Raw genomic sequence first — 57,671 nt, forward strand, 5'->3', positions numbered from 1 at the left:
TAATAAACCACTTCCGTTCCGGCAATGAGATCATGAATCGATCTTTTATCTTCTCTGAGCCCAACCATTAGCGCGCTGATAATGATGCCGATCCCAAAGGTCAAGCCATAAATTATACCTGCAACTACGTTACGTAATAACATTGTTCCAAACCCGGGGGAAGAATGATCCTTCACTTTTCTAATTTTGATCCCGCACATACGCTTTCCAATGGTATATCCACTCCAAACAACAGGCAGCAATAAGTTATACAAAAAGGATAGAAGTTCCGTTACATGTTCCCCATCGGTTTCACCAGTAATGATATAAAAGATTATTGCTAAGGGTATGCCGACAATGATTGCATCTAATAGCGTCGCCGCCGGGTTTTCTTGAATAAACGATTTATGGGCTGCTCACTTGGCTTCCGGTGCTCATGGCTGACCTTGTTTGGGTATAGACCGCAGGATCACTCCCGCTATACGTTTTTAATTCTTCTCCAAATTAAATTAATTATAAAATAAGATAAACCATCTTCATTTACACTCATACCGTCTATGAATTCGTAGAATCCTCTCAATTCTTCATCTATTTCATCATAATTAATTATAGCGATATTATTTAGTTGCCTGTACTCTTTAATTAAATTTGGCACTTTGTTTACATCGGAGAGTTCATAATTATTTCGTATATGCATACCTAATGAAAAGTGTAAACCAATAGTATTCTCCAAGTTAATCATTTCTTTTTTTGCGGTTTCTGATAAATCATAGTTTATGATGTAATCAACTATTTCGTTTATTGAATCAATAACCATCTTTTCTCGCATTCTTTTCTTCACTCTATTCGTTTATTTGTTTTCGCGAAAATATAACTTATCTAATCCTTTATTATATAATTCTGGTTGTATGGCTGGGTAAGTCAATTCGCTTGGTAACCCTTGCATGATTCTTATTTCCCCTATCTCACTCACAGAAGGCAATGGACCAAGCTCTAAAACTTCCGAATAATATAAAGCACCATAAGATTCATCGTCAATACCGCGCTTTACAGAATAAACACACAATGGGGATAAATTATAGGTCAACGCACCCGTTTCTTCATACAGTTCTCTCCTTGCCGTGTTTTCAATAGATTCGTTCGGTTCTCTCCTTCCACCGGGAATCTCCCAAGTTTGTCTCTCCTTATGTTTTACATATATCCACTGATCATTGTATTGGGTTAAAATAACTGCAAAGTTCAGCTTCTCATCATCTATGACGTCAAATTCATAAAAAATCACTTGCATAAATATCGCATCTCCTCAATTATTGGACAAAGTTAATACTCCAGTTTATAAACGACCTCCCCATCAATCACCCGGCCATCTGCTACAAAGCCTAATTTTTCATATAGTTGCTTTGCCCAAACATTTTCCGGTTCAAAGCTTATGTATATATTCCGATGTTTTACATCTTCTTTAATCCGTTCAATGAGACTCTCCATTGCAGCTTTTCCATAGCCTTTTGACTGATGCTTAGCATCTATCATTAAACGATAAATCCAATATTCGTGATCCTCTTCATCGATACAATACATCGTAAATCCCACTAGAACACCATCGTGATAAACAGCTAAGCAAACGCATTCCGGAAATGCCTTAGCCTGTGCAAGCGAAAACAAATTTGAAGCTACAAAATCCCTTTGTTCATCAGCCACACTCAACTTAATGACATCAAAAAAATTGTTTCGATCTATTTCCTTCAATGTAATCATACATGCTCTCCTTTTCTCATTATGTCGATCGTTATTTTTTAATATCGAATAACCCTCTGCCAATCAAGTTTGCAGTAACCGGCTTCTTTCCGATTTCTCGTGACCATATAGACAAATGACCGATATGGTGGATCTCGTGGGCAATAAGATGCCGCATTACTTCGCCGTAATTATGGGCTTCTCGTTCCCCTTCATCCGTAATATCAATCATAATGCAATCTTCCAGACTTTCATTCCAATTATAGACAAATGGAGCCAGTTCCACATGGCAACGGGCAGAAAAATCTTTTATTTGCTGCACACTGGCCACTTCCTCGAACGGAGGGATTTCAATCGTTTTTTCTTGTATTCCGCCGCATATCCAGCCATACTCGACTGCCACAATGTGATATAACGTAGGAAGGATATATCCTATGCCGCCGGTGCGTCTTTTTAACAACTCTTCATCGCTCACCGTATCGCACCAGTCAAACCAATCTTTGCGAACTTGCCAGTTATACTCGAATAGTTTCAGCATATTACAGTCCCCCTAAGTTATAAACTTTGAATCTGGTGTTATACGATGTGTACCTAACTTTACTTCACTTTCTTCGTTTCTTAACAATTGAGACTAAAATATAAATAGCAAATATTAACATAGCAAGTATAATTAATTGAAGAATTACATTCTCCCAAATAATACTCATAACTCTTCCTCCGATCCTTTCTGGTATATCGAATGATTTTACTATATTCAGAAACGACCCAGCCTAGATAGCTCTTATCTTAGGCTGGGTCGTTTGTTGTCTGTTATATCTTCCTAGATTATACATCTGACAACCGAAGGATGTAAGCCCTGATGCGTAAATCCAATAAATCTCTGTTTCTTTGATTCAGCTTCATTAATATATTTTTATATCCCAAATAGATATAGGCTAAAGGTACAACGCCAGTCCCCCTCAGAATCGTAAAAATGAACCTTCTCATTAGTCCGAACAGATCATTCGGCAGGCTCCATAGTTATGATAATCTAGTTTTTGATAGATTAATTCGGGTAATAGGCAATTTGCTTAGGTGGACGAAACTTAAATGAATGGAGTAGAGAACCGAGTGAAAACCATGGCAAGTATATTAGTTTTAGCGGTTTGTTTGTCGTTAATGAACGTAGTCCCTTCCCCGGTTCATGCGGATAACGGCCATACAAAAGCATTATGGGTTTGGGATTTTTATGAAGCGGCTTCCGATTCCAACGAGATTACACAGTTATTACAGTTTTTGAATGAACATGATATTAACTTATTGTTCATCGGGACAAGAAAGACATTGCCGGATCAACCCGCAACTTACGAGGAACTGATCACAAGAGCGCATGAAAACGGAATCCGCGTGTTTGCTCTTGTCGGAAGAGCCAACTGGGCACTGGAAGGCCATCATCGCGAAGCGCTGCAGGAACTTCGCCAAGTGCTTTCCTTTAATATGTCCCACCCGTCCAGCAAATTTGACGGAATCCAATATGACATTGAACCGCATACCTTGCTTGAATTTAAAACGAAAAGAGGCTCCGTTAGCTACCAATATTTACAGATTCTGAAGAGAATAGCGAATGAAATTGCTGCAAGTGATGATCATTTGGAGTTTAATGCAGCGATCCCGTTCTGGTATGCATCAGGTGAGAACCCGGTCATTGTAGAAACCGGCGGGGAGAGAAAACCGCTAAGTTATTTTGTACTGGATATTGTAGATACCGTAACCATTATGGCCTATCGTGACACGGCCGAGAGACAAATCGCTTCATCCATGGCGGAGATCGATTATGCGGCGAGTATAGGAAAGAAAGTTTACATTGGCGCGGAGACCAGTCCTCCCAACGGCTACACCATCCCGAATGAAATTACGTACTATCACAAAGGCTTTGATTATATGAATCAGCAATTAAATACGGTCATTAATTTTTTGGCGAACCATACCGGGTTTAGCGGCATCGCCATCCACAACTACCCTACGCTAAAAGAAATGATGCAAAATAATTAAGCAAACGGCCCGTCTACTATCCTTGCGGAGAGAAGGCGGGCGCCATCATGACTCCTCTGTTTGCAGACATACTTATTTTTCTACATATAGCGGCCATTCTATAACATGAATTACTCAACTGTTTCTATTGACTCCACAATATTCATCTTAGCAAGCCTTTTTAACGGAATGTAAGTTGCTATTAAGCAAGCGACAATTGAAAGGATAGCCGCTTCCACAATGGAAATAATAGGCATGGATACAAGCTGTATTATGTCTGTGCTGGCAGAATTAACAAAAATCGTGCAAATATATCCTAGAATACCTCCGATTATCGAAGCTATGATGCCGTAATAGACACCCTCCCAGAGAAAGGTTTTATATAGACTTCCTGCGCTCATACCAATAGCCCGTTGAACACCGATTTCTATCACTCTTGTATGAATATTAGTGTATACCGTGTTAATGATATTTAGAATACCAATAAAACCAACAAACAAGATCAACCCCCATGCAAGCAACCTGATTTGTTCGTAACTTTCCTTAAGCTGCTGGTCTGTATTGGCATAAGAAAGCCATGTCCCGCCGTTTCGACTGCAGAGCTCTTGTATCGCCTGCTCTATGGAAGGACGATCTGCATCCTCTGTAAGCGTCGGGTAAAGCTCTGTATATTGGCTTTTTCCCGTAAGTTGGTCATATACGGAATCAAATACTACAACCTGAACTCCGTTGATAAATCCCTCATTTTCAAGTGTTATAGGAGAATCCAGCAGAGCGATAACTTTCAGAGAAGTTCCGTTTATAGAAAGATTATCACCTACCGATAGGGCGGTGTTTTTCATTTCTGTACCCTCAAAGAAAATAGGGATTGGATTTTGAACCAAACATGCCGTACCGTTCTTTAACGCTTGCAAATCTGATTCGGGAAGCGTAGAAACCAAATCTGTCAATCGCACTTCGTCAATGCCGACAATTTGGAAACTTTCGCCCGGTTGTGGAATAAAAGACGTTTGTATGTCTTTCAGTTCTCCATTTTCATCCTGCTGATACATGCTATATTTCAAGGTGGATATTGACTGAATGCCTGGATTGTTTTTCAATGCAACCACATCCTTCACGGAGAATCCAACGGTCTGGCTGTTCATGGAATAATCCCCAAGGTGCATCCTCTGAATATCTTCAGAGGCATCCAAAAGCCCGGAAAAGCTTTGCAATGCCACAAATACCGTGATACTCATAACAAGAGAGAGGATAGTAATTGCTGTTCTGCCCCGATTTCGCTTCATGTTCATACGCGCATAAAAAGCTTCAAAATTGCGGATGCGTTTGACTTTCCTGTTTCGCCGTTTGATGCTGGCCGTTTGCCCCAACAGGGCAATCGTAGGGGATACTTTAGCAGCGTAGCGGGCAGCAGGTATAGCGGAGATAAAGGCAAACAACAGCGTAATGCCTACGCTTATCAGCAGTGGAATTGCTTTGCTTCCCGCATTTTCAGCGATCATTGCCGCAACCTCTGTTTCAGAGCTTGCTAGAAATAAGTCGGGGTTGAAAAAGCTACTCGCCGCTATTGTAATTCCTTTGGTTGATAATATCCCAAGCAAAATACCGATGGGAATGCCCATCCCGCATAAAATAGTAAGCTGTGAGGAAACAAGAAGATAAAGCTTGCTTTTTTCTGCACCGATAGCCCTTAAAATGCCATATTCTTTTACTCGCTTTGTTACGGCAATTCTCAAAATATTGTAAACCACCAGCCCGGAAGCAAGCAGAACAAGCAGACCAATTAAAATGCCAGCCAAGGTCATATAAGAAAAGCCCGAATCGGTTTCAACTGTTGATTCTGTCCGATACTGAATTCCTGCCGTGGAAAGCATCGTATCGTTATATTGGATGCAGTATTGCGGTATGGCATATTGTGCAGCTAAATCATCTACTACACTTTGAAATGACTTTTTGTCAGTGGTACGAATGTCAACAGAGTACAGCATATACTTATCGGGAAGTACCTTTTCAGCTGTGCCCGTACCGACAATACCGAGAACGGTGCCGCTTACATAACCAATATAATTCGACTTAAGAATGCCTGTCAGAATAAAGTTGTTCGCATATTCATAGCCGGCCTCGGTATCCCGCAAGAGGGAAATATGAAGGTCAAGGGAAAGGGGATCGCCAAGTTCGCCTTGAAATCCGAGCATATCCAAAACATCCTGTGGTAAAGCGATTTCTCCCGCCTTTTCGGGGAGCCGGCCGTTTTCAAGCTTGGCGTCCGATGGATAGGCAGAAAGAGCATTTCCCGAATATTCCCGCAGTAAAATAGATATTTTACCGTTTGCTATATCCGCAGTTCCAATCGAAAGGGTTCTTTCTGCGTAAGAAAGCCGGGAATCCGCCGATAATTTATTTGCCTGTTCTTCGGTCATTTGATGAAATGTTGCATATCGGTTTCCATTAAGGTTAATTGCCTGACTTTGCTGCATGGCATTTAAAATCCCAATGGATTGGCCGATTACGGTTGTCATCATGGTAGATAGAATAACTGCAATTAAAATCAAAACAGAGGTGACTTTTTGCGCCCATAACTCTTTCAATGCAAGGGAACGGTATGATTTCATCTTGCCGCCACCTCCGAAAGAACACCATCCACAATGACAAACTGTCTATCCGCCATCGTGGCAATACGATTATCATGGGTGATAATAACAAGGGTTTTTCCCATTTTGCGCTGTATGTTTTTCAGCATTTCCATTACTTCGCCGCCGCTTTTACTGTCAAGGTTTCCGGTTGGTTCATCAGCAAAGATAATGTCCGGCTGGGCAATCAGGGCACGAGCAATGGCAACACGCTGCTGCTGACCACCCGACAACTCATGAGGTAAGTGGGTCAATCTGTTACTGATGCCAAGCCAATCAGAAAGCTGTTTTAGATATTTTTCATCAGGCTGTTTCTTATCAAGCAACAATGGCATGATGATATTTTCTTTTGCCGTCAGAACAGGGAGCAGATTAAATTGCTGAAAGACAAAGCCAATGCTTTGTCTGCGAAAAGCCGAAAGCTCTTTGTCGCTAAAGCTATAAATTTCTTTCCCGTCATAGGTAAGGCTGCCGGATGTGGGTTTATCAAGTCCCGAGAGCAGATGCAGTAATGTGCTTTTTCCGCTGCCGGAAGGCCCCATAATGGATATAAAATCACTTGCCGCAATTACTAAGTCAACCTCATTCAAGGCAACAACCTTATTTTCACCACTGCCATAAATCTTTGAGAGCTCTTTGGCTTCAATGATCATAAAAAAACACTCCCCTTATTTTTGATTTAGGGAGAGTGTAAAATATAAATCTCAAGTATCTCTCAAGATTTCAAAACAAGAAAACAAGCCGTCACTTTCGCTCCGAGTTCGGTGTTTTCTATTTTAAGATTTCCCCCATGCTTTTTGCAAAGCAGAGAGCATACATAAAGTCCCATGCCAAAATGCTCTTGTTCGTCCCGGTTATCATCCCTTAAAAATGGACTGATTCCTTTTTGAAGAATAACAGGCGGAAAGCCGTTTCCATCATCAGACACACCTACTGCTATTTTTTCATTATCGTAAGACAGTTTTATATAAACTGCGGTTTTGGCATATCGCAGCGCATTGTTGACGAGGTTCTCTGAAACATTTTGAATCATTGCTTGGTCAACAAATATTTCTTCATTTGCTCCACAGCAGGAAAACTTAATTTCTTTTTCTGCCTTACCGTTTAAAAATAATAAGCTCTGTTCCAGTTCTTTTGAAAGCACCGACCAACTGGTGGCTTGCGGAGCATACGTCCAGTCCTCTAGCTTTTGTGCGGTGGACATAGCTTCTACATAGTTCTCTATCCGGGCGGTGTACTGTGTAATCAAAGAGAGCGATTCTTTTACACTGGAACAATCAAGCTTTTCTTCGGTTAAATTCTTTTGCAATAATTTAGCGCATCCTTTTAGAACAGTTACGGGATTTCTTAAATCATGGGAAAACGCAGCGTTTAACCGTTTTCGTTCTTCCATTTGCCTCCAAAGTTCTTTGTTATTATGCTTAAGTTCCAAGCGCATTGTTTCAAAAGCGGAGCAAAGCGCCCCGAGTTCATCACCCGAATATTTTTCAACGGTAAAATCCAAGTCTTGCTGCTGAATCCGTTCTGCGCTGTTTTGTAAAATGGCAAGAGGCTTTTTCAGCTTGATGCGATAAAACGTAATGTCAGCCAATATCAAGGATAAGACAACAAAGAAAATGGGTAGTGCAAATTGCAGTATATTTACCAAGAGATATTTTGCGTTATGATGGTCTCCTACAGTGCCATTATGATAGGAAGAAATAAGCTCGTCATTTTCGTCTATCGACATTTCATATTGGGGATATACTTCAACCTTGCTTCGGAGTTCAACACATACCATAAAAGAAACAGCAGATAACAACAGACCAACACATAGAAAGAGTGCGCTAATCACAAAGAAAGACTGCCTTAAGCTTCGATTCTTTAACCATTCCATTTATAGCCCACCCCCCAAACGGTTTCTATATAACTGTGCAGTGAGAGTGCAGCAAATTTCGCTCTTATTTTTCGAATATGTTCCATAATCGTATCGCTGTTTCCATCGCCCTCAAGCCCCCATACGAAACTGTATATCCGTTCCCGGTCAAACACCTGTCCTGCATTGGTGGATAGAAGTTCTACGATGTCAAATTCTTTTTTTGAAAGTTCGGCAACAGAATCCTTTAATGTGATCTGCCGCTTTGAGTAGTCTATCACCATATCCCCGAAGAAACGCACAATTGAATGCTCTTGCCTGCGATTCTCACGTCTTAAATGGGCTGCTACCCTTGCACCTAATTCATCAAGGTCAAAAGGTTTTACAATATAGTCGTCTGCGCCTGCACGAAATCCATTGATCTTGTCACTTGTTTCAATACGAGCAGTCAAGAATAAAATCGGGCATGAGATGTGTTCTCTAATACGCTGGCAAACAGTAAGGCCATCTATATCAGGCATATTGATATCCAGCAAAATAATATCCGGGTTGTGCGCAGCTTTTTGTAACGCTTCATTTCCGTTGAAAGCAGTGTAAACCAAGTAACCTGACATTTCAAAATAGTGCTTCATCAGGGTGACAATACCTTTTTCATCGTCTACCAGTAAAATTTTTTTATTCATATCAACGTCCCCCCCTTCCACAGAGTAGTTTTTATTATCTCAATTAAATCTCAAGATTTTCTCAATTCTGTTTTCCTCATAGAGCTTATGTATCCTACGTCTGGAAATTCCCCATTTATCAGAAGCCTGCTGTACGGATTCGCCATAGACAGCGGAAACTTGATTTATTTACCAGGCATTATTGTGGAAGATTTTGCTCATGTGACTTACTACGCTCCAGTGGATGTGTCCGTGAATAACGTGGTTGTCGCCCTTTTTCCAATTTCCATATTCCACTGAAAATCCATGCATAGTAGAACTTCCTGCTGAAGGATCGGCGACATGTATCCTAGTACTCGTAAAAATCAAACTATTACCATGCTCTAATGGTCTACACCATTCTTAAAAACTGCAATACACTATATCAACCTTAAAAAAGGAGTGATATAGTTGGCAAACAGTGATGTACGTCTTGCACTTTGGTCAGGTACTAATTTTTCTGGTCGTCGGATCCTCTTCAGACGCGGAGGGGTTGCAGTTCGAGATCTTGGAGCGTTTCGGTTTAACAACGCACTTTCAAGCTTCCGACTCAGAAATGTTGTGCAAAGCTCTCAAGTAACGCTGGTGCTGTTTTCGGGAATTAACTTTCAGGGGTCTTTCCGTGTATTCCGAGGCAGTCAAAATGTGTCTAACTTGGGCAATTTCAACTTCAACAACGTCACATCTTCGTTCATTTTGGTTGGCCGCAATCTTACGAACTCGGAAATATCTCAAATTCAAAACACTGGAAGACCACCTAGCGACATTCTTAATATAAGACAATAAATTAAAATCGAGTGTCATCACTTCTCTGAAAATCAACCCGACTAGCTAGGAACCCGAATAATAGCCCCAGCTTAGATAGTTTATATCTTAGGCTGGGGCTTTTTACCGTCTTATCCTCTTCCCTGATTATACTTCTGACAACCATTACAGTCACTCACGTCTCCACCAGCACGCTCCCCAAGGAGATCGCTTCTTCCATCAACGGGCTCGGCGTTCCAATGCTATACACCTGCAAATGGTGCATGGCCCGGGTGCAAGCGGTGTAAAACAATCTCCGCAAGCTTTCGTCTCCATAAACGCGTATGGATGCATCATATACGAGGACTGCGTCAAACTCGATGCCTTTAGCCAGATATGCCGGGATAACCACCACGCCCTGCTTATATTCGATCGAGTCGCGCGTCACAAGCTTAAGTTCTTCGATCTCGCCCAATGCCTCATATGCGACCGCGCTCTCCGCCGCGGATTTGCAAACGATCGCGATCGTGGTATAACCCTGGGCCTTTAATTCGGCAACTTGGTTCGTTATCCGGTGGCGTAATGTCCCGAGATCTGCCAATACCGTCAGCACCGGCTTATTTCCGCTCCGTTCGAACGGCTCGATCTGGTCGCCCCCGGAAATAAGGCTTCGCGTAAATTCCACGATGGGTTTGGTCGACCGATAGCTTCGTTTTAAGATGATTGCCTCCGTTTGGTCTACCCCGTAAAGGCCGGTTAGCACGTTAAAGTCAACCGCTTCGGCGGCATGGGCAAACACTGCTTGATGAAAATCGCCGAGTACCGTTATTTTTGCTACTGGAAACAGTCTTTTGATGAACTCGAACTGGAGCGGCGAATAATCCTGCGCTTCATCGATGAGGACGTGCCGGATCGAAACATTACTCTGAAATCCGTGAATGAGCTCCGTCAACAACAAAAACGGGGTCGCATCCTCATATAACAGCTTGTCTTTGTCCAGATTTTTCACCGTCAGCCGGCAAATGTCCGCCCATGCTTCCGGAACTTCCCCTTCCAGCCATGATCCTGCATGCTGCGGTTCTTCGAATAACCGTTTATAAACCTCTGCCAGATCGACGAACTGAAGTGAAGATATCTCTTCGCGCAGCGGCTTTAATTTCTTACGCACGATCATCCGTTCAAGTTCCGCAATTAGGCGCTCCCCTTCGATATCTTCCTCCGAATCTTCACTCAAGCCTAGCTTTTTCCGAATCCGGGCATAGGCCTGTTCATATTGCTCATTGCTGAGGAGCTCAATTGCATCCTGTACCCACGGCTTGTGCCGCTCCAGCTTCTCGACTTCTTTGACCCGCTCGTTCAGCCACGCCGTCAGCCGCTCAATCCTCCTGGAAAAACGAACCGAAGCGTCGCCACCGTAGAATTTTTCCGCCATTTCCTCAGCAGAAATCAGCGTTTCCCCTCGGAACTGCAAACTTTTGAACCGCATGCCGCCTTGTTCCAGTGAAGATCGGTATGCCTGGATCAATTCGAAAAATGACACCGACGCCTTAATCCGGATCGCAGCCAACCGGGTCCGGTACTCAGGGTCTTCTGCGGCCGTGAGCACATACTCCAGCTGTCCGTAAGGATCTTCGACCTCATACGTGTCGCTTAACCTGTGATCCAAATACTCCTGGAAGGTCACTTGTTGCATGTTCTCCTCCCCAAGCTCGGGCAGCACGTTGGAGACGTAGGATTTAAACATCGCATTCGGTGAAAATAGAATGATCTGATCTGCCGTAAGACGATCCCGGTACTTATACAGCAAATAGGCGATGCGTTGCATAGCCGCGGAGGTTTTGCCGCTGCCGGCGGCACCTTGGACGATGAGCAGGCGACCGCTGTCCTGCCGGATAATCCGGTTTTGCTCCTGCTGGATCGTCGCAACGATACTGCGCATGTGTTTGTCTGCGGATTGGCCAAGCACCTGCTGCAATACCTCGTCCCCGATCGTCAAGGAGGTATCGAACATCGATTCGATCTCTCCCCGGCGAATGAGATACTGCCATTTCTGCTTCAGTTTCCCGGTGATCTTGCCGCCGGGCGTCACATATTCGGCCGGGCCGGGAGTATAATCATAATACATGCTGGATACCGGCGCCCGCCAATCATAAATTAAAAAGTCGTCCCCGCCGGGGTCCATTAAAGAAGAGACGCCAATATAAATCCGTTCGACTCCCGGGCCTCCATCTTCAGTAAAATCAATCCGTCCGAAGTAAGGATTCTCCTGCATACGGCGCAGCGATGTCAAGCGTTTGGAAGATTGGCGGTGGCTGCTTTGACTCAGCGACAGGACCTCAGCCTGTTGTCGCAAGCTGATAATCGTTTCAAGCAAATCGTCGAAATTGTCCTGATTGACCGTAACGTCCTCCCAAAAATACTTGCGGATATCGACGACCTCTTTCCGTTGCCGCGCGGCATCTTCCTCCACCTTGCCGATTTGCTCGGCGAGGATCTCCATGACATGATTCAAACGCTCCTGCTCCTGACGAAGTTCCTTGGCCATCGTAAGCACTCCTTTTTTCAAAAAAATAGGGGTTGACTGAAGCTGGTTTTTTTTGTACAATAAAATTAGGAAAGTTATAACCAATTTCTAATTATTTGTACGCATGCTATTTCACTATAGCACGCTTTTTTTCGTTTATCAATACCCCTAGACATACACAAACCCCGTCTCCGCTGCGATCCAGGGCGATTGACGGGGCTTATTATTACGGAACGTATCTCTCAACTATTGCCGATAATTTGCTATTGATGATCTCAACATAGAACGGTTTTGATGAGAACTCCGTAAAGTTTGTACTGAAAAACTCATAGTCTACATTCTTATATTTCGTTGTAAACTCATCAAATTCTATTAAGTATATTTCCAGTTCATTTGATAAATCATATTCAACAAAATCTTGATCGATATATTCTTTTACTTGTATGATTGCTTTGTCGTCATATTCAAAAACAACTTCTTGAAAAGACACTTTATCTTGGTCAATTTGTAAATATCCTGACTTTAAATTCTCGAACTTAGTTTCAATGTCTTCAAAGGGGATTAAGGTGTCTTCATTGTTGTCCGCCCTTGTCTCCTCACTTCTGCCACAACCACTAACCGTCGATAATACGAGTGCTATGCTACAAATCAGTACCAACATTTTTCTCATAGAACATCTCGCTTTCATATACGGGTTCTCCGTAATTGAATTGAACCTCCTCGTTATTTATAATCTTCTATTTCTCTTTTCATCTATATATAGATAGAGCTTCTATTCCACGAATTAGTAACTTAATTAATACATATAAAGCGTAAAGACCAAGTAAGATAAATAATCCATAAATAATAAACAATCTAGTTTTTCTTATATTTCTTCAACTATAGATTTCCCCTTCGACCGATCTTTGCAAGTCCATTCCCATTCTTCATGCATCCTTATTTTCCCGTCCTCCAAGATCTCCGGCTTCGACTTGCACACACCGGTCATGATTTCATTCTTATCATTGATATGATGATATCTCATATCCAGACAGCCATTAGTATCAACTAGCGCGATTAGATGTCCGGATATTATTCCGCCTCCCGAATAATCAGCCCAAACCGTATTATCGTTCTGAAAATACTTAAAAATAGTCTCCCGGTTCACTTCTCCGTTGTCCGTATTATTGACGGTTCTGAAAATCCTGCCGTTGTAATTTATAGAATTTATAATCATTCAACTCCTTTAAGGGTAAGCCTACTTGGTAGTTCTTTGTCATTTATCCAAGCATCAACCATCTTGTTAAAAAACTCAGGTTCGGCAAGGGAAACCCCGTGCCCCATCTTCGGTATGAAAACAGCTTTACCATTTGAGGTTTTTCCTAATATGTCTAGCGCAGATTTCTTCATTATTTTTTTCTCTTTATCACCAACGGTTATTAGAATTTTAGATTTAGACATCCTGAATTCTGCCGGTATACTAAAAGACATGTTTTCTTCAAGAATCTTAATGAGGGTGTTAAAATCCATATTACAAGTTTCCTTATAGTACGTCTCAAAGTATGGTGCTCCAATATATAACTGCTTTGCTTGAAGCTTCGAAAAAGTTCGATTTTTTGTCAGCCTGTAAGTTAACCGGACCATAGGTTTAATAATTTTATTGGCCCATGGAATAGGTCTGACAAGTGCACTATTTATTATTGAATAATCCGCTATCTCCGGCTTCATGCTTAGTAATTTAATGGCTACTTGTGCACCCAAAGAAAATCCGATTAGAATAACTTTTTTACCTTGCGCCTTAGTTTGAATCAGACCGAATATATCTTCGGCACTATCCTTGATAGTGAAGTCCGGGCTGGGACTCAAGCCATGGCCAGGCAGGTCAGGAACTAAACAGTGGTAATCATGAAAGTACTCGACTTGTTTCTCCCACATCCAACCGCTTACCCCGCCCCCATGGAGGAAAACAATAAGAGAAGCTTCCGGATTTCCCGACTCTTTATAAGATAACTTCACTAAAATCCCCCCTTTAAACACCATACTAGCGCAAAGTAAAATCAATAGATTTTACCAGTTCAGGTCCGATCTTAAAATATAGAGTCTGGTTGTTTTCTCCAATCCCATTTTGTTGCACACATACAAAGCCATTGCTTCAACAACATTTTCCTCAATAAACCCTTCCACCGTTTGATATCCGGAACTTGGATCTTGGTTCAAAAAGCTTGCATGATTAAGATATCATTGCTGATTCTGCTTATTTCATCTTGTAACTCATCCGTGTTGTATGGAGGATGAAACATTTCATGAATCGCAATATTTAAAGTGGTTTCTTTAGTGAAGGCGATATCAGAAATGTACCGGAGACCACATAACTTAATACCATGTGGTGAAACAAAAGAACCTAGGGTATAAAGTTATTTCCTGGAGATTATGGGTTGATCCTAGCATTCTTGATATTTCAGAATTAAGATCAAATCTTGAAGTGAATTGTTTTATTTCATCTATCCTTTCATCAATCATTGGAAGTCTTTCCGCTTCCCAATATTCTTTAAAGCCGTTTTGTTCTAACTCCAAAAATAAAGGGTATCAATTAATAACATCTAGAAGTAATTTTCGCCCTGATTTATTCGACATCTCTACATAATTCTCTCCCTAAAAACTCAAACTTTCCTTCCGCTTACTACGAAAGGCTTCGCAGACTTAGGGCCGCCAGTCCCGGCGTAAATGCGGTGTTATATCATCTCTGAAATACTAAAAAAAATCTACCGTGCTTTAAGTATTGTGCTCAATTTAGTCGTATCATTCCCGTTCCCGCATTCACGAGCCCAAAAGGCTTAATGAGTCTTTGCGGTTAAAAGATTATTCCAATGAATACAAATAAAATATTCAATAAAAAATGCATGATCGTAACGGGCAATAAACCCTGGGACCTTATCGCAACTCCGCCCATAAACACTCCAAATACTGAAAAAATCGCACAGATAAACCATGGTATTCCAAGAGAATAATGATAAAATCCAAATCCTATACTGGTAATAACAAGTCCGAACTTCTCACTTAAATCGCTTACTATTCTGCTGAGTATATAGCCTCGCCATAATATTTCCTCTAATATTGAATTGACTATTGAAAATGTTACTGCGTACAGAAGCAATAAAACAATGTCCGATTGTTTAAAATCTATAATAAAACCAAAAGAAGAAATAATTATAATTGAGAATATAACCAAAAGTCTCCATATGGGGTCCTTCAGCACTCCACTCCAGATAAAAGGAAAATAGATTGTGTTTCTAAAGGATCCCATCGACAGAAAACTTGTTTTCGGTTTCTTTATTATATTCATTATGAAAAACGGCAGGATGAATCCCAAAAGACTAAATCTTGATAAGATTATGCTCCATTCAGTAGATAGGTTCCAATCATAAACAAAAGATCGCAAAAAAACTGAAAACCCATAGCCAATTATGTAGAGAATACTCGTAAGATAAATATCCTTAGTATCGAGTGTTTTATTCAAATATAGAATCAAAAGTAATATCCCTAACAATAGTCCAAGGAACCAAGGTAAAACTTGAATTAAGATAACAGTTGCTATAAATGCAAGCACGGATGAATATTTTAGAATAAACTTATGCAAAAGTGACAAAAGGTTTTCTCCTTATACATTAAATTAGGTTCTCCAGGAATCTCCTGGCGTTCTTATTTTCACGAAATGCCCCGATGCGAGAATGCGATATTACATTATATCGGTGACTCCATCGAATCGCTTACTAATATAGCCTCTTTGTATAACTCTCTTGCAATGCACTTGATACTTGATCTTCTGATAATCCTAATTGCTTGGCATGTTTTGATATCATTTGAGCTATATTGGGTAACTCCTTTTTGTCTATCCAGGAATCCGGATCCCACAAACTCGATCTTTTAAATGCCTTAGCACAATGAACATAACATTCTTCAATAATAATGCCTAATCCAAGCAAAGGTGTCTTCCCCTTGACTTGCATATGATTTAATAGCTGTTTTCCTTTTATTATCTGTGCCCTCCCATTTATTCTTAAAGTCTCTTCAAGTCCTGGTATCACAAAAATCAAACCTACTCTTGGATTTTTTAATATATTTCTCATAGTGTCGATTCTTCGATTGCCAGGCCTTTCAGGAATAACCATTCTCTTATCATCCAAAATATATACAAATCCCGGCTCATCTCCGCGTGGAGAAACATCGCAAAATCCTAGGTCATCTGACGAAGATATAAACAACAATGGAGAAAGAGAAATAAATTCCTTACAATGAGAGTCCAAATAATGAATGACTTTATTTTTTACAAGCTCACTTGGATATCCAATTAATTCCCTGATCTCATCCTCCGACTTAACAATATCATCAAAATCGAGCATCCAATTCGCTCCAATCCTATTTATTGTAACCCTGCACAAGTTCCTTTATATCCAATGATACTTGAACTCTCCAATTAATAACTACATTTAATTTAAAATAGTCCACGTTTTTAGGAGTTGGAAGCCAAGATTTTGCCTCTTGATCATAGAATGCTCTTAAATCAGCTTCCAAATGAATCGTACTTCTGCATATTTCCACCCAATATTCTCTGCATTCACGAAACGACCCAGCCTTATATAGCTTCTATCTTAGGCTGGGTTGTTTGTTGTCTTATCTTCTTCCATGATTATACATCCAAAACAACTAAAGGGTGATAGTCACGATGCATGAATAAGGTATTATTACTTCCTCTTCCTGATTACCTCTTCAATCACCCTCTTTAAAGAGGAACCTGCACGGTTCCAAGAAAGGCTAAGTACATCTTTACGACCGCGCTGTCCTTTCATCAGACATAGTTGAGGATTTTCATAAGCTCTTCTCATCTGTCGTTTTAAGTTTCCCAGATCCGCCTCAGCCCACAGCTGGCCCTTTTCCGAGAACAAGCTGCGAAATTTGTGCGATATGGAAGATTTACGATTCAGGCTGACAGTAGGAGGACGCAATTTATATTTTACTAGGAAAGAACTACGTTCTGTGAGATAGTCCATGTGTCCTCCCCAACCTGTTGTAATGACAGGAACGCCACTGGCAAGCGATTCTAATAACGGCAAGCCGACTCCTTCACCTCGCGTGGGAAGAACAAAAGCATGCCCCTTGGCATAAATGCTTCTAAGAGACTTAGTAGTTAAATAACGGGTCGATATCTCGATTGGGGCTGTATTTTTGCTAATGTTCAGTATCGCTTTATAGGCATGTATTTGCCTACGTATCCATTGTTCATTCTCGTTGGACGAATATCCATTTGTTTTGATGATTAGTCGTACATTATCCGCTGAGGAAAATTCCTCCCAATAAGCCCTCAATAGAGCTTCGGGATTTTTGCGGTGTTGAAATCCGAATATTGAAATAAAGGTGAATTTCTCTTTTGAAATTTTAGAAGGCATTCTCTTCTTAGTGGGTTTATACATTTGCGAATGCACACCATGCGGAACAATATAAATGGGAACTTTAATTCCGCTATTAAGCATAGCTTGCTTATTCTGAAGAGAAGGCACACATACGGCATCCGCTTGATTGATTGGCCTGATCCACCTTTGCGGGATACGAGTCGTCTCCCAAACCGTGTTTATAATTATTTTCCCGTAACGTTGTCTTTCCTTCTCAATGTTAAGCGTACTGGGTGAGTGATGATAGATTAGAACCTTTCGATTCTTCGGGAAGTGAGTGTTTTGTTCCCTGAGCGTAACGTTCACCCCTTGTGCTCTCAACGCCCTCACATATCCCCTGCTGGCAATTCCAAGACCCGAGCGCCTGTTGACAGGCCCTTTCCAAACGACCTGATAGGAGGATGTCACCTGCTGCTCACTCCTGTTTTTCTGACATAGCCGTTCCGTTCATGGAACGAGAGCGATCCGTATTCAATGGGATGCTGCACGTATTTTCTAATGCCATCTATAACATACGGAAGCGTCTCCAGATCCTTCTCAATGACTGGAATTAGTACATTTATTTGGGTCCTGCTTGATTCAACCTTTCCCTTGACAGGCATACGTTCAACTCCATTTACAAAAAGTGTTGCAATAGGATATGCGAGTGCACAACAAAAGCGATGGGCACCCACCTAAATAAATGAATCCAAATGTGCGTTTGCCCATAACAGAATACCGGCATATTCCATAATCTAAATTAACTTAGTTTAGTTAAGGAGATGCTTATGGAAATTCCAATTACGGGTTTTGTCCATTGTTCAGGTAATTCTGACGGTCAGCATTCGCATAAGCTGTATATCACCTCATGGAACGGAAGACCTGTTCATGTTCATTCATTTTCAGGCGTTACTTCCTTTGATGTTGGTCACGCACATAAATACGCAGGAGTTACTGAGCCGGCGCCATCCGGTGTGCCGCATGTTCACGAGTATATAACTGAAACTACGTTCAATGACGGCCACACGCACCTAATAAGGGGTACCACTGGAAATGCGATTCCTCTGCCTGGGGGAGATCATTTTCACTATTTTGAAGGCATCACTACAGTAAACGGTAGAATTCCGCATGCGCATGCATATCAGGGAAGAACCGGGAAAGAGGATTAAGAATTAAAGTGTTTTCCTGTGTAAGCGAACGTTCTGCTAATTCAGATCAACCGTCCGATTCAATATCCCCTTGACTTTGATCAAAACGGGATTCGGGTCATCCCGCTAGTCTCCAGCAGCTTCTCATTGGCTTCCTTGTTTGCAGCGGGTTTATTGGACATTAAATTTAACTAACCTTCCAATTGTTCAAATTCTTCTTTGGTCATGCCAAAGAGAATTTCATTGTGATATCGGCCGTTGGAATAAACGATTTCTCGGCGAATCCCTTCTTGAACACAGCCTAATTTCTTCATCATCATCGCCGAGGCATCGTTTCCTTCAAGCACGGAGACATTGAACTTATTCAGTCTGCGCTCGAAATAGGCGTATCTTAATAGAATTCTCATAGCTCTGGTGCCATGACCTTTACCCCGGTGATCTCGATTGATCTGTATGCCAATGCCAAAGGTCCCGTTTCTCTCGTCAATACCGCAAAGATTAATTCCACCCAGATTTTCGCCATTTAAAGTTTCAATGGTAAACATGATTCTCTCGTTACTCTTGGAAAAATCCGCAAATTCTTCGGCAAAACTTTTGGCTTCAGCGATCGTGGGAGGCAGTTCCACTACATAATCAAGCAACCTGCGTGCGGGGGTGTCAAAACGATTGTTATAATGTTCTTCCCAGTCCTCGGGTTGCACAGCCCGCAGACGAACTACCCCATCCTGCCAGAAATAATTATCGAAATTATTATCCTTCATGGAAATCCCTCCAGCTATATTCTCTGCGCATTTGTTGCTTGACCATTGAATAACCGCCTTCTAGAAACAACTCGTTCCGTGTCATCACCCCGATCACTCCTTTCCAAATCTTGGCTTCTTCCACGGATTATACATCCGACTATTGAAGGAGTATATGTCATCCTCGGTTATAATTCTTTTTTCCCCGGACCACAGGTACCATGGCGTTAGGATTAAGCTCCTTTGGACGTATTAAGAGTTGCCGGACAATTCCTTCAAGATCTTCTCTTTTAGCTCCGGACTGCATTGATCCAACATTTGATATAGTTTTGCGGCAAATAAAGAAACATAGGAAGGGTCGATCTTGGCGCTCTCCTCAAAAAAACCTTCCGGGTATTGATGGACTGCCAAATCCCTTTCATCCACTGCACCCAAATACTCGAATACGTATTGAAAAGATTGATCTTGAATCAGTTCATCAACAACCTGTTCAATTCTATCCCGGCTTACACGATCTACGATAATTAAAGGGCTGCTCCCGCACCAGTACGTTCCGTTCAGGCAATGGCCTTTTTCCCTGTAATCCTGTCTTATGGACTCGTTACGCTTCCAAAATAAAAGGGCAGCCAATGCACCCTAGGGTCAGTGGCTGCCTCTATTTGGGGTTATCCAAAGAATAAATCAAGAATGTTCGATCCCGCCGACGATTGTTTATTGTAGAACTCCGAGTATCCGCAATTCCCGCAGTACACAACGATAAATTGATTGTGCTGAATATCGAACATTTTGGATAGGCCCGTGCCCGTCATGGCGACTTCTTTTGTTTTTGCGTCCCTGCTCCCGCATTTGATGCATCCTTTATCACTCATCATCTTTCACTCCCTGTACATGATGATTTCTAATACGTAAGAACCGTATGTTAAGTTGCATGAATGACTAGTGAAAAGAAATCTTCGTGTTGCATTTACACCATCGTTTTATTGACCGCTTTGATGTAGCGGGCCCTGACAATCAGAAAATACACCGCCTGGACGGCGAGAAAGGCCGCCGATGCGGTCAACACAGGAACATAAACGGGACTCATCGAATTCATCATCTCCATGACCGGCCCGAGTACCACCAACGACTGAAGCGTTGCTACCGCGATCGGGATAAAAAACAAAACGGCAATCTGAATGGTCGCCGAAACGTTCATCTCCCGGCTGCTGAGCCCGATTTTCGACAAGGAGCGATACATCACCGCGTCGGCGGTCAGCTCCGTATGCAATTTAAAATAGAGAAAGCTAGCGGAGGAAACCGAGAATATCAGCGCGATAAATACACCGATAAAACTAAAAAGCGAGAAGGTTTGTTTAAAGGTATAGTAATTTTCCGCCCGGGATTGCAGTAAACCTCCATGATCTCCGCTTCGGCTCCACTCGGTCAACTCAACGCCCAGTTTCGTTTCGGCATCCTCCTTGCCTGGAAGCTTGCCGGAATCGGGAACCATAAAGACGGTGTTATTTTGAACGTAACCTCCCCCGGCCTGATGTTCCTGCTCCAATCTCTCAAACACCTCGTCCTGGACAACCAGAAGCTTCCCCCTATAGGATAACGAAGCGGCTCTGTCCGTACGGGAAACAAACTGGAACGGATACGTCGATTCCGCTATCCGTACATTCAGGGTATTCCCTTGAGGGGGATACTTGCGTTCCGTTTCCGGAGATTGTATCATAACCGATTCGGTTTCGCCGAGTTGATCCACCGGGTCGATATTCATGACCGATGCCAAGCGGTTAAACTGACTTTGCGAAATCAGCATGGTCTCCTCTTTCCCCGCCGCGTAGCTGTTGTCTGAGATCAAATCCGCTTTCGCCACGCGATATTTCATGCCTTCCGTACGGAGGGATTGCTCGATGTAGGCCAGATCGTCCCCGGCCTTCGTTTTATCCCCGTCACTGTAAGTCGTGTACCTAAAATTGAACGGGTTGCTCATATAGGAATCCCTGATCGACTGCTGGGAAGCCAAAACAAATCCGGTGCTCATACATGCCAAAGCGACGACGACAGTCACAAGAAAAAGCATGCGCGCGTTATCCTTCAATTTATAGCTCATCTCGGAGATCCACAGCAGATTCGTGCCTTTCCAGGCGGCACTGCGGCTGCGCTGCAGCTTTTTTACAACCCAGACGGATAACTGGGAGTAGAAAAAATACGTTCCGGCAATCCCGGTGACGGCCGCAATCATAAGTCCGATCTCATCGAGTTTCTTCCCGTGAAGCGCCCAATACCCGGTCGAGAGTAGGGCGATGCCGAGCAGGAAAGTAAAAACGTTCGCTTTCGGTTCTTTCTTCGGCTTGCTGCTTCCCGTGAGCAAATCCAGAACTTGACGTTTACGAATAAACATCAATGTAAACATGGAAATAAACAGAAACAGCAGTATAAACGCGCCGGCGGTCAGCAGAATCGCTTTTGCGGGCCAGTAAAAGGGCAAGTCATCCATATCGATCATCCTAGTGCTGACGAGCAAAAACACTTTGGACAACATCAGGCCGGCCGCGATTCCCGTTAAGATAGCCACGGCGCCGATTAGTATATTTTCAAGGAAGATCAACAGGTTGATTTGGCGGGATTCCGCACCCAGGATCGTCAGGATGCCAAATTCGCGGTTGCGCGATTTCAGAAACACGCTGATGGAATACATCACGAAAAAGAAGGCGAATACATAGACGATGGCGGTCGCGATACTCATGCCAATCCGGGTCATGCTACCCATTTCGGAGTTCGCGATCTTCGGGTGGTAAACAAACACGGCATACGTGAAAAAAATCATGACCATAAACGAGCTGCTCAGCAAATAGGCGACATAAGCTCGCGCATTGCGGCGGACGTTGTTAAACGCGAATTGAGGAAAGTTCACTCGTATTCCCTCCCCAGAACGAAAGCATATCGATGATTTTTTGAAAAAAAGCCTGACGGTTCTCGCCGCGGTGAATTTCAGCCGCCAATTTTCCGTCCTTGATAAAAACGATGCGGTTGCAGTAACTGGCGGCCACCGGGTCATGCGTGACCAGCATCAACGTCGCTCCGTCCTTCTCGTTGATCTCGGCCAGCGACTCCATGACCGCCCGCGAGGATTGGGAATCCAGCGCGCCGGTCGGCTCGTCCGCCAACAGCAGCAGGGGCGATCCGATAATGGCCCGGGCAATCGCTGTTCGCTGCCGCTGGCCTCCCGAAATTTCGTAAATGCGCTTGTTCAAAATGTCGCCGATGCCAAGCTTGGAGGCCGTTTGCTTAAGCAGGCCATCCACTTCTTTTAACGGGCGTCTGTCCAGCGTGAGCGGCAGGACGATATTCTCGGCGACGGTAAGCGTATCGAGCAGATTGAAATCCTGAAAGACGAAGCCGAGCTGTTTGCGGCGAAAATGGGCGAGCTCCCTTTTTTTCATGTTATACGGATTATGTCCTCCGATTCTGACTTCGCCCGAACTGGGACGATCGATGGTCGATACCATGTTCAGCAAGGTGGTCTTCCCGCTCCCCGACGGCCCCATGATGCCGACAAATTCCCCTTTGCGGATCGTCAGATGAATATCGGTCAGGGCGTGCGTTGCGACTTTGCCCGTATAGACTTTGTTTAATGCTTTCACTTCGAGAATATCCAAAGTATGAAGCAACTCCTTTCTATACCGTGTTCAAATTATACCCTAACTTTACGACAGTTCATCTTTGGGTTGCCATCGGTTTAGGTGAACCGATCCTTACATTTGCGATAAGGGTATGTTCGCTTTTTTGTTCGCTTAGCGCCTAATTGCTGAAATTAAGAGCCATTTGTGCCCCTATTTCTGCGAATTTGCTTTTTCTCCGTAAAATAGCTATCCAAAGAAAATAAAGTCTTAGACTGCCACTGTTTTTATTCAACTAAGGTCTCCCGTTTGCGTAAAGACCTGGCATATGTGATACGGTTCATCTCAACGGGTCTATCGGCGAAAAAAGGAGCCATCTTTGATAGTTTTTTACAAGTCATAATGTACTCCGGTTAACTTCTCGGATAGTAACCAAAGTTTTTCCGCAAGCTGCACATCCAATGCCTTTTTGGGGAAATCTACAAACTTCGGTTTCTTAGCCTTTAGAGGATTCATTCCTAGCCCTACGTAAATATCTCCGGTGATTGTCGAATCCGTCGCCGCAATAAGTGATGGCCAAGATGATTGATCAGGAGGAGTTCCGAATATTTTCATTAATAGCAGTCCGAATGCTTTGGTGCCCTTCGGTGCGTTTCTCCCGATTCCTGTAGGACTTGTACCAGGATGTACTGCTATAGAAGTGATACCTTTCTTCTTCGCACGTCGATTTAATTCTCGGGCAAACAGTATGTTTGAAAGTTTCGAGCGATTGTATCCTGCCATGGGTCTGTATTTCTTGTCCATTTTTAAATCAGAAAAATCTATATCACCCATTTGAGCTGACTGCGCGCTAACTGTAACGATTCGACCGTGGTTCTTTTCAATTAACGGCAATAACAGACCTGTCAACGCGAAGTGTCCAAGATGATTGGTTCCGAAGTGCATTTCAAAACCATCGGCCGTCAGTTCACGAGTGGGAACTGCCATTACCCCAGCGTTGTTTATAAGGACGTCTATTCCTTTCACTTTCCCGTGGATCGTGTCGGCAAAGCTTCGAACTGACTTCAGATCAGCCAAGTTTAATGGATCCACTGTTACATCAATATTCGGTACCGTTTGTTTCATCTTTATGATTGCTTCTTCGCCGCGCCTAGAATCACGGCTTCCAATGATCACTTTGGCACCGTGCTTCGCTAGCTCTAATGCCGTATAATAGCCTACCCCGCCATTGCCTCCCGTCACGATAGCGGTTTTTCCTCTTAAGTTTGGGAGATCGTCAGGCGTCCAGTTTGGTCTCATGATTTATTCCTCCGAAAGGTTATATTTTAAAATGTAATTGGGTCATTACTACATGCAAAGCTGTTTCAGTCAGTCGTGAATAAACGAGGATTGTTTTATATAACGAGCATGTTCGACTGAATCGATCATGAATCTAGCCACGTCGTCACGAGAAATTTTAGCAAGCATGGAAGGAGTAAAAGCACCGTGCTTATATCGTCCTTTGCCCGGCTCATTGGTGAGCCTTGAAGGCTGAACGATAGTCCAGTCCAATCCACTTTTCCGCACAATACCATCCTGCCTTTCCTTATCGTAAAACTCTCGGAACGTTATTAAAGAAACCAGTTTTACAATCATTCTCATCCCAATTCCGAGCTGATTCCTGCTTTCTCTGCTGGTGCCAAAGCCCGTAAGAACGACCAGTCTCTTTACTTTATGCCTTCTCATTGCGTTCACAATTGAACGAGTCCCACGTAAGCATAGATCTGAAGGACTTCCTGCTGTGGCTCCTAAAGCTACAAACACCGCGTCTTGCCCCTCAACAGCCGATCCTACATCCTCTTCACTAAATACATTGCCTTCTACAACTGTTAATCCCTCCCGGGTAAACGGGATTCGATCTGCGGCACGTACAGAGGCTTTTACGGTATGTCCCTTAATGATCGCTTGGTCAATTAGCTGTAAGCCCGTACCCCCGCTAGCTCCAAAGATGGTAAACTTCATTGTTCTTTACCTCTCGTTTATCTATATCTCACCAATATTAAGTGAATATTCATTTATTATTGATGGAAAGAACAGCGATGCTACGCATCGCTTAAAATACTTTGCTATGCCTTAATAGCGTCCCAACTCATCTTGATGGCAGAATCTAATTGTTTACTATTCAACATGGTCCCGTTCTTCAAATGTGCTTTCAACAATTCGGCTATTGGCAAGATGGAGTAAACAACTAGAATGTTAATATCCTCCTTCTTGAATATCTCCTGTCGGATGCCGGCGTCAAACATCTCGAAGATCGGTTGAAACTGGCTTGCCGTATCCTCTAGGCACCATTTCTGGGGCAAAGGTGAATTCATGATTTGCTCCAGAAACAAAAAATAATCTTTGGAGGATTGAATAAAATCAACATAGTTGCGGATGATAGCCTCAAATCGTTCGTAAACTGTTCGGGTATGATCCACTCCCTGAAACATCTTCTCGCTCATCTTGCCTTTAATCTTCAAGTAGGTCTTGTAGAGCAGATCCTCCTTGTTCTCATGGTAAATATAAATCGTCGCTGCCGATACACTCGCTCTTTTGGCAATTTTTGATATCGACGTGTCAGAGAAACCGATCTCATTAATTAGCTGTACGGTCGCGTCGAATATTGCTTCGACTTTGTTATCATCTCTATATCTCATGAATCAATAATAAACGATCGTTTATTTATTGTCAACATTAAGGTATTGCTTGATTGGTTGACGCCCCGGGAAAGAATCTCAGCCTAAAAATTCGCTCTACTTGTGATACGGTTCACCTCGCATGATCTTAAAGTATCCTGCCTATAGCTTAATGATGCCCCGTCAGTCTAATACTTTATTTTCACCAAACAATAGCGACGTTTTGGGTCTTTATATGGAGACAATCCCGAAAAAAGATGTCTTTTTCCCTCGCTATGCAACAATAATAACGGCTAAAAATGCCCCTATTTTATGCACCTTTGTTTTTTCGGCTCAATAAAGTCCTCTTTTGCCGTTATTTTCAGAGCAAAAAAGACACCTCCTCCTCAGGATGTGCCTTCATTGATATTATGCACTTTGCTCAGAGTTAAGCTGATCGTCGTTCCTTCACCCGGCATGGACTCCAGCTCTATATCATGGTCTAACTTCCCTGCGATTTCCCGCACGAGATAGAGCCCCATGCCGGTCGATTCGTGGTACTGCCTTCCCCGCTCTCCCGTGAAATACGGATGAAACACGCGGTTGATGTCCTCTTGGGCAATCCCGATGCCCTCGTCGCGAATACGAAGCTTGATGTGCTCTCCGATGTCTTCCGCGGTCAAGACCACCGTTTTACCGGGACCGCCAGAATAATTCACCGCATTGGTTAAAATCTGGCCCAGCATGAAGCGAAACCATTTGGCATCCGTAAAGACGCGGACCTCATCGCCGATATCGAATTTTGGCGTGATTCCCTTGCGGATGAACAGCGTGCGGTTTTCCACGACGGCTTCCCTTGCCGCCCCGAGCAGTCCGACGGCTTCGACCGCAAAATCCTGTTCGAAATGCTCCAGACGGGCGGTATGGAGAACCATATCCAATCCTTTTCGGATCCGTTCAAGCTCTTCGCGGATGCTCTCGGCCGGCTCATCCTCCACATCGGCGAGCGTCAGCTGGATGACGGAAAGCGGCGTTTTCATCTGATGGACCCAACGGTTCATGAAGGTCAGGTGCTGCTCGGTCCGGCTTTGATGCCGGTGAAGCTGTTCGCGGTACTGCCGCTCGAATTGGGCTAACCGCTCGTGTAAAGCTTCGGGCAACGCAGCCTCTCCCAGCGGCGGATTGAACAATTCTCCCGGAGGCTCTTCCGCTGAAAGCGATTTATACATCGCCCTGTGCGTGAAATACCGATATCCGAGATAGACCGCCAGCACCGAAACGCTCAACAAAATCCCGTACAGGATAATCCGCAACGGGCGTCCCTCACCCGTTAACCCGTAAATGAAAGGAACAAGCAGCATTTGAACGGTAAAAAACAAAATAAGCGGCAACTGCTCTTTCCAGAATAGCTTCATGCCGGAGGCTCCTCTTCCGCAACAATCCGGTAGCCGGCGCCACGGACCGTCTCGATGTGGGCTTCAACTCCCAGCTTTCTCAGCTTCCGGCGTACCCTCGTAATATAGACGTTCAGCGTATTGTCGTCGATAAAATGCTGATCCTCCCACATCATGTCCAGCAAACGTTCCCGGCTGACGACCCGGCCGCCCTTTTCCATCAGCATCGCCAGCAGCTCGGCCTCTTTTTGCGTAAAATCAGTCGTTCTCCCTTCGCAAGACACTATATAGCGCTCCGGATACAGCACAATCCCCGCATACTCGATTCTCCGCTCCTGCTCTTGCCCGAATGCGTATGCGCCCACGGCGCGGCGGAGCTGGCTGCGGATTTTGGCCATCACAATCTCCATGTCAAACGGCTTCGTAATATAATCATCCGCTCCGTTCTCCAAGGCCAAGACCTGATCCATCTGACCATCGCGCGCGGAGATAAAAATAATCGGGCAGAGCGACTTCGCCCGGATTTGCCGGCACCAGTAGAATCCGTCAAACTTCGGAAGATTCACGTCCAGCAATACCAAATCAGGCTTCGTTTCCAGAAACGTATCCAGCACCTGGCTGAAATCCTCGACAAGCCGTACGTCGAAATCATATTTCATCATGGACGAGCGCAGCTTGTCCGCGATTTTTATGTCATCCTCCACAATGAGGATCTTATACATCTTAGAGCCATCTCCTTTCCCGCGAAGCACCTCTGTCTTATTCACTATACCGAAAAGAGACAGGCAGGGAAACCGAGTCGATCGTATTTATATCTTTAATAAACCATTCAGTCAAGAACTAGTTCATTAATCTCTTCATTTGTATTACATTTCAATAACATACATTTCAATAACATACATTTTCAGCAAAATACTCCGCGCACTCCTTTATGTTTTCATGTACCTTCATATTTCTATTAAGGAATATAACAAAATCCTCAATCTTTTCAAATTTAATGCATTCAATGACCTGCGGTACATATTTTTGAGATTCCATTTGATATGCCAAACTACATAGTACACAAACAATATCGGTAAATAAAACCCACATAGATGATTCTTCTTCGGTTATTCCTTCCATATAACTAAATTCTACGATATCGTATCCATCCTCGGAATCAACAGTTTCGTATATATCATCAGCGGTTATCTCTTTATTCGTTATCCATTCTTTACATTTTTCTATTATTAGTTGTCCCTCTTGATAACACTTATTGTCCTTCACTTTCTCCTGATAAGCCTTTAATAGAAATTCGGCATGAGTTAATAACTCGTTATATTGTCCTGTCAGATTCATTTTTTATTTCCTTTTCTAAATAGATAGGATATGCTTCCAATCTCTGTCCATATTGTTCTTCAGCCAGCAGTTACGGGTATCATTTTATATTCACGAAAACACCCCAGCCTTAGATAGCTCATATTTTAGTAAAGGGCGATAGCCCTGATGCGTGAATACGGTGTTATGGGATGCCAGTGCCTATCTTGAGTCGCTCAACTGTTATTGGTATTTCCTTTCTAATTCATTCTTGAATACTTGAATTGGTTCTTTATAATCTATTGGTTTATAAATGAACTTGTTCAGCCAAGCACTAAGATCGAAAGTATGATCAAATACCGCATCACTACAATAAAGTGACATTTCCTTCATTGTTCCCAGAACACTCTTATCATTAGTTTTTCCTATGCTTATTTCCCCTGCTTCCAAGAAATATTGATCAATTAAACTTCTTCTTAAACCTTCTAACATCAGATACTCTTTAAGTTCTTTCTTAAAATTATTCTGAAGTTTGTCTACTTGAAAACTCCTAATACCTCCGATGATTAAACATAACCGAGACGAATCATTTACAAAGATTATATATTTTCTTCTTAATTGCAATATATTAACATGCCAACTAAATAACGAATTAACCTCGCCTAATTCATCCGTAGCTACCTTCATATCTTTTATAAGTTTTTGAGTAAATCTAAGCGCTAGCATCTAATCCGCTCCCTATATAAATTCTCACTGGTTTCAAATTACGTTCATGTATCTACCTACAAACCCGAGAGGCGACGTCCCGCCGACTTAAGGCTGCGCCAGCAGCCAGCCGCAATGCGGTTATCGGTGAAAGTATAAAATAATTGGCGAATTTGAGCCTTGGTAATATATATCTGCAAATATTGCACAGTTATTAACTTGTTTCCGCCGCGTGTATACAGTGTTAGATGAGATTAATGGCTTCTTCAAAAAAAATTCATGGTCTAATTCCTGCGTATTCAAAAGCACTTCTAATGTCCTCAGCTATCATCATCCGTTTGCTCTTCTCGATATTGAAGCTATCGCCAGTCTGAGTATAAGATGGGTAAAATCTGATGCCATTGAGGATATATTCTCGATCTCTGATCTTATATGTTGAACCACTTGGAATGACATTCGATCCATATTTTTTCTTATAAATGTAGTTGACTGCTTTAATTGCAAAATCTCCCATGCACATAATGGACTTTACATTCTTGAAGGGATCAATTTCTTGTTCTAATATTCGACTGCAATTCTTGATCGTTGTAGCTGATACTAGATAATTTTTCTTACTGCACTTTAAAGCGGTTGTTAGATAAATCCCTAAATTACTGAGTTCATTAATTGAATTGACATGGTATCCAGCATCCTCTAATGCTTGACATGTTGACTTAAAAAATGACGCTTCCTCAGTAGTGTAGAAATAATCGTTTATATCCTTTGGTAAAGCTTCTGAAATCATTAAAACTTTGACGTTCGTATTCTGTATACTTGCCATTGATGTATGAACTTCAAGATTTACATCTTTGCAACTTGTTTCACATGTAAAATAATCTTTCATCTGCTTTATCTTACCTCCCAAGATAATCTTTGCTTTCTCTGCTTCTAGAAAAACAGTCGCTTTGCATGGATCCGACAGACTTAGCCTCATGGGGTTGCTCGCTGAATCCACTTCTCGTGAACTAAGGGCGGAACCCGCAGCGTCGATCCGTTGTTATCTGATGGGAATACTTCTTCGATATACTTTCAATACACTTTCAATACGAATCAATAGGTCTTTACACCAATTTTTAGACCAAGTACGGCTAACACTTGGCCCATACAATTGGCTTGGATGGTTTATTCCCTTCTAAGTCGTAGAAACAAAACCCACCTTCGGCTGCAACCTTGGGGTGGGTTTTTTACTTTCTCTTGTTGTTATTATTACTGAATGTTAATAAAGCAAGAATGAACGTTCCAAAAATGGAACATAATCGTTATTGCATCTTTTACTTCTATGGCTTCATCTCATCTCGAAGGGAAACCATGCCCGCCTAAGATTTAATTGTAGTTATATTTTACCTTTATTCACAACGGCGTACAAGCGTTCTTATATTGGCTTTGTTTTATTTGATTTGAAATATGGTTTTAATATAATAGCAGCCCTTTCACCTACGTTGTTGTACTGTTAAATTAATAAGGAAAGTACCTCCAGAGGCTTAAGGTGATTCAGCGCCGGGTCGGAGACTTGGTCTCGCAGTTGTTCGCCTGATCCCACTTCTCCGAATTTCCTCGTTCGAACCAAGGGGCGAATGCCCCGCAGAATAAATACAATGTTAACTGATGTCATTGCCTTCCTGAACTACAACCAAAAATAATTAAATTCTTGCTTTTCAAGCATCATTAACTGTTTTTCAAAATCTGCATTCGGCTTTATATCTTCAACGAAATGCCACCGATCTTTACTATCTTTCCAATAGATCTTCCACTTATTTTCTTCAAAACGAAACTGAGCAATTGGCAATTCAACTCGTTGTCCAGGCATGTATGATGGACGATCTTGTGAGAGGGTAACTGTGTTGCCTCTGAACTTATAAATGATCTTATATTCATCCTCGAGATGCTTAGGAATTTTTGCATCGATATAACTATCTAATATCTTTTCAAGTTTCTTTTTTGTAAAAGTATCGAGTGCAGCCATTTTAATTCGCTCCAATGTAATAGATTTTAATGTGACTTATAAATTGCAATGATTCAGTTAACTTTCTTGTATTCACGAACCCTCACCGGCTTAAGGGGTACAAGCCCCGAGCCGACGGACTTAGCCAGTGCAGGGTTGTCTGCTATTCCGCTTCCTCGAAATGCCTCTGCAGACCAAGGGGCGTTAGGACCGCCGCGCGAATTATAGTGTTATCCGGAGTTAAACCTCTTGAATACTTCCAAAGATTTATTCCAGCTCCTTGCTTAATACTTGCTCATCCTCTTGGTTATAGCTTGCTTTTTCATATGTTTTTATAGCCTTTATATTCTTTAATCCTGTCAAAATTTTTATATGCTTTACTCCCGAATTCTTAAATATTTCTTCTAATAGTTCTATCATCATTACAGCGAAGCCATTCCTTCTTGCAGATTCTTGTACGTACATTTCCGTAATTTCAGCTTGATGCTCCGCATAGCAAAACGATTTATAGATCTGTCCACAAGCAAATCCGACAATTTGCTCTTCCAGTACAGCTACTGCAATAGTTTCCCTTTTATTTAATAGATCCGTTTCCACCTCTGCTTCGCTTCGCTGAACCCCGTTAAATTGATAATTCAATTCTACTAAAGACGGTATATCTTCTTTCACTGCTACGCGAACGAATAATTTAGGATCTGGCAATGAAGCCCCTCCTTGATCATAGTGGAACACTTTAATTGCATTTCTGGCTTAACTCGGCAAAAGTTTCTTGAGTAGCATTATTTGTCCAATGTGATATGCATTATGAATGCATAGATTTGATACTACTCCCCACCAGGGAGCATTGAAATAAGAGGGGATTTCTGATACTAGTTTTAGATCTGCACTTTCCTCACGTGCCCTATTCCAACTAGAAAGGACGATTTCAAGTCTCAGTAAAGTCTTCTTCCACTCAAGATCATTTATGGAATGCGGATTTACATAAAACGTATCATCATTGTTTATTGGAATATTCAATTCAAATTGTTCAGTGTTATATCTTTCAAGCCATTTCTCTTTCCAGAAAATAAGATGATTCACAATCGACCAAATGGATGGTTTTCTTTCAGTCTCCAAAGCAGCTTGTGTTGCATTTAAGAATAAACCAACTCTTATCGTTATAACAAGCGTTCAGTTGATCTAATAGAATAGATTTATAATTTATACCTATACCTCTCTTCCCATTTTAGTTCTCTGTTCATTCGAAGGTAGCTGACTTCTATGAATGCACGCATCATGTCTTTATAATATGTTCTTGTGCCATTCCTTCTTCAAATCTAATCATATGGGTTTCAAATGTCCCTTCTTCAAAAAGCAAAGGTATTCTTCTTCTAAAGTTATCTTGCATTTCAATGTTGTCGATTTCATCAATTAATATCCATTCCGCCTTCCCTTCCCTGCAATCTTCTATCAGAGTCCCATCAAAGTCATATGTAACATAATTAAAAACCATATATCTTTCATTAGTAGGATTCATGTATTCAGCAAGTCCTTTAAATATTAAATTCTTCACGGTTAGTCCTGTCTCTTCTTTAACTTCTCGAATTGCACATTGAATTGGACTCTCCGGGAATTCAATCCTCCCGCCTGGAGCAATATATCCTTTAAAAGAATCGTGTTGTCTATTAAGAAGTAATATTTTTTGGCCGTTTACGATCAAGCAAATCGTATACATTTTAATGGTTTCTTCCAAATTGAATCCTCCTCAATCCCTGTTTTCGTTGAATCAAGTAAACTTCGTATAATACTTTTTATCTTTATTGACTATAGAAAATATATACATAATCTATATGTTCAACATGTTGTTTCTTCCTTCTCTGACATATTGTAAATCCAACACTTTCATACATCCGCTGAGCAGGGATTAGATCATTATTCGTGGTTATTACTATTATTTTCACATTGTTTTGGGTGATTCTATTAATTGCTTCTTGAAGCTGTAATTTGCCATAGCCATTTTCCTGAAATTCCATACGGACTTAATAAATTTATAATCGATACTTTCTAAACAATCCTTCCCCATGTACTCTCTGGTTTTACCATGATTCAAAATTCTCCTTTTTATTACCCGATAAAGACATAGATATCGTGAAAAATCAAAAAAGTAAACAGTGTCCGCGAAAGATATTCTAAAATCTATGGTTCTTGAATAGTTCCCATCCATGATATAAGTTTCTTGAAGTAATAAATCCCTAAGTATTTCATCAAACTCCTGATTACTACAACTAATCCATCCCGGTTTCCAGTAAAATGAATCTAAATGAATTACAGGTATGTCTGATTCTTTGCCAAGTCTTGAAGAAAAAGTTGACTTGCCAGATCCGGGACAACCAATGACTAACGCTTTTTTCATTTCTTCCTCCAGGATAGCTTTCAATAAAATACTGCGACGATTTTATCTAACGTTGTTGTATTCACGAAATGACCCAACCTTTAGATCGCTCTTATCTTAGGCTGGGGTGTGTTTGTTGTTAGAGCTTCTTCCACGATTATACATCTGACAACCGAGGGGCGATAGGCCCGATGCGTGAATACGGTATTAGCTGAAATCATTGTCTTCTTTGAAAAACTTACAAAGAAATAGCTGTAATTAGCTCAATTACTTTGTTAATAGCATTATCCCTTCCATTCTTATCCATTCTATCAATAATTTTATGTCTTTTCTCAAATACATTATTAATAGCTTCCTTAAATACATTATCTTTCATATCTTCTTCAAGTAAAATTTCACAGTAGCCTAATGACTTAAACGATTGAGCATTTAATACCTGGTCTCCCCGACTCGCTTCTTTAGAAAGAGGTATTAATAACATCGGCTTTTTTAGTGATAAAAACTCAAAAATTGAATTTGATCCCGCTCGTGATATAACAATGTCTGTCATAGCTAAAATATCGACCAAATCACTATGTACATATTCAAATTGCTTATATTCGCGATAAATATTGTACGAATTATCTAATTGTCCTTTACCACATATATGAACAATTTGAAATTCACTTATTAAATGATGTAAATTTCTCCTAAGCATCTCATTAATACGTTGTGATCCCAGACTTCCACCTATACAAAGAATAACCGGTTTATTTCTTGTAAAATTACACAGGTTTAGTCCCTTAATCGCACTACCGTACATAAGCTCTTCTCGTATAATTGCTCCAACAAATATTACCTTGTCATTTTTTATATGTTCCTTTGTTTCCGGAAAAGTTACACATATCTTAGAGGCAAAGGGAATAGAAATTTTGTTAGCTAACCCAGGGGTGATATCAGATTCATGAATTATAATAGGCACACGGTTTAACCATGCCCCTAAAACTACAGGGACCGAAACAAAACCGCCTTTTGAAAACACTATACTTGGCTTCATTTTTCTTATATGTTGATAGGCTTGAACAACTCCATTTATAACACGAAAAGGATCCTTTAAGTTTTCCCAATCAAGATATCGTCTTAACTTTCCCGCTGAAATACCTATATACTCCACATTACCAAGTTTCTTAACAAGCTCTGCTTCAATACCATGTGTTGAACCCATGTATTTAACTTCCCAGCCCATATCAATAAACTTAGGGATCAAAGCTATATTAACAGTGACATGACCAGCAGATCCCCCGCCGGTAAATAATATTCGCTTTGACATCACAATCACCTCGCCTGGGGATGTATTTATGTGTTTATTAATCGTTAGTACAATAATTCAGCTAACGTCCCCGTATTCACGACGTCCCACAGACTTAAGACTTCGCCAGGAGCTGGCCGCGATGCGTTTAGGGAGTTGGATGTGCCTGGCTGATTCCGCTTCCCCGTATCTGAGTTCGCTCCAGTCCAAATCTCTCCAACTCCGGCCCGGACCAGGGGCAGCGTCCTGATGCGTGAACAAGGTGCTATTTCATGTTAATTATGGGGGGACTTCTTCGAATACACTTTCAAAGCATCCCTAACTATCTTCTTATTAATGCCACTCGCATTACTGATTCGTTCAACCCATTCTTCCATAGTTTGAAGTGTACTCTCAATCTGCTTCCCATCTATTGAACTAAAGAAACTGATATAGTTATCAAACTCCCAATAGATTACTTGACGATCAGTAAAAATTCTCCTTTCAACAAGTGGAGTCCATAAAGTTCGTTGAGTTTTCTCACCTTCAGCAATTAATCTCTCATCCGATAAAGGATTTAAGAGATACCTTTGATTACTTACTTTTCCATTCGGCCTTTTATATGTCACAAAAAGGCTATTCTCCGATGATTCTAATTTTACTTTTGCACCTGGAAAGAAGTTATCTAAAAATTCTTCCGTATAATCATCATTATTTTGTTCAATTAATATTGGTTCAATCCATTGATCACCTAAATCACATAAGTACCTGTTACCCTTATCGTTTAAAACAACCACAGCAACGTGAGATTCAGGAGTTAATATTGCATAACTATGAAAATTTTCCTGTCTGAATTCATCAATTAACCAAATTGCTAAATCAAAACAATTTCCTGATGTGCCATACTGCTCCCTATGTGATTTCATTTGTTCAACTGTTCGTTGTTTATAATCCGAAGTTAATTGGGAATACCAGGCTTTTGTTATTGTTTCCATGGGAAAATTGTCAAACTTCTTCCAAATGCTAAGTACATCCTGAGTAGCCCTCAAATCTCTTCCCCCCATATTTAATTTCTTATAATGTTTCCGCGTTCACGACGTCCCACCATCTTAAACGAAACGAAGTGGAGCGGCCGCGATGCGGTTAGATGATGTAGATGTGTCCCCGGCAATCGCTTCTCCGACATAACTTCCGGGACCAAGTCGGCTTGTCCGCTAATGTGTGAATACATTGTTATGTGAGCTCTATCCCCTCTTTGAATGTCCCACAATAAATAAAAAAAACCTGCAATCTTTATTGCAGATGAAGTTCTAAGGTGTTGTATATATCTCATCTCCGGCTCGCACTTGAATGCCTAAATCATCAACAGCATCCTGAGAAATTAATGTGTGACTCGCTCCAGTATCAATTACGATAACCTTGTCAATCGATGTATGATAAACCAAAGTATTGTTCTTACTATTCAGTAATTCATGTATAGCATCTTCGTCACGAACCGGTCCAATTACAGCTACTTCAGAAATAACTTCTTTATCGTCAAATTTTTTCGATTGGAGACTTCGAACTTAACAAATTGATTTGGATAAATGGTTCTAACTTCGTCCCAGTTCAGATGCTAATTCCTCCAACAATTTTTCTTAATTGTATCATAAATGGGGTGCACATGGCTTTAGAGGGAATTTCTTATAACGTCTTTGTATTAGCGAACCCTTACCGGATAATCTCTTCAATTTGTTCTTTAGTAACTCAACTTTCGCACCTGGAAATTGTCTTAAACCCTTGAGGGCGTAAGAAGAATTCAAAACATTTATTCATATTGACAAAAAACACCTTGCTTGTTTGGTATCATGGAAGTGCGACCAACCATGCCAACAAGAAAGGTGCGTAACTCTATGTTATGGCAATGTCCAGACTAACTGAGAAGGCTCCCGGGAGTCGGGGCTCTGATTACCTCTCTAATTAACCATCCACTCCGTATAACAATACCGGAATTTTTTTACAAAAAGTATCAAACATGACGGCTGCTTCCTGACGAAGCATGGGGCGGGTTGGCTCATAATCAACAGCGCCATTAGCATCCACCTTCACCTCAGGCCCATAGAGCTGCATAGCGGCTACAAATTGCACTGCTTCTGAAGCCCAAGGTGCCGGCAACGTTCCCATCAGCTTGGCTTGTGGCGCCTGAGCAGATACATTGGATTGAATGAATCTCCAAAGAATAGAAGCCGCTTCTTGTCTGGTAATGGCACGGTCTGGCTCAAAGCGGCCATCCGGTGTCCCTTTTAACCCTGCATATAGAACCGCTGATTGAATCTCTTGTGCCAAATCATGCCCTACTACATCCTTAAATATTACTGGGTCCTTAGATAGCTGGAGCCCGACAACTTTCATCAACAGCTGCACAAATTCTCCACGTGTCATGGCTTCTTCCGGTCTAAAGGAATTCGCGGCATTTTTATTCAGAAATTGCTGTTGATTTAATTGGTCAATCGAAGCCGCATAGGGACTATCGGCAGATACATCAGAGAATGGAGACTGCACAGGCATTTTTTTCAGGAAGCTATCCGGATAGTTGTAATACATGTATTCAATTTCACCATGCTCATCTGCCTTAAAGCCTGCCTTTACACCTTGTTCATCCTCAAATAACAACGCCTCTATTTGTTGAAGCTTATGGGTTCCCTTTGCATCCTTAATAATAAGTGTTCCATCCTCACCCGCTTTCACCTCTGCACTAAGTAGAGGTATTCTCAAATCTTGAAATCTCCCTTCAAACTTGGCTAAGCTTTCCTTGGATGATTTGATGGGTGTGGCAGCCTTGTGTTGTTCAGGATAAAATTGATCCATAAATGAACCAAATATCTCATCGCGGGGGTCCAGCGCTTCACCATTGACAATGATCATGGCGCCTACCTTTTGCTCCGGCACCATCCACAGCCAGGAGTGAAAACCAGGAAGGTCACCACCTTTTCCAATGACGGTCTGACCATTGAAAAGATGATGATGCATGGCTTCAAAACCATAAGACATCACGGGTAAGCTGTCATTAATACCGTATTGGTAGGCTTCCATTGTATTTGTCGTTTTTTCTTCCAGAATGCGGCTATCGCCAAGCTTGCCTCCATCTAACATAGCGAGCATGTATTGGGCCATATCACTACCGGTAGAGAACATGCTACCACTGGGATCTATGTCAGGATAATTAGGATATACAGCGATTTCTTTACCTGCATCATCATAGGTTTTTGCAAGATTTTGTTGGACTTGGGGCGATAATAAAAAGTCACTATGTGTCATGCCAAGCGGCTTAAATATGTTTTCTTTTACGTAAGTATTGAAGTCAGTTTTAGCTACATTTTCTACGATATATCCCTGGTGTACAAAAGCCACATTATCATACCGGTAGGCCTCGCCAGGTTTTATTTTTACCGTAGGCACGTTATTTTTCACATAATTCTGGAGAGTAACACCTGGAGTATTACCAGAAAAATCAGTATAATCATAACCTGTTGTGTGGGTCATCAGGTTCTTCGTCGTAAGGGGAACGCCAGTCTGATTGGGGATTACAACTCCATTCATATAGGCAGAGATATCACGATCCAAGTCTATCTTGCCTTGTTCGGCAAGCTGCATCACCGCTGTAGTTGTAAATAGCTTGGAGATAGATGCCATTCTAAATCGGGTAGTGTCAGGTTGGATTGGTGTTTTGGAAGTCACATCTGAGTAACCATATCCTTTGTTAAGCAGGACTTTACCATCCTTTACAACTACAAATAATGCCCCCGTAAGCTTCTTCTTCACATCAGCGCAGGCAAAAAAAGCATCCGCAAATTCCTCTACGGCTTTAGCTGTGATCGGAGGAGTTGCAGAGGTTGCTGTCCCTTTCTTAGCCAAGCTTTGGGTTTGGGCCTGATTGTTATTTGGTGTGACCGCTGCATAAGCAGGTAAGCCAGAAGATGACAGGACTAGGCCTGCGATCAAGACACTAGCTAGGATAACCTGTCTGGGCCTTTTACAATTTGATGGTTTCATATATATACTCCTCTTCTTGGGTTTTTCTTCCATCCTAAATTGTATAATACCCTCATTCCCAGCCACAACCATCGTTAGCCCAGTTATACCCAGATCAAAAGTTAGTCACCAGTACTGAACGATGGTCCAGCCCATAACCCGACCTTGGTCCATTTCCACCTATTTAGTGCTGTTGACAGCTGCTTTATGCGAAACGAATATTTGACCAAATCCATCTTTCCAGGCTGAACTCTTTTCGTTGTATCTAAAGTGCAATGACCCATAAAGCGCCCCTCGGTATAGGCATATTGGAGCACTTTGCGGTACGGCACCCGGATAATGCCGATAAACTGGCGGACTCCAGGAATGAAGAAGCTGACCAGCAGTAATTGGTCCCCGTATTTGTCATAGTATGAAGTCCATCGGCAAGCCGGTGAGCAGGACCAGGCATCCATATTCGTGAAACAATTGTTCAACTAACCCGATCACGTCCATGAGCATTCTCCCTCTTGTGCTGCAAAGTCCCGCCAGACGAGACAAGCTTGTTTTGCGGCAAAATCAAATAAAAAAGTGCAAGAACCGCCATCAAAGCAGTGCTGATGCTAATGGCAGCGGCATTCGTATACTGGCTGGCCATCCATCCCCCGATGACCGGGCCAATCATAATACCGAGCCCTTCAATCCCTGAGAGTACTCCCCACCCGGTCCCCTTCTGATCCTCCGGAACAAGATACGACAGCACCGCATTCCAGGCCGGAAGCACGGCTGAGTAGGATAATCCCAGCATAAAAGCAAACAGCATGGTTAATGCAGGCGGCGGCATGGATACGACTAACAGAGCCAATACGGCCGTAAGCGATACGAAACCGGCGACCAGCATTTGCTTGTGCCCCCAACGATCGGCCAGCTTCCCCATCGGGACAAGAAACAGCATCGCGCCTGCCCCGCCTAACATGAGCATTAACGAATATTGCGGCTGGCTCAGACCGAGATGGTCAGCGGCAAAACCGGGCAGTATCGGCAGCAGCAGTCCCGCGGCGGTCATCTGCAGGACCATGCCTGGCAGCAGCCATTTCAGCTGGACTAGCCTTCTCCGCAGTCCTGCCAATTGTTCGGCAAAGCTGACGTTCTGGAGATGCAAGGGGGTTGTTCTGTTTATCGCGAACGATGCGATGCAGCCGACGGCGAGCAGCACAACCATCAGCCGGAAGGCAGGTTCGAAGCCATAATCGAAGGTGAGATTGATCGTGACCGGTCCCAGACCGATGCAGGCCAACCACACGGTATATATCGCCCCCATCTGGGCCGCCCGCTCCGTCAGCCGGATTTTCTCCAGACAAATGAGCCATATAGGTGACGCTCCCATCCCAAGCATCACGGAACCGGCAACGAGCCCCCAGGCATACGGACTAAAGAACACGGAGGCTAGTCCGGACAGCATCAGGACGAAAGTGGCGGGCAGCAGCCAGCGCAGCGAAAACCTGTCCAGCAAATATCCAGCAACACATTTAATCAGCGTATCGGCTGTATAATGAAGCGAGACGGCAAGACCGACCAAAGCAACGGTTTGCCCCGACTCGTTGACGGCAAAGTTCGGCAGAAACGAGAACAAGAAAGCGCTTCGGACAAACTCTGTGCAAAAAAGCACCATGAACAGCGTCAGAGTAGAAAGCTTAAACGCGCTCCTCCCGCTCATCATATACCACTCCTTCCTAAGGGACTTGCCTCAGGAAACAAATGCCGGACAATATGGTCCGCAGCCGCTTCCTGCCTTGACGCGAACAGTCCGTTGATCATCGACCGCTTGATCGGCTCAGAGGAGATCATCGCTTGTATCTGCGACACCAGATCATGAATCGTAAAGGCCACGACTGCCGCTCCTTTGCGCTGCAAATACAGGGCGTTTTCCTTCTCCTGCCCCAGAAACGGCTTTAGGATAAAAATCGGAACCCCGGCCTGAATCGTCTCGGATAGTGTAACGCCTCCCGCTTTCGTGACGACGCAGCAGGCGCTGCTCATCAGAACATGCAATTGATCGGTGAAGCCGAATACATCCACTCTTGCATCATCCGCCCAGCTCTCCGCAAGCTTCCGTCTCCATCCTTCCTGCCGGCCGCAAATCACTTGAATGCGGACGCCCGACAAGAGCAGCAGCTTCCCGATGAGCCTCGATAGCGAATGCAATGTGCCGCAGACGTTTGCCATAAGCAGAATCACATGCTCATCTGCTTCTTTGCCGGAGCCGGAACCGATCATTGCCGCATCATGAAATGACTCCCTGACCGGAATTCCGGTCACGGCAATACGACTCTCGGGGACTCCCTGCCTAACCATAGCCTCTTTCACGTCGCTGGCAGGGACAAAATAATGATCCGGCTTGGCGAATAGCCATCTTCGGTGAACGTGAAAGTCCGTTATGACAACAGCGGTCCGGGGACGGATCCCAGATAATGCCTCGCTGCTTGGCAAGCTGCCGAACGGGAATGTATAAATGATGACTTCCGGCTGGTACTGGAGGATGATTTCCTTGAGCCTGTCGCCGCCAAGACTGTTCATCCAGGCTGCGATTTTTCCCTTCATGGGAAGCCGGTTGGTCAGATGGTAGGACCATCCGTAATAGGGAATGCCCAGGCTGGCTGCATACAGGCTTTGCCGGTACAGATAGCGGATGATTTTGTTCAGCACAGGATAAGCTTCCCGGAACAAGTCGACAACCGCCACCTGGCTATAACCATTGCGGGTCAAGCTTTGCTGCAACACCTTGGACACCTGATGATGACCTTCGCCGTAATCGGCCGTTAAAATTAAAATTTGCGGTTCCTGTCCCACTACTATCACCTCATTTCACTTGTCAAGCCATTTCATCCAGACGAACGAATTGCAAGTTGCGTCCCTGTAATTGATGCAGCGCTTCCTCCAGAGCCCGAAGCATAAAATAGGGCGCGTGACGGTCCGCTCCCGGCGTATCTCCGCTGTCATGCAGCAAAATAACAGATCCGTCCGTAATTCCGTTCAGCAGCGTTGCCTTCAGCTTCTTGCGGCAGCTTCTGCTGCGCCAGTCCCCCGCCTTCAAGGACCAGAGCACGATGCGGTACGATTTGGGATGAAAGAAATCGAAACAATTCATGAGCCCCCACGGCGGGCGATAGTGATCCGGCCTTTTTCCAATAATGGATTCAATAATATCTGCGGTCCGTTCCATATGATCACGCCGCACCGTCCAGGGAAGCATCAGCCAATTGGAGGTGTGATGGTAATTGTGGATCCCAATCTGATGACCTTCACGATGCATTCTTCTGATCAGATCCGGGTGCATCTCCGCCTGCGAGCCAAGCACGAAGAATGTGGCCTTCACTTGATAATCCTGCAGTAAATCCAATAATTCCGGTGTATACCTCGGATGCGGCCCATCGTCGAACGTGAACGCTACCTGGTTCTTGGTCGTTCCCTTGCGAAAGGCGCCAAATCCAGTTATTCGTGTCAGTAAACTAGGAATTAGCATGTACAGACTGATGAAGCTTATAAGTCCAATCAACAAATATTTAACAAGCAACGTCTTTATCCCCCTTAGCGAAAATTAAGCTAAGCATACTGCTGCAAGGAGCAAACCCATTTTTCTTCCTGTGTATCGCTCTGCATGCTCAGAATTTGCATGACCGCATGTCTGGCGGAATCCTGCTGTCTGCACAGCCCTGCCTTCTCCTTCATTTCTTCCAATAGGGAGGGCTGTTGAACCAGCCGTTGAAGCTGATCCTGCAGATTGTCAAACTGACATAGATACGCTACTCCCGCTTGAATCAAATAATCGGCATTATCCTTTTCCTGCCCCAGCCGTGGCTCCAGCAGCAGCATGGGAAGCTGAAGCTCCAGCGCTTCGGAGGTCGTCAGTCCGCCCGGCTTGGTAATCAATACGTCTGCGGCCGCCATCCATTCATGGATTCCCTCTAGGAAGCTTGTCAGCATGACGTTATCCCTGTCTCCCAACACTTCATGCAGGTGGTGCAGCAGCTTCACATTGCGTCCGCATACGATGACAAATTGCACGTTAGGAGGAAAAGAGTCAGATTGTAATTGCTCGATGAAGGATTTATCTATAATCCCGCAGCCGCCGCCCATCACCAGCACGACAAAGGCGTCAGAAGCCAAGGCCAGCTTCTCGCGCAGCCGGTCTTTATTGTCGGGCTGACTGTAGGACGGGCGAACAGGGATACCCGTTACAGCGATTTTGTGGTCAGCAACGCCTTTTCTCTGCAGAGCTGCACGCACGCCTTCGGAGCCAACCAGATACAGATCCGTAGACGGATGTATCCAATAGCTGTGATCGGAATGGTCGGTAATGACCGTAGCCGCAAGCAAATCTGTCATCCCTTTTTTCTTAAGCAAGGAAATGGCGGCTGATGCCGGCGGGAACGTGCTGACTATCAACGTCGGCTGTTCCTCATACAGAAGTCTGAGCAGCCGCTGCAGGCTGGTCGTGCAAAAATTGTTCAGGAAGAAAGTAAGTATACTACCCGTCCGGGTCTTCTGATACAAATAACCGTATGAGGAAGGAAAATGCTTCACCCATTGCAGGAAGCAATACCGTTCAATCACATGCATGCGGGGATGGATCCATTCCATGAAGTCGACCACCTTCACCTCTACTCCCGGTTTATACAGCGCCGATGCCTCCAAAATCGCCTTGGCCGCCTGCATATGTCCATCCCCGAGTGCGCCGGACAGAATCAGCAGCTTTTCCCGTTTCATGCTATTCATCAACAATCGCCTCCCTCGAGAAATTCAACAATGTATGAACAAAACAACCAGCACCGCCGTTAGGAATCCGACCATCCCTCCAGCCGCACAATCGATCGGATAGTGATAGCCCCAATAAACCCGGGATATGGCCACCAACAAGGCCAGACCAATCAAGACAAGCCTAATTTCCGGCGATGAGGCCAACACAAAAGGTGTAACCAGGGCGAAAATAGCGGTTGTATGGCCGGATGGGAAGGAATAATCCTTCAACGGGAATTTGCCTACCTTCACCTGCTCCAGCTTGCGGAAAGGCCGGTCTCTGCGTACCTTTCTCTTGATCAGGATAGCAACGATATGGCTAACGGCCAGTGCGATCAAGCTTTGCAGCCCAATTTTGCCGAACTCCCCCTCGGCGAACCATGCCAGGGACACTGCGCAAATGATGGTAAACAAAGCTCCGCCCAGATGGGTAATCCATCCGAACAATCGGTCCAGGGCCCGACTGCTCAGGCGTTGGTTGAACCAGAAAAACATCGTTTGATCAATTCGCCTTATCCACTGCATCCTGCTTTCCGTCTCCGTTCCCTGTTTTTTCGATCGATTGATGTTCATCCCATATCTTCCTCCGCTCGCGCAGCTTCCGTATCAAAAACCATATTGCCGCAATCGCTCCCCCAACGCCCACCAGCGTAATCGTGAGAACTTGATCTACCATATTCTCTGCCGCGCGGCCAATGACCGCATAGCTGAGCAGCTTCTTAGTATCTTTTGTTTTAATTAATTGGAGCTTGATTGGGATAGACACAATTCCTCCGGAACGGACAGCCTCTTCACCGTCATAAATCGGTTCCTCAGCGAGCTCCGGGAGTGAATCAGCAACATCGGTATCAATTGTTCGGTCTTGCGGCCAATCCGCTTCTTGCCTTCAGGGTGCATGACGGATAACAATAATCGGAGATAAGCCGTTGTAATGCGTTGGAACAGATCGGACTTCATCGGTTGTTGTTCGAAACCAAGACCATGTGTCAAACCACGATGAAGCAGCGTAATGCCGACTAACGCCTTAACATCTATGAACTCCGGCTGACTTGCGAACGCCTCGCTGATCTGCTGCATGGATTTCCGTATAAGCCGGGCCGTCTTGAGCGCCGCGCGGTCTGAGCCTTCGGATCTGATCAGCGTCAGAATCGTTTCATTATTGAGATGGAGTTCCCCGACCAGATCGCCTTTATCAATGATGGTGGAGTCCGCACAGAGAATGCGCTCCCCCCGGTGTTTCTTAATCATGACTTTGCAAATTCCAAAGTGCGATGTATGCGAGCCGCGAAAGCGTGAAATCCAATCGAACCCTCTTTCCCACACCATCCAGGCCGCCTGCATTGAAGATTTGCGTAAACGAAGCAACATTGATCCAACCATCCCTCATTCAAATTTTAATCGACGAATTCATTGCCAACCGGACACGGATACAATGACAAGATTGGTAACATAACAACTGGATTTCGATAAAGCCGGTAGCCTATTCGCTTCCCTAAGGAAACCGACGAGTATTCTCTTATTTTCAGTATCCAAGTATCCATCGTCCCCCTTAATTGAATTATTCATTTAATTGCAAACCAAAGAACTTTTTGCCTCAAGGACTTATTTAGATCGTCCGTCTCCTAGTAAACAACCAACCGCCTGCCATAAATATACAGCTGAATAAGAACGTGAGTCCAAATCCCTGAAGTAGCGAATCGTTAAAGAACAGCATTAGGAATCCGTCTGCCACTTTAGGCCGGAGAGAGGAAAGCGACGTTGCAATCGGTATCGCCGCAATAAGCAATAACCAGATAATCCATCCTACGAAATGCCGCAATCCAGAAAACAGCAGATTTAACAATGACATAAGCATCATATAAGCCCCGAACTGGTAAACAAACATACCGACTAAACCGAATTGATCCCAATGAAATATCTCAAGAATATTAATGGTATGTTCATATTTCCGGATTACTCCAATTTCAATTTGCAGCCATAACGTATTGAACAGAGAGAACACAGCGGACCATATTGTGTTAATCACCAATACTCCGACATAATACTCTTTGCGCGATGCGCCTAAATTGATAATCCTTTTGAAGAAGCTGATGGGAAGGATACTCGCCACAAAAATGAGGGATATCGTAAACAGATTAGCGACAGACATATCAGCCTTGTGCTCGCCACCAAGAGACAGGTGCACAACCACACTGGCTATAACGTTTACCGCAACTATACCCGTAATGCATAATAAGTAAATTCGAAGCTCATAAAAAGAAGCCTTCAATAGTACCATCAACTTATTCATCATGTTCGCCTTCTTCTATTAAATATGCAAAAAACTTTTGCAGCGGCAGTCCGTCAATAGATATTCCCAGTTTGGTTGCCGAGACTCTTTCCTCTTCCCCAATCTTGTCATAGACCGCTGCAAGGGCACCGCTGCCGTACGACTCTCGATAAATCACGCGTTTTCCGTTCGTAAATTTCCCAATGGCCTCATTGCTGCCTCTCATCAAATGGGAGTTAATACGGATTTTTTCCACGTCATCATGCAACAAGATACTTCCGGCATCAATAATAAAAATTCGCTCTACTACGTTGGCGATCTCGTCAATCAGATGTGTAGATAGAAGTATCGTTCGCGGATTCTCGGCGTAATCCTCAATCAAAATGCGGTAAAACTTCTCCCGCATCAGAGCATCAAGCCCGAGCACCGGCTCGTCAAAGATGGTAAGCGAAGCTCGGCTCGCCAAACCAATAATGTTGCCGAGGAGCGACTCCATCCCTCTGGAAAGCTGCCGTATCTTTTGGTCTTTGCTTATCTTGAACGTTTTTACAAGTTTATTGGCAAGGCTCCAATCCCAGTTGTTATGAAAGACGGATGCCCACTCAAGCGTTTCCATGACTTTAGCGCCCCCTAAGAAGAGGTTCTTTTCCCTTACATAACAAGTATTCGCAGGCATATCCCCTGCATATAATCGCGATCCTGCAATCTCGATTTCGCCGCTGTCGGGAAACGATCCTCCGGAAATCATATTGAGCAACGTCGTTTTTCCCGCTCCGTTTCGGCCAAGTAATCCGTATACGGTGTTTTCCTCCAGCTTCAAATCCAAATTGAGAACAGCCTTTTTATTTCCGTAACTTTTGTTTACGTTCGTACAAGCAAGTATGGCGCTCACTGGTCATTCAACTCCTCTTCTCTTGTCGAATCATATCAATTATGTCTTCTGTGGTTAGTTCGAGTTTATCCGCCTCATCAAGCAACTTCATAATCAAGTCATCGTAAAATCTGTTCCTTCGTTTCTCCATAATAATCTGTTTAGCTTCAGCTGCAACAAACATGCCCAATCCCCTTTTTTTGTACAAAACCCCTTCATTCACCAGTAAAGCAATGCCTTTCACCGCTGTTGCCGGATTTATTTGAAAGGTGCTCGCAAATTGTGCCATAGAAATAATCTGATCGTCCTCCCGGTAAGTTCCGTTCAGAATATCATCTTCGATCATCTGAGCGATTTGTTGAAAGATTGGCTGGCTATCATCAAAGCGAACCATCATTAGATCACCCTATCGGTATGTTAGTCTTGTAACATACTATAATGCCATTGGATTTATCTGTCAATAGGCCATTTCAACATAGCCGGCATCCTAAACAAAATGGATTACGAAAAGAACAAAAAAAAACAAACCCTGAGCACCAAGGCAGCCGCGTTCTCAGGGTCTTTAGTTAGCGGATATCAGTTCCTCAAGATCGCCAGACACAATTTCTCCTCCTTGCTGCCCGTCCTTAAATAAAGGCAGTCACCGGTCAACATAGGATTTCATGTAATACTGTTTTATTAGCTGCTTAACCTTCTCCGGAACACCATCCCCATCCTCGGGTCTTCTTGGCATGGAACTTCAAGGTGCCATGGCCATATTTGCCCTAAATCTCAAGCGGATAATGAAGTTAGCTCATGGATAGTTCTCTTAAAAAACGACCGAGTATGATCGCAAAGAAAGAAGACATCCGTCCCAATATGGAGGACGGAAGTCTTCTTTCTTTGATTGTTTTCAGGCTATTGAGACGGAAAACGATAGTTCTTCAGTGGCTTCAGTCGAAACTGGGGGTTTCTAAGACAAAATAAGACCTTCCTGCCGGGCGGCATTCGGATGTTTCCAGCTTTTTTTCAGCAGATTTAATCATTGGCCGCGATGCGGTTAGTCGGTACGGATGTGCCCGCTAAATCCTCTTCCCTGCCGATCGCTCCCTGCGGACCGAGGGCCATAAGGACCAATGCGTGAATATTATGTTATGTGAAGTATGGCTCTTCATTGATTTGCTGTGGAAAATGTTTGAATAGGCCCTTCCCAATTATCTTCTCTAATTTCTTTATAGTTCCCGTTTGTATATTTTTCAATTGTCTTTCTCCAAAATTCCTGGGCTGGTGTATTGGCTTCGATTTGGGCTACTTTCCAAATCCCACTGAATTTATCAAAAAGTTTATGAGCTACAGTCTGCCCTACTCTTAATTTTCTGTATTTCTTCAGTACAAAGAATTCCGCCATCGAGTATATCGTATGGTTTATTTCATTCTCCCTCAAAGATCTAACAAGAGCAAAACCTGCTAGTTTATCATCTACCATTATAAAAAAGGGATATCTCTTCTCTTCTGTCCAATAATGATCTAAATATCTATATTCATATAATCCATTGGAATTTATATCATCATTTGGATCAAACTCACTAAAATCATATTTATATAACTCGAGAAGGTTTCGTAATATTGATTTTTGTTCATATTCGACTTTTTGTATTGAGATCATTTTTATCCTCCTTTTTAGCTCTTGGCCATATTTCATATAACGTTCTGGCATTCACGAACCCTCACCGGCTTAAGCCCATCATGCCGGGCGCGACCGCGCTTAGTCGGTGCAGTATTGTCCGCTGGAAATCCTCCTCCGAAATGCCCCTCGCGAACCGAGGTCGGCGGCTGCCGGCCGATGCGTGAATGCGGTGTTATGTGATGGGTCTGTCCTCTTCGAGTTGCCCGAATGCGTCTGTATATATTTCCTCCATGGCAAAGCCAAACCCCCAGCCTATATCTTGACTGGATTTCATAAGTTCATAACACCACTCGATAAAATCAGGTCGCTCATCATGCTTAATTATTAATGCAACTGCTTGATCATATAAGGTCGCGATGTTTTGATAAAACTTCTGATCTATATCTCCAAATGAAAGAGCAAAATACACCATCAACTGTAAATAATATCAATTCGATAATCCGGTATCAATCAGTACTCGGGGTAATTTAATACTTTGATTATTGTAATACACCATAATCTCAATAAATGGCAGATCGCTATTTGAAAGCTGTATTGCGGTATTTATATGCGAACTCCTAGCCACTTCCGTTCTATAATTTCTAATTCAGTTTTACTTGTATAAGCAACATAAAGTTCTCCATTAAGTTCGCTTTTATGGAATTAATTTGTATTCGTTAAGAGCGTCTTTACCTTCAATGTACTGATTAATCACTGCTATCCGGTCTACTAATCTTCTTCCGTTATCGGAATGTGCTTCAATTGCCTCGATAAGCACCCATTGATCTGGAAAATGATTTCTTAAGGCTTCCCAATTCATGGTTCCACCTCATTTCTTGAGCTTATAAAGAAATTATACCCTATTATTAAATTCCAGCTCTTGTGTACATTCGTATAACGTTCCTGTATTCACGAAACGCCCCAGCCTTAGATAGCTCTTATCTTAGGCTGGGACGTTTGTTGTCTGAGCTTTCTTCCTTGTTTATACATCTGACAACCAAGGAGCGCAGTGAGAATATAATGTTATAGAATATAGCCCTTCTTCGAATTACTTAATCATATCTTTCTTCCACTTTTATTTTGAGTAACAACACTGTTAAATCCTCGTTAATCATTCGTTTTATTGAATCCATTTCTTGGTAGTCGTAAGTTTTTAAAGAACTCTCCCCTTCTTGATAAACTGCTAATATTTTGGTTTCTCCCTTTTCCAAACTAATTATTTCATTTCCAATGGCATAATCCCAGGAACTAATAGTTCCTTTTTGGGAGAAAATAATGTCATCTATATTATGAGGGGGCAAGCTTCCTGAATGAGAATATAAAAAGAATGATGGGTTATCGCTATTAGGGTTAATAATTCCAAACCCCATATGATCTTCTTCAACTTTATTCGGACTTAACCCAAAGGACATTTCAGTTAAATGAATAGGTTCATCACTCCCATTTTTATACCCCTCAACCCAAACAGTTACCCAACTTCGATTTGCATATGGTAACTTTAAATTGTAATCAAATAAAATTCCCAAACCAATTTTTTCAAATACCTTTTCGTATTCCGAATTGACATTCGCAGATATATAAGCAATTTTCTCTTCTTTATTAGATTGATTGCTACATCCAGAAACAATTAATAATATAGCCAGAAATATAATTGACGAAATAAATAATTGTTTATGTTTCAAACCAATCCCCCCTCTATAACGTTTTTAGATTCACGACGGACGCCCGCCTTAGATAACTCTTAACTTAGACTGGGACGTGTGTTGTCTGAATATTCTTCTTTGCTTTCGCACCTTACAACCAAGGGGCGATAGCTCCGCAGCGTATATGCAGTGTTATACGACGGGGTCCTTCTTTGAATTAACCCCTATCATACCTGCTTACAAAATTCTTGGTCTTTGGTTTTCTTTGCTCTTAAATAAATATCTTATTCCCTTCCCTGCCATTGGCTCATCAATAAATCTGGGTATTACGTGCAAGTGAGCATGAAAAATATGTTGTCCTCCAACTTCCATACAGTTCCAGCCCACATTATATCCATCTGGTTTTATATCTTTATCTATGTAATCCTTCGCCTGTTGTAAAAGATCTCTCGTTGCTGCCCATTCCTTATCAGATAAGTCAAACAGTGTTTCCTTATGTGCTTTTGGAACAATTAGTCCTGAACCTACAATCTCCTGAATCTCTTGCTGCAAATATAAGCAATAATCGTTCTCTAATATTATTTTTTGGTTCTTATCAAGATCTGGATAACAAAATATACAATTTTCCATTTTCTCACTGTCCTCTTTGCGAATGGGTTGTCCACCTGATCCGCTTCATCGAAATTCCTCTGGCGGACTGAGGGACGGCGAATGCCGGCCCGACGCTTGAATGTAGTGTTAACCGAAGTAACCGACTCCACTGAAATACTTACAATCGTTTTTAACCTATACTTATCATTTGTTTTTTGAGCAGCATTACCTGTCCAATATGATATGCATTATGAATACATAAATTCGATACTACTCCCCACCAAGGAGCATTGAAATATGAAGGGATTTCTTTTATAAGTTTGAGATCTTCACTTTCCTCAAGTGCCCTATTCCAACTATCAAAGGCTGTTTCAAGTCTCTGTAAGGTCTTCTTCCACTCAAAATCATTTATTGTATGAGGATTCAAGTAAAAAGTGTCATCATTGTTTAATAAACTTTCTAATTCAAATTGTTCGAGGTTATATCTCTCAAGCCACTTCTCATTCCAAAAAATGAGATGATTCACGATCGACCAAATGGATTGTTTACTTTCATTCTCCCATGCAGCTTGTGTAGCATTTAAATCTATTAAAATTTCATGGAGCGGAATGAACCAGCTCTTATCGTTATAACAGGCGTTTAATTGGTCTATGAGAATAGATTTATAACTCATCCTTATACCTCACTTTTCGATTAATCTTTCGGTTATTTCGGATAGCGCTTGTATGCTCACGACGCCAGAGACTTAAGGCCATGAAGTGGCCGGCTGGCTTGCACAGTTAGCCTCACAGGTGTGTCCGCGTGAATCACCTCGCGAAAATGCGTCGGGCGAACCGAGGGCCGTTTGGCCCGAAGCGTGAACATGATGTTATACGAAGTAACCTGCTTCACTGAAATACCTGGAGATAAGTTTTATTTAAATCCCAAAATGGATTACACATTGATTTGTTTCTAGTACATTATCTATTACTTCTATTAATTTATTAAGTGATTCAATTACTTCATATTTAAGAAATTTTTTCATAATGACCTTTATCTGTGCCTGCTTCCCAACCGTAGTTTCCAGTAATAACAAGTTTAGTGGGTGCGTTATTAAATAGATCCTTCCATGAAGAGATAAAATACAGTGAAGCTACCGGGTACGACGGACTTAGCCTCACAGGGTTGTGAGCTGATTCCGCTTCTCAGTGTGCCTCTTCTTGCGAACCAAGGGCCGAACGGCCCGCAGCGTAGATATGATGTTATATGATGGGGATGCCATATCTTTAATATTATCAAACTCCGTAAAATCCAATTATTATCTTGAAATTTTCTTTACTTTTGGTCTGAATTTTTATTCCTTCCCTAAGATCAAGGATCAAAACTCTCCTTCTTATCCATATTCTTAAATATACAGATCTCAATTTGAACGGCTTTACTATTCCTTTAATTTCGGTCTCCGTTCCATCTTCATTCTCTAATTCCGTTCTAACAAACCACGTGTTGCCAATCCCAATCTCAATATACTTCTTCAATGGATCCTCTCCTGAAATTATGTATAATTTCATTCCTTATATCTTATATAAGATTTTTATATGTTTTTAACCCTTGCAAGAATTTCCGATAACGTTGTTGTACTCACGAAACGCCGTCAGCGACCTCTTGATATTCCCACATACAATATATTAATTATTCTGGTTTCTTGGTTTAAGCCATAATACTTCGAAACCTAACTGGCTCATAATATCAAGCCCATCAAACTCTACAACGCTTTCTCCATTCCATCCATTATCTATCGCATTTGTAATGAATTTATTTATTTGTGATGGGTGATGTAAATTGAAATTCTCGATCTCTTCTACATCTCTTTTCTTTAGCCTCACCCCCATTAGAAGAGGACTACCTGTAATTGCATCTTCCCATGTTATAAAACGAAATGTACAAGTAATGTTTTTAGTCTTCTCAAACGAAATCTTTAATATAATTTCGCTTTTTTCTTGATAGTACTTTTGATTGATCACATATAGATATTTCTTGCCATTGACAATAATCTCTCTTGTTTTCTTCTTCATTTAGATCACACCTATAAGTCTATTCTTTCATTGCCATCATCTTGATGAACTTACATATAATCTTTACGCTGATTTCCCATAACGTTTCCATGTTCACGACGTCCCACCACCTTAAGCGAACAGAGTGAGCGGCCGCGATGCGGTTAGGTGGTGCGGATGTGTCGCCTGAATCTACTTCTTTGCTTCCCTTATCTGGCGACCGAGGCGGCTTGTCCGCCGATGCGTGAACACGTTGTTAGATGAAGTTACTTGGCCCAGAAGCGATGCCTTCAAAATATGTTATAATGTAGTAACAGTGTTCTTGAAATTTCCAATAAGGAGTTGAAAGTTCCCATGGCCATGAGTAAAAAAGACCTTACAGACTTAATTGATAAGCTATCTGAAAAAGACATTCCACTTGTAGCTGATTTAGTGAAAAGACTTATCCACCCATCTGATTATCATATTCCTTACGATGACGAGCCGTTGACAGAAGATGATCTTCAAGCAATAAGAGAAGCTAAAAAGGAATATCATGAGGGAAAAACTATAAAGTTCGAGGATATTCTAGATGCATTACAAAATTGAGTTATCCAAGCGATCATACAAGTACTTAGAGAAACTCGACAAAAAGAGTAAAGAGCGGATCTCAAATCACTTACTACTCCTAACATAAAATCCTAGCAATCCCGAACTGGACATTAAGAAAATTCAAGGCGAACCCTCAATGTATAGACTTCGTGTTGGAAGTTTTAGAATCCTTTATTCGATTGAGGAGAATGTTCTTATTATCACTGTCATTAAGATTGGACCACGCGGCGATGTTTATAATGATTTGTAGGTCTATAAATCCTTGAGTAATTTCACCTAACGTTCTTTCCACGAATTCCGCCATAAGGCAAATTCGTCTCCATTTACGATTTCGCAATTATATCCCAAATAAGTATATTAGACGCACATCTCCGCTGCTCCTTCTTCTGCTTGAATAAGTCTTCCATAATGCGATCCAGTGGACTGCGAATATCAGCAAGGTTCTTTTTGCATACAGGTGTAAATCTGGGTCGTTTTTACGTTGGCATGGCCGAGGAGTTCCTTGATATGCCTGGAGTCTGTGCCGCCTTCTAATAAATGAGTTGCAAAAGAGTGCCGCAAAGTGGGGATGGATGCTTTTTATATAAATTCCTGCCTTGCGTTTTGCTCGGTCAAGGACGGCTTGTTCTGCCCGCTTCTCGACGAGCGAAACATAACTGCGGCTGATCATAAAATACTAAGAAGAGCAGGCATAATGCACCTGCTCTTCTTAATATTTATTATGACCTTTATACATTTTCGGAATTATAAGAATACGATCATAGATAATACGAACATAAACACTACACCAGCAATCATTGGAACCGATGTTCTTTTTACAAGGGCAATTGGATCTGTCTTCACGGTTCCTGCAACAATGAGTATAACTGCAGCTACAGGAGAAACAGCTCTGAAGAGGTTGCCTGACAGACCAAGCGGTACAGAAATGGCGATCGGACTAATTCCCGCTGCTACAGCTAACGGAACGATCAGAGGTACCATGGCAAAGATCAACGCAGTACCACTTCCGCTCAGTATAACAATAAGCGCCGTTAAAGCCACTAAGATGAGCGGTAGAATAAAGTCTAATCCGTTACCTTGAATACTTTGCATAGCTGATTGAAGCTCGTCAACTAAGCCAATCGATTTCAGGCCCGTTACAAACACGGAGGCCGCAACTAGCAGAGCCACGATGGGAACCGCTCCACCCATTCCTTTGAAGAAAGCTTCCGTCTTTTCGAGAACGCTCTTATTTCCCTTATGTCTAATTAATTCACACACAATAGCAAGGACAAAGGATACTAAGGTAGCAATCTCAACACTAATATCGATGGATTTACCCGTCGTAATTTGAACAGCGTAATTACCTAACAAAAGAATAATCGGGAAGATCGGGAGTATCGCATATACGGTTTTATATAATTTGCCTCCCGTGATTGCAGCAACATTACCCGCATCCACAGGCTCATGATCATTTCCAGCTTGACTTTTTAGGTTCGCCTTTTTATCCATTCTCTTCTGCCAGAAATAGTGAACAATCGCTATAAAAATCAGCGTCGGTATTGAAATCAAAGCATGATAGTTAAATACATAATCCGTTACCGTCAAACCCGCGAATGAAGAATGTTTCGCCAATTCTTCCGCGATAGCCACATTGTCACTACCTAAAGGAGTTGGAACGATAGTTGCTGAAGTGGCGATAACCGCCCCAGTTGTTAATGCGGACATGCCCGCTTTTCTTAATATAGGATACAGTGTAGCCAGCAAAATAATGGCTAAATTTGAAGCACTAGGAATAACGAGTGATAATGCGTTTCCTAATAAGAATACAAGTGGAACTAGAACATAAACGGACTTAATCTTAGAAATAGGTTTAGTTAATGCGCTTACAGTAACTTCATTGGCACCAATCGATGACATATAGGACGTATATCCTCCCAATAGGAGAATAATAAAGCCGGCAGCAGTAAAGGTCTGCTTAAATTGAGTAATAATCACTTCAAGAGGATCTAGCCAAGCAGACCCCGTTGAGACAAAATCTTTGACAGCAATCTCTTTTCCTATAGCAGTACTGACTAAGATCAGTATAATACCAATAAGGAACAGGGAGATCTTAATATCCATTTTCTTAATCAACATATAAATGACTACTGCTACAGCGATAATAGCAGAGCCGTACATTATTATATTAGAATTCATGATTGGGCCTCCTCTAGTGGACTGTTAGTTACATTTCTTTAAGCTATCCATGAACCATTGCTTGAACATTTGGGGATCGATATCCACACATACTTTTGCGTTATTAGGCTTCCCTAAATATCCCTTTAAATCCACTACGGTACATCCAGTTGTCATCGAACCGTGTAGTTCTACATCAACAAATGTATCCACGACTTGGAACATTTCTGGCTGTAGCAAATAGGCGATCGCCGTGCTGTCATACATTTTCAATCCGGTTTTCATGCTACCGCCTCTATATTTCTGAAAGAGCTGATAAATCATATTTCCTGTCTGATTCATGACCTTAAGTTGCTCACTATCTTCAGGGTACACCAGAGCTTTCAAGCCAACATCAAGTCCCACCATCACAATTGGCAAATTACTTTGAAAAACGATCTTCGCTGCTTCAGGATCGGCATAAATGTTAAACTCCGCCATGACACCTGCATTACCTCGTCCTGTGGATCCTCCCATTAAGACAATTTCAGCAATCTTCTTCTTCACTTCGGGATACGTTTTTAGCAAGAGAGCAATATTCGTTAATGGACCAATCGGAACGATAGTCATTGGTTCTTTGCTGTCCATAATGACGCGGTACATCGCATTCACAGCATTTTCTTTCAGTACAAGCTCTTGTGTTGGCTCTTCAAAATCAAAACCATCCATTCCCGTAGATCCATGTATATCACTGGCATCGATAGGGTCCTTGATGAGTGGTCTGTCAGCCCCAAGAGCGACCGGTACATTTTTATTGAAAAATTTCAGTAATCTCAAAGCATTAAATGTTACTTTATCAAGTCCAACATTCCCGGCAATCGTTGTGATTAGGCGAACATCTAACTTTTCACTATAAAGAGCGATAGCTAGTGCAACTGCGTCATCAATCCCTGGATCTGTGTCGATAATTATTGGTCTGGTTGTCATTGTATATTCCTCCTAGAATGTATTGAAGTAAGCGATTCCTTGAATGCTATATAGCTTTTCTGGACTGATCATCCTTGGCTATTAATAAATGCTTCAACTTCTGCACCTGTAGGCATCCCTGTTTGGGCACCAAGCTTGGTCGTTGATAAAGCTGCAACGGCATTGCCGTACTTACAAGCATCTTTTAAATTTAGTCCTCTACTTAGAGCATGAGCTAATCCGCCATTAAATGAATCACCTGCTCCAGTCGTATCAACAACATCTATTTTATAGGCAGGAATGATTACTTCCTCTCCCGCTTCGTAAATACAAACGCCTTGATTGCCCTTCGTGACGATGAGTTTACCATCCAACTCTTCTGCACTTCTATCTTGACTAAGCAGCTCCTGTTCATGTTCATTTGGGGTAAGGTAGTCAATATCCTTAATTAAATCTGAAGGTAAGTGTTGGATGGGTGCCGGATTAAGGATGACCTTAACTCCGTTTTCTTTGGCGATTTGTACTGCCTTTTGCACACCTTCTAACGGTATTTCCAACTGAAGGACCAGAATATCACTATCTGCAATTACATCTCGTTTCGATTCAACGAACGATGCTGTTACATAATTATTGGCCCCAGGGACAACAATAATACTGTTGTCTTGATCAGAAACTATAATTGTAGCCGTGGCAGTTACATCTGTAACCGGTTCCACATCACTTACATCGACACCTTGCTTTTGCAAATGTTCTACAATATCCTGACCAAATCTGTCATTGCCAACACAACCAATGAGCTGGACTTGCGCTCCAAGTCTAGCAGCAGCTACTGCTTGATTGGCTCCTTTTCCTCCTGGATTCATTTGAAAATGTTCTCCGAATAGCGTCTCCCCTCTCTTCGGCACTTGAGAAGTTATTGTAACTAAGTCCATATTTATACTTCCAACAATAGTAATTATTGGTTTCTTCTCCATCTCTATCTACTCCTTACGTTGAATTTCTCTCTATAAGTTCTACATCTAATTTATAATAAGTTTGCCCAACTTCTTGCTGATTCATTAAACTAACCAACATCGTTGTTGCCTTTTCACCTAACTCGTAGATCGGCTGAACAATGGTCGTTAATTCTGGAATCGTTACGGAAGATAACCTAATTCCATCAAATCCAATAATCGCAAGCTCCTCAGGCACCCTTATTCCAAGCTGGTTAGCAGCCTTCATTGCGCCAATCGCCATGATATCATTCGCTGCAAAAATACCATCAATCTCAGGGTGGGTCTTTAGAAGTTCTAGCGTCGCTTCGATTGAAGATTCCATATCATAATCTCCATCGACAATGTAGCTTTCACTGAACCACGATTCCTGATGAACTACTTCTCTATAACCTTCACAACGTTCTTCAGCATTGACAACTCCC

65 protein-coding genes and 3 pseudogenes (2 of these 68 only partly in view) are annotated in these 57,671 nt (G+C 42.5%); 5 read left to right on the top strand and 63 right to left on the bottom strand.

Annotated elements, in window-relative coordinates; translation table 11 throughout:
- The 5 genes from DFP94_RS08430 to DFP94_RS08450 form a co-directional block, all read right to left on the bottom strand.
- Nucleotides 1-377: the 5' portion of an RDD family protein gene (locus DFP94_RS08430; RefSeq protein WP_114496029.1), read on the bottom strand. Its footprint begins 7 nt before the window's first position; only the first 377 of its 384 coding nucleotides appear in the window; its start codon is at nt 375-377; its stop codon lies off the left edge, out of view.
- A gap of 80 nt (nt 378-457) precedes the next feature.
- Nucleotides 458-796: a hypothetical protein gene (locus DFP94_RS08435; RefSeq protein ID WP_220270898.1), complete on the bottom strand. Its 339-nt coding sequence runs from the start codon at nt 794-796 to the stop codon at nt 458-460.
- 33 nt (nt 797-829) lie between these two features.
- Nucleotides 830-1,267, bottom strand: a complete 438-nt coding sequence (locus DFP94_RS08440) for an NUDIX hydrolase (protein WP_114496031.1) — start codon at nt 1,265-1,267, stop codon at nt 830-832.
- 32 nt (nt 1,268-1,299) lie between these two features.
- Nucleotides 1,300-1,734, bottom strand: a complete 435-nt coding sequence (locus DFP94_RS08445) for a GNAT family N-acetyltransferase (protein WP_114496032.1) — start codon at nt 1,732-1,734, stop codon at nt 1,300-1,302.
- A 31-nt stretch (nt 1,735-1,765) separates the two neighbouring features.
- On the bottom strand, nt 1,766-2,251 hold the full coding sequence (locus DFP94_RS08450; protein ID WP_114496033.1) for a DinB family protein: 486 nt from the start codon (nt 2,249-2,251) through the stop codon (nt 1,766-1,768).
- Nucleotides 2,252-2,802: 551 nt separating this feature from the next.
- Here DFP94_RS08450 and DFP94_RS08455 point away from each other — a divergent pair.
- On the top strand, nt 2,803-3,744 hold the full coding sequence (locus DFP94_RS08455) for a TraB/GumN family protein (protein WP_114496034.1): 942 nt from the start codon (nt 2,803-2,805) through the stop codon (nt 3,742-3,744).
- A gap of 110 nt (nt 3,745-3,854) precedes the next feature.
- Here DFP94_RS08455 and DFP94_RS08460 read toward each other — a convergent pair whose 3' ends face one another.
- From DFP94_RS08460 to DFP94_RS08475, 4 genes are all read right to left on the bottom strand, one after another.
- Nucleotides 3,855-6,335 (bottom strand): ABC transporter permease, encoded by a 2,481-nt coding sequence (locus DFP94_RS08460; protein ID WP_114496035.1) that lies wholly within the window; start codon nt 6,333-6,335, stop codon nt 3,855-3,857.
- Nucleotides 6,332-7,006 (bottom strand): ABC transporter ATP-binding protein, encoded by a 675-nt coding sequence (locus DFP94_RS08465; RefSeq protein WP_114496036.1) that lies wholly within the window; start codon nt 7,004-7,006, stop codon nt 6,332-6,334. Before DFP94_RS08465 ends, DFP94_RS08460 begins: the two co-directional genes overlap by 4 nt.
- Before the next feature lie 62 nt (nt 7,007-7,068).
- A complete protein-coding gene (locus DFP94_RS08470) occupies nt 7,069-8,229 on the bottom strand; it encodes a HAMP domain-containing sensor histidine kinase (protein WP_114496037.1) in 1,161 nt (386 codons plus the stop codon).
- Nucleotides 8,217-8,891 carry a response regulator transcription factor gene (locus tag DFP94_RS08475; protein WP_114496038.1) on the bottom strand — a complete coding sequence of 225 codons (675 nt, stop codon included), beginning with the start codon at nt 8,889-8,891 and terminating at the stop codon, nt 8,217-8,219. The genes DFP94_RS08470 and DFP94_RS08475 overlap by 13 nt, the downstream gene beginning before the upstream one ends.
- Before the next feature lie 429 nt (nt 8,892-9,320).
- Here DFP94_RS08475 and DFP94_RS26395 point away from each other — a divergent pair, with 429 nt between their 5' ends.
- Complete coding sequence (locus DFP94_RS26395) at nt 9,321-9,695, top strand: hypothetical protein (RefSeq protein ID WP_114496039.1); 375 nt, start codon at nt 9,321-9,323, stop codon at nt 9,693-9,695.
- A 154-nt stretch (nt 9,696-9,849) separates the two neighbouring features.
- Here DFP94_RS26395 and helD read toward each other — a convergent pair whose 3' ends face one another.
- The 7 genes from helD to DFP94_RS08515 all read right to left on the bottom strand — a co-directional run bounded on the left by helD (nt 9,850) and on the right by DFP94_RS08515 (nt 18,011).
- A complete protein-coding gene (gene helD / locus DFP94_RS08485; RefSeq protein WP_114496040.1) occupies nt 9,850-12,198 on the bottom strand; it encodes an RNA polymerase recycling motor HelD in 2,349 nt (782 codons plus the stop codon).
- Nucleotides 12,199-12,403: 205 nt separating this feature from the next.
- A complete protein-coding gene (locus DFP94_RS08490) occupies nt 12,404-12,865 on the bottom strand; it encodes a hypothetical protein (protein ID WP_114496041.1) in 462 nt (153 codons plus the stop codon).
- A 177-nt stretch (nt 12,866-13,042) separates the two neighbouring features.
- Nucleotides 13,043-13,393, bottom strand: a complete 351-nt coding sequence (locus DFP94_RS08495; protein WP_114496042.1) for an avidin-fold protein — start codon at nt 13,391-13,393, stop codon at nt 13,043-13,045.
- A complete protein-coding gene (locus tag DFP94_RS08500; RefSeq protein ID WP_114496043.1) occupies nt 13,390-14,172 on the bottom strand; it encodes an alpha/beta fold hydrolase in 783 nt (260 codons plus the stop codon). Before DFP94_RS08500 ends, DFP94_RS08495 begins: the two co-directional genes overlap by 4 nt.
- Nucleotides 14,173-15,007: 835 nt before the next feature.
- Nucleotides 15,008-15,802 carry a CPBP family intramembrane glutamic endopeptidase gene (locus DFP94_RS08505; RefSeq protein ID WP_114496044.1) on the bottom strand — a complete coding sequence of 265 codons (795 nt, stop codon included), beginning with the start codon at nt 15,800-15,802 and terminating at the stop codon, nt 15,008-15,010.
- Between the two features lie 124 nt (nt 15,803-15,926).
- Nucleotides 15,927-16,556 carry a pyridoxamine 5'-phosphate oxidase family protein gene (locus DFP94_RS08510; RefSeq protein ID WP_114496045.1) on the bottom strand — a complete coding sequence of 210 codons (630 nt, stop codon included), beginning with the start codon at nt 16,554-16,556 and terminating at the stop codon, nt 15,927-15,929.
- Nucleotides 16,557-16,898: 342 nt separating this feature from the next.
- Nucleotides 16,899-18,011, bottom strand: coding sequence for a glycosyltransferase family 4 protein (locus DFP94_RS08515; RefSeq protein WP_114496046.1), 1,113 nt, complete (start codon nt 18,009-18,011; stop codon nt 16,899-16,901).
- A 359-nt stretch (nt 18,012-18,370) separates the two neighbouring features.
- Here DFP94_RS08515 and DFP94_RS08525 point away from each other — a divergent pair, with 359 nt between their 5' ends.
- A complete protein-coding gene (locus tag DFP94_RS08525) occupies nt 18,371-18,751 on the top strand; it encodes a YmaF family protein (protein ID WP_114496048.1) in 381 nt (126 codons plus the stop codon).
- A gap of 170 nt (nt 18,752-18,921) precedes the next feature.
- On the opposite strand, the gene DFP94_RS08530 is transcribed toward DFP94_RS08525, so the two are convergent.
- The 42 genes and pseudogenes from DFP94_RS08530 to DFP94_RS08740 form a co-directional block, all read right to left on the bottom strand.
- Nucleotides 18,922-19,491, bottom strand: a complete 570-nt coding sequence (locus tag DFP94_RS08530) for a GNAT family N-acetyltransferase (RefSeq protein WP_114496049.1) — start codon at nt 19,489-19,491, stop codon at nt 18,922-18,924.
- A gap of 231 nt (nt 19,492-19,722) precedes the next feature.
- On the bottom strand, nt 19,723-20,100 hold the full coding sequence (locus DFP94_RS08535) for a hypothetical protein (RefSeq protein ID WP_114496050.1): 378 nt from the start codon (nt 20,098-20,100) through the stop codon (nt 19,723-19,725).
- Between the two features lie 35 nt (nt 20,101-20,135).
- Nucleotides 20,136-20,339, bottom strand: coding sequence for a zinc ribbon domain-containing protein (locus DFP94_RS08540; protein WP_114496051.1), 204 nt, complete (start codon nt 20,337-20,339; stop codon nt 20,136-20,138).
- 95 nt (nt 20,340-20,434) lie between these two features.
- Nucleotides 20,435-22,369, bottom strand: a complete 1,935-nt coding sequence (locus tag DFP94_RS08545; protein ID WP_114496052.1) for an ABC transporter permease — start codon at nt 22,367-22,369, stop codon at nt 20,435-20,437.
- Nucleotides 22,344-23,114, bottom strand: coding sequence for an ABC transporter ATP-binding protein (locus DFP94_RS08550; protein ID WP_114496053.1), 771 nt, complete (start codon nt 23,112-23,114; stop codon nt 22,344-22,346). Before DFP94_RS08550 ends, DFP94_RS08545 begins: the two co-directional genes overlap by 26 nt.
- A 351-nt stretch (nt 23,115-23,465) precedes the next feature.
- A complete protein-coding gene (locus DFP94_RS08555) occupies nt 23,466-24,374 on the bottom strand; it encodes an oxidoreductase (RefSeq protein WP_114496054.1) in 909 nt (302 codons plus the stop codon).
- 69 nt (nt 24,375-24,443) lie between these two features.
- Nucleotides 24,444-25,076, bottom strand: a complete 633-nt coding sequence (locus DFP94_RS08560; protein WP_114496055.1) for an NAD(P)-dependent oxidoreductase — start codon at nt 25,074-25,076, stop codon at nt 24,444-24,446.
- Nucleotides 25,077-25,180: 104 nt separating this feature from the next.
- Entirely contained in the window at nt 25,181-25,753 is a 573-nt protein-coding gene (locus DFP94_RS08565; protein WP_114496056.1) for a TetR/AcrR family transcriptional regulator, read from the bottom strand.
- Nucleotides 25,754-26,118: 365 nt separating this feature from the next.
- The gene (locus DFP94_RS08570) at nt 26,119-27,126 is read right to left on the bottom strand and encodes a sensor histidine kinase (protein ID WP_114496057.1); all 1,008 of its coding nucleotides are present in this window, start codon (nt 27,124-27,126) and stop codon (nt 26,119-26,121) included.
- Nucleotides 27,123-27,827, bottom strand: a complete 705-nt coding sequence (locus DFP94_RS08575; RefSeq protein WP_114496058.1) for a response regulator transcription factor — start codon at nt 27,825-27,827, stop codon at nt 27,123-27,125. Before DFP94_RS08575 ends, DFP94_RS08570 begins: the two co-directional genes overlap by 4 nt.
- A 166-nt stretch (nt 27,828-27,993) precedes the next feature.
- Nucleotides 27,994-28,443, bottom strand: coding sequence for an Imm6 family immunity protein (locus DFP94_RS08580; protein WP_114496059.1), 450 nt, complete (start codon nt 28,441-28,443; stop codon nt 27,994-27,996).
- 201 nt (nt 28,444-28,644) lie between these two features.
- Complete coding sequence (locus tag DFP94_RS08585; protein ID WP_114496060.1) at nt 28,645-29,127, bottom strand: DUF6933 domain-containing protein; 483 nt, start codon at nt 29,125-29,127, stop codon at nt 28,645-28,647.
- 256 nt (nt 29,128-29,383) lie between these two features.
- Nucleotides 29,384-29,989 carry a uracil-DNA glycosylase family protein gene (locus DFP94_RS25945; protein ID WP_245954625.1) on the bottom strand — a complete coding sequence of 202 codons (606 nt, stop codon included), beginning with the start codon at nt 29,987-29,989 and terminating at the stop codon, nt 29,384-29,386.
- Nucleotides 29,990-30,329: 340 nt separating this feature from the next.
- A complete protein-coding gene (locus DFP94_RS25950) occupies nt 30,330-30,392 on the bottom strand; it encodes a putative holin-like toxin (RefSeq protein ID WP_342768235.1) in 63 nt (20 codons plus the stop codon).
- A 377-nt stretch (nt 30,393-30,769) separates the two neighbouring features.
- The gene (locus DFP94_RS08600) at nt 30,770-31,108 is read right to left on the bottom strand and encodes a DUF3024 domain-containing protein (protein WP_114496061.1); all 339 of its coding nucleotides are present in this window, start codon (nt 31,106-31,108) and stop codon (nt 30,770-30,772) included.
- A gap of 246 nt (nt 31,109-31,354) precedes the next feature.
- Nucleotides 31,355-31,789 carry a GNAT family N-acetyltransferase gene (locus DFP94_RS08605; protein ID WP_245954627.1) on the bottom strand — a complete coding sequence of 145 codons (435 nt, stop codon included), beginning with the start codon at nt 31,787-31,789 and terminating at the stop codon, nt 31,355-31,357.
- A 571-nt stretch (nt 31,790-32,360) separates the two neighbouring features.
- Nucleotides 32,361-32,819 carry an 8-oxo-dGTP diphosphatase gene (locus tag DFP94_RS08615; protein WP_342768229.1) on the bottom strand — a complete coding sequence of 153 codons (459 nt, stop codon included), beginning with the start codon at nt 32,817-32,819 and terminating at the stop codon, nt 32,361-32,363.
- Between the two features lie 64 nt (nt 32,820-32,883).
- Entirely contained in the window at nt 32,884-33,099 is a 216-nt protein-coding gene (locus DFP94_RS26480) for a GNAT family N-acetyltransferase (protein WP_114496062.1), read from the bottom strand.
- On the bottom strand, nt 33,024-33,479 hold the full coding sequence (locus tag DFP94_RS25460) for a P-loop NTPase family protein (RefSeq protein WP_181873093.1): 456 nt from the start codon (nt 33,477-33,479) through the stop codon (nt 33,024-33,026). Before DFP94_RS25460 ends, DFP94_RS26480 begins: the two co-directional genes overlap by 76 nt.
- A 217-nt stretch (nt 33,480-33,696) precedes the next feature.
- A complete protein-coding gene (locus tag DFP94_RS08625; RefSeq protein ID WP_114496063.1) occupies nt 33,697-34,767 on the bottom strand; it encodes an undecaprenyldiphospho-muramoylpentapeptide beta-N-acetylglucosaminyltransferase in 1,071 nt (356 codons plus the stop codon).
- A 254-nt stretch (nt 34,768-35,021) separates the two neighbouring features.
- Nucleotides 35,022-35,774, bottom strand: coding sequence for a hypothetical protein (locus DFP94_RS08630; RefSeq protein WP_114496064.1), 753 nt, complete (start codon nt 35,772-35,774; stop codon nt 35,022-35,024).
- Between the two features lie 261 nt (nt 35,775-36,035).
- A complete protein-coding gene (locus DFP94_RS26485; RefSeq protein ID WP_245954686.1) occupies nt 36,036-36,152 on the bottom strand; it encodes an aspartyl protease family protein in 117 nt (38 codons plus the stop codon).
- Nucleotides 36,135-36,337, bottom strand: a pseudogene (locus DFP94_RS25955) (hypothetical protein); the annotation flags it as partial. The pseudogene DFP94_RS25955 and the gene DFP94_RS26485, both read right to left, overlap by 18 nt.
- Before the next feature lie 347 nt (nt 36,338-36,684).
- Nucleotides 36,685-38,757: a serine hydrolase domain-containing protein gene (locus DFP94_RS08640; RefSeq protein ID WP_181873074.1), complete on the bottom strand. Its 2,073-nt coding sequence runs from the start codon at nt 38,755-38,757 to the stop codon at nt 36,685-36,687.
- A 275-nt stretch (nt 38,758-39,032) separates the two neighbouring features.
- A pseudogene (locus tag DFP94_RS26490) lies at nt 39,033-39,152 on the bottom strand (DedA family protein); the annotation flags it as partial.
- Nucleotides 39,153-39,208: 56 nt separating this feature from the next.
- Nucleotides 39,209-40,435, bottom strand: a complete 1,227-nt coding sequence (locus DFP94_RS08650) for an MFS transporter (RefSeq protein ID WP_114496067.1) — start codon at nt 40,433-40,435, stop codon at nt 39,209-39,211.
- Nucleotides 40,432-41,565, bottom strand: a complete 1,134-nt coding sequence (locus tag DFP94_RS08655) for an MGDG synthase family glycosyltransferase (protein ID WP_114496068.1) — start codon at nt 41,563-41,565, stop codon at nt 40,432-40,434. Before DFP94_RS08655 ends, DFP94_RS08650 begins: the two co-directional genes overlap by 4 nt.
- Nucleotides 41,566-41,587: 22 nt before the next feature.
- Nucleotides 41,588-42,289, bottom strand: coding sequence for a polysaccharide deacetylase family protein (locus DFP94_RS08660; RefSeq protein ID WP_114496069.1), 702 nt, complete (start codon nt 42,287-42,289; stop codon nt 41,588-41,590).
- A 29-nt stretch (nt 42,290-42,318) separates the two neighbouring features.
- Nucleotides 42,319-43,491 carry an MGDG synthase family glycosyltransferase gene (locus DFP94_RS08665; protein WP_114496070.1) on the bottom strand — a complete coding sequence of 391 codons (1,173 nt, stop codon included), beginning with the start codon at nt 43,489-43,491 and terminating at the stop codon, nt 42,319-42,321.
- 24 nt (nt 43,492-43,515) lie between these two features.
- Entirely contained in the window at nt 43,516-44,085 is a 570-nt protein-coding gene (locus tag DFP94_RS08670) for a phosphatase PAP2 family protein (RefSeq protein WP_245954628.1), read from the bottom strand.
- Nucleotides 44,015-44,278 carry a hypothetical protein gene (locus DFP94_RS08675; RefSeq protein WP_245954629.1) on the bottom strand — a complete coding sequence of 88 codons (264 nt, stop codon included), beginning with the start codon at nt 44,276-44,278 and terminating at the stop codon, nt 44,015-44,017. The genes DFP94_RS08670 and DFP94_RS08675 overlap by 71 nt, the downstream gene beginning before the upstream one ends.
- Nucleotides 44,251-44,880 (bottom strand): YkoP family protein, encoded by a 630-nt coding sequence (locus tag DFP94_RS08680; protein ID WP_114496072.1) that lies wholly within the window; start codon nt 44,878-44,880, stop codon nt 44,251-44,253. The genes DFP94_RS08675 and DFP94_RS08680 overlap by 28 nt, the downstream gene beginning before the upstream one ends.
- Before the next feature lie 238 nt (nt 44,881-45,118).
- The gene (locus DFP94_RS08685) at nt 45,119-45,805 is read right to left on the bottom strand and encodes a hypothetical protein (protein ID WP_147273844.1); all 687 of its coding nucleotides are present in this window, start codon (nt 45,803-45,805) and stop codon (nt 45,119-45,121) included.
- Nucleotides 45,795-46,673, bottom strand: coding sequence for an ATP-binding cassette domain-containing protein (locus DFP94_RS08690; protein WP_114496074.1), 879 nt, complete (start codon nt 46,671-46,673; stop codon nt 45,795-45,797). The genes DFP94_RS08685 and DFP94_RS08690 overlap by 11 nt, the downstream gene beginning before the upstream one ends.
- A 7-nt stretch (nt 46,674-46,680) precedes the next feature.
- Nucleotides 46,681-47,049 carry a GntR family transcriptional regulator gene (locus DFP94_RS08695; protein WP_114496075.1) on the bottom strand — a complete coding sequence of 123 codons (369 nt, stop codon included), beginning with the start codon at nt 47,047-47,049 and terminating at the stop codon, nt 46,681-46,683.
- A gap of 753 nt (nt 47,050-47,802) precedes the next feature.
- Nucleotides 47,803-48,348 (bottom strand): GNAT family N-acetyltransferase, encoded by a 546-nt coding sequence (locus DFP94_RS08705; protein ID WP_245954630.1) that lies wholly within the window; start codon nt 48,346-48,348, stop codon nt 47,803-47,805.
- Nucleotides 48,349-48,952: 604 nt separating this feature from the next.
- Nucleotides 48,953-49,117 (bottom strand): hypothetical protein, encoded by a 165-nt coding sequence (locus tag DFP94_RS25700; RefSeq protein ID WP_220270899.1) that lies wholly within the window; start codon nt 49,115-49,117, stop codon nt 48,953-48,955.
- Nucleotides 49,118-49,349: 232 nt separating this feature from the next.
- Entirely contained in the window at nt 49,350-49,979 is a 630-nt protein-coding gene (locus DFP94_RS08720; protein ID WP_220270900.1) for a hypothetical protein, read from the bottom strand.
- Nucleotides 49,980-50,177: 198 nt separating this feature from the next.
- On the bottom strand, nt 50,178-50,570 hold the full coding sequence (locus DFP94_RS08725) for an HIT family protein (protein WP_114496078.1): 393 nt from the start codon (nt 50,568-50,570) through the stop codon (nt 50,178-50,180).
- A gap of 151 nt (nt 50,571-50,721) precedes the next feature.
- Nucleotides 50,722-51,204, bottom strand: a complete 483-nt coding sequence (locus DFP94_RS08730) for a DinB family protein (RefSeq protein WP_114496079.1) — start codon at nt 51,202-51,204, stop codon at nt 50,722-50,724.
- Nucleotides 51,205-51,805: 601 nt separating this feature from the next.
- Entirely contained in the window at nt 51,806-52,045 is a 240-nt protein-coding gene (locus DFP94_RS08735) for a DUF3977 family protein (protein WP_245954631.1), read from the bottom strand.
- A 150-nt stretch (nt 52,046-52,195) separates the two neighbouring features.
- Nucleotides 52,196-52,582, bottom strand: coding sequence for a hypothetical protein (locus DFP94_RS08740; protein ID WP_114496081.1), 387 nt, complete (start codon nt 52,580-52,582; stop codon nt 52,196-52,198).
- Nucleotides 52,583-52,915: 333 nt separating this feature from the next.
- On the opposite strand from DFP94_RS08740, the gene DFP94_RS08745 reads away from it, so the two are divergent.
- A complete protein-coding gene (locus DFP94_RS08745) occupies nt 52,916-53,149 on the top strand; it encodes a hypothetical protein (RefSeq protein WP_114496082.1) in 234 nt (77 codons plus the stop codon).
- 121 nt (nt 53,150-53,270) lie between these two features.
- A complete protein-coding gene (locus tag DFP94_RS26495) occupies nt 53,271-53,402 on the top strand; it encodes a type II toxin-antitoxin system RelE family toxin (RefSeq protein ID WP_425459249.1) in 132 nt (43 codons plus the stop codon).
- A 182-nt stretch (nt 53,403-53,584) separates the two neighbouring features.
- Here the strand turns inward: DFP94_RS26495 and DFP94_RS08755 are convergent.
- The 5 genes and pseudogenes from DFP94_RS08755 to DFP94_RS08775 all read right to left on the bottom strand — a co-directional run.
- Nucleotides 53,585-53,716 (bottom strand): annotated as a pseudogene (locus DFP94_RS08755) (tyrosine-type recombinase/integrase); the annotation flags it as partial.
- A gap of 180 nt (nt 53,717-53,896) precedes the next feature.
- Entirely contained in the window at nt 53,897-55,330 is a 1,434-nt protein-coding gene (gene dcuC / locus DFP94_RS08760; protein WP_114496085.1) for a C4-dicarboxylate transporter DcuC, read from the bottom strand.
- A 24-nt stretch (nt 55,331-55,354) separates the two neighbouring features.
- Complete coding sequence (gene rihC / locus DFP94_RS08765) at nt 55,355-56,275, bottom strand: ribonucleoside hydrolase RihC (RefSeq protein WP_114496086.1); 921 nt, start codon at nt 56,273-56,275, stop codon at nt 55,355-55,357.
- Nucleotides 56,276-56,343: 68 nt separating this feature from the next.
- Nucleotides 56,344-57,228 (bottom strand): ribokinase, encoded by an 885-nt coding sequence (gene rbsK / locus DFP94_RS08770; RefSeq protein WP_114496087.1) that lies wholly within the window; start codon nt 57,226-57,228, stop codon nt 56,344-56,346.
- Nucleotides 57,229-57,241: 13 nt separating this feature from the next.
- On the bottom strand, nt 57,242-57,671 hold the end of the coding sequence (locus tag DFP94_RS08775; protein ID WP_114496088.1) for a LacI family DNA-binding transcriptional regulator. 545 nt of this gene lie beyond the right edge of the window; the window shows 430 of its 975 coding nt (coding positions 546-975); its start codon lies off the right edge, out of view; it ends in the stop codon at nt 57,242-57,244.

Source organism: Fontibacillus phaseoli (assembly GCF_003337355.1).
GTDB lineage: Bacteria > Bacillota > Bacilli > Paenibacillales > Paenibacillaceae > Fontibacillus > Fontibacillus phaseoli.

What these genes read in the sequence shown, in the direction of transcription:
- DFP94_RS08435 (WP_220270898.1), bottom strand. Translation starts at nt 796, where the DNA reads ATGGTTATTGATTCAATAAACGAAATAGTTGATTACATCATAAACTAT.
- DFP94_RS08440 (WP_114496031.1), bottom strand. Translation starts at nt 1,267, where the DNA reads ATGCAAGTGATTTTTTATGAATTTGACGTCATAGATGATGAGAAGCTG.
- DFP94_RS08445 (WP_114496032.1), bottom strand. Translation starts at nt 1,734, where the DNA reads ATGATTACATTGAAGGAAATAGATCGAAACAATTTTTTTGATGTCATT.
- DFP94_RS08450 (WP_114496033.1), bottom strand. Translation starts at nt 2,251, where the DNA reads ATGCTGAAACTATTCGAGTATAACTGGCAAGTTCGCAAAGATTGGTTT.
- DFP94_RS08455 (WP_114496034.1), top strand. Translation starts at nt 2,803, where the DNA reads ATGAATGGAGTAGAGAACCGAGTGAAAACCATGGCAAGTATATTAGTT.
- DFP94_RS08460 (WP_114496035.1), bottom strand. Translation starts at nt 6,335, where the DNA reads ATGAAATCATACCGTTCCCTTGCATTGAAAGAGTTATGGGCGCAAAAA.
- DFP94_RS08465 (WP_114496036.1), bottom strand. Translation starts at nt 7,006, where the DNA reads ATGATCATTGAAGCCAAAGAGCTCTCAAAGATTTATGGCAGTGGTGAA.
- DFP94_RS08470 (WP_114496037.1), bottom strand. Translation starts at nt 8,229, where the DNA reads ATGGAATGGTTAAAGAATCGAAGCTTAAGGCAGTCTTTCTTTGTGATT.
- DFP94_RS08475 (WP_114496038.1), bottom strand. Translation starts at nt 8,891, where the DNA reads ATGAATAAAAAAATTTTACTGGTAGACGATGAAAAAGGTATTGTCACC.
- helD (WP_114496040.1), bottom strand. Translation starts at nt 12,198, where the DNA reads ATGGCCAAGGAACTTCGTCAGGAGCAGGAGCGTTTGAATCATGTCATG.
- DFP94_RS08490 (WP_114496041.1), bottom strand. Translation starts at nt 12,865, where the DNA reads ATGAAAGCGAGATGTTCTATGAGAAAAATGTTGGTACTGATTTGTAGC.
- DFP94_RS08495 (WP_114496042.1), bottom strand. Translation starts at nt 13,393, where the DNA reads ATGATTATAAATTCTATAAATTACAACGGCAGGATTTTCAGAACCGTC.
- DFP94_RS08510 (WP_114496045.1), bottom strand. Translation starts at nt 16,556, where the DNA reads ATGCTCGATTTTGATGATATTGTTAAGTCGGAGGATGAGATCAGGGAA.
- DFP94_RS08525 (WP_114496048.1), top strand. Translation starts at nt 18,371, where the DNA reads ATGGAAATTCCAATTACGGGTTTTGTCCATTGTTCAGGTAATTCTGAC.
- DFP94_RS08530 (WP_114496049.1), bottom strand. Translation starts at nt 19,491, where the DNA reads ATGAAGGATAATAATTTCGATAATTATTTCTGGCAGGATGGGGTAGTT.
- DFP94_RS08540 (WP_114496051.1), bottom strand. Translation starts at nt 20,339, where the DNA reads ATGAGTGATAAAGGATGCATCAAATGCGGGAGCAGGGACGCAAAAACA.
- DFP94_RS08555 (WP_114496054.1), bottom strand. Translation starts at nt 24,374, where the DNA reads ATGAGACCAAACTGGACGCCTGACGATCTCCCAAACTTAAGAGGAAAA.
- DFP94_RS08560 (WP_114496055.1), bottom strand. Translation starts at nt 25,076, where the DNA reads ATGAAGTTTACCATCTTTGGAGCTAGCGGGGGTACGGGCTTACAGCTA.
- DFP94_RS08565 (WP_114496056.1), bottom strand. Translation starts at nt 25,753, where the DNA reads ATGAGATATAGAGATGATAACAAAGTCGAAGCAATATTCGACGCGACC.
- DFP94_RS08570 (WP_114496057.1), bottom strand. Translation starts at nt 27,126, where the DNA reads ATGAAGCTATTCTGGAAAGAGCAGTTGCCGCTTATTTTGTTTTTTACC.
- DFP94_RS08575 (WP_114496058.1), bottom strand. Translation starts at nt 27,827, where the DNA reads ATGTATAAGATCCTCATTGTGGAGGATGACATAAAAATCGCGGACAAG.
- DFP94_RS08580 (WP_114496059.1), bottom strand. Translation starts at nt 28,443, where the DNA reads ATGAATCTGACAGGACAATATAACGAGTTATTAACTCATGCCGAATTT.
- DFP94_RS08585 (WP_114496060.1), bottom strand. Translation starts at nt 29,127, where the DNA reads ATGCTAGCGCTTAGATTTACTCAAAAACTTATAAAAGATATGAAGGTA.
- DFP94_RS25945 (WP_245954625.1), bottom strand. Translation starts at nt 29,989, where the DNA reads ATGAAAGATTATTTTACATGTGAAACAAGTTGCAAAGATGTAAATCTT.
- DFP94_RS08600 (WP_114496061.1), bottom strand. Translation starts at nt 31,108, where the DNA reads ATGGCTGCACTCGATACTTTTACAAAAAAGAAACTTGAAAAGATATTA.
- DFP94_RS26480 (WP_114496062.1), bottom strand. Translation starts at nt 33,099, where the DNA reads ATGGAATTTCAGGAAAATGGCTATGGCAAATTACAGCTTCAAGAAGCA.
- DFP94_RS25460 (WP_181873093.1), bottom strand. Translation starts at nt 33,479, where the DNA reads ATGAAAAAAGCGTTAGTCATTGGTTGTCCCGGATCTGGCAAGTCAACT.
- DFP94_RS08625 (WP_114496063.1), bottom strand. Translation starts at nt 34,767, where the DNA reads ATGTCAAAGCGAATATTATTTACCGGCGGGGGATCTGCTGGTCATGTC.
- DFP94_RS08640 (WP_181873074.1), bottom strand. Translation starts at nt 38,757, where the DNA reads ATGAAACCATCAAATTGTAAAAGGCCCAGACAGGTTATCCTAGCTAGT.
- DFP94_RS08650 (WP_114496067.1), bottom strand. Translation starts at nt 40,435, where the DNA reads ATGATGAGCGGGAGGAGCGCGTTTAAGCTTTCTACTCTGACGCTGTTC.
- DFP94_RS08665 (WP_114496070.1), bottom strand. Translation starts at nt 43,491, where the DNA reads ATGAATAGCATGAAACGGGAAAAGCTGCTGATTCTGTCCGGCGCACTC.
- DFP94_RS08670 (WP_245954628.1), bottom strand. Translation starts at nt 44,085, where the DNA reads ATGAACATCAATCGATCGAAAAAACAGGGAACGGAGACGGAAAGCAGG.
- DFP94_RS08680 (WP_114496072.1), bottom strand. Translation starts at nt 44,880, where the DNA reads ATGTTGCTTCGTTTACGCAAATCTTCAATGCAGGCGGCCTGGATGGTG.
- DFP94_RS08685 (WP_147273844.1), bottom strand. Translation starts at nt 45,805, where the DNA reads ATGATGAATAAGTTGATGGTACTATTGAAGGCTTCTTTTTATGAGCTT.
- DFP94_RS08695 (WP_114496075.1), bottom strand. Translation starts at nt 47,049, where the DNA reads ATGATGGTTCGCTTTGATGATAGCCAGCCAATCTTTCAACAAATCGCT.
- DFP94_RS08705 (WP_245954630.1), bottom strand. Translation starts at nt 48,348, where the DNA reads ATGCCAGAACGTTATATGAAATATGGCCAAGAGCTAAAAAGGAGGATA.
- DFP94_RS25700 (WP_220270899.1), bottom strand. Translation starts at nt 49,117, where the DNA reads ATGAATTGGGAAGCCTTAAGAAATCATTTTCCAGATCAATGGGTGCTT.
- DFP94_RS08725 (WP_114496078.1), bottom strand. Translation starts at nt 50,570, where the DNA reads ATGGAAAATTGTATATTTTGTTATCCAGATCTTGATAAGAACCAAAAA.
- DFP94_RS08730 (WP_114496079.1), bottom strand. Translation starts at nt 51,204, where the DNA reads ATGAGTTATAAATCTATTCTCATAGACCAATTAAACGCCTGTTATAAC.
- DFP94_RS08740 (WP_114496081.1), bottom strand. Translation starts at nt 52,582, where the DNA reads ATGAAGAAGAAAACAAGAGAGATTATTGTCAATGGCAAGAAATATCTA.
- DFP94_RS08745 (WP_114496082.1), top strand. Translation starts at nt 52,916, where the DNA reads ATGGCCATGAGTAAAAAAGACCTTACAGACTTAATTGATAAGCTATCT.
- dcuC (WP_114496085.1), bottom strand. Translation starts at nt 55,330, where the DNA reads ATGAATTCTAATATAATAATGTACGGCTCTGCTATTATCGCTGTAGCA.
- rihC (WP_114496086.1), bottom strand. Translation starts at nt 56,275, where the DNA reads ATGACAACCAGACCAATAATTATCGACACAGATCCAGGGATTGATGAC.
- rbsK (WP_114496087.1), bottom strand. Translation starts at nt 57,228, where the DNA reads ATGGAGAAGAAACCAATAATTACTATTGTTGGAAGTATAAATATGGAC.